Annotated in this window: 47 protein-coding genes (2 of these 47 only partly in view); 34 read left to right on the top strand and 13 right to left on the bottom strand. The window is 65.3% G+C overall.

What is annotated here, in order from left to right; genetic code table 11:
* Positions 1–1,440: the 5' portion of a protein adenylyltransferase SelO gene (locus HHL14_RS10575; RefSeq protein ID WP_169497545.1), read on the bottom strand. It extends 117 nt beyond the left edge of the window; 1,440 of the gene's 1,557 nt are visible here — the first part of the coding sequence; its start codon is at positions 1,438–1,440; its stop codon lies off the left edge, out of view.
* A gap of 287 nt (positions 1,441–1,727) precedes the next feature.
* Between HHL14_RS10575 and HHL14_RS10570 the strand changes: the two genes are divergently transcribed.
* The 3 genes from HHL14_RS10570 (at position 1,728) to HHL14_RS10560 (ending at position 7,037) form a co-directional block, all read left to right on the top strand.
* Complete coding sequence (locus HHL14_RS10570; RefSeq protein WP_169497544.1) at positions 1,728–3,398, top strand: 3-(methylthio)propionyl-CoA ligase; 1,671 nt, start codon at positions 1,728–1,730, stop codon at positions 3,396–3,398.
* Between the two features lie 208 nt (positions 3,399–3,606).
* Positions 3,607–5,691: a 3-hydroxyacyl-CoA dehydrogenase NAD-binding domain-containing protein gene (locus HHL14_RS10565; protein ID WP_169497543.1), complete on the top strand. Its 2,085-nt coding sequence runs from the start codon at positions 3,607–3,609 to the stop codon at positions 5,689–5,691.
* Between the two features lie 167 nt (positions 5,692–5,858).
* Positions 5,859–7,037 carry an acetyl-CoA C-acyltransferase gene (locus tag HHL14_RS10560; RefSeq protein ID WP_169497542.1) on the top strand — a complete coding sequence of 393 codons (1,179 nt, stop codon included), beginning with the start codon at positions 5,859–5,861 and terminating at the stop codon, positions 7,035–7,037.
* Between the two features lie 168 nt (positions 7,038–7,205).
* Here the strand turns inward: HHL14_RS10560 and HHL14_RS10555 are convergent, their stop codons facing one another.
* Both HHL14_RS10555 and HHL14_RS10550 read right to left on the bottom strand, forming a co-directional pair.
* On the bottom strand, positions 7,206–7,715 hold the full coding sequence (locus HHL14_RS10555) for an LEA type 2 family protein (protein WP_169497541.1): 510 nt from the start codon (positions 7,713–7,715) through the stop codon (positions 7,206–7,208).
* An 85-nt stretch (positions 7,716–7,800) separates the two neighbouring features.
* The gene (locus HHL14_RS10550) at positions 7,801–8,181 is read right to left on the bottom strand and encodes a hypothetical protein (protein ID WP_230412983.1); all 381 of its coding nucleotides are present in this window, start codon (positions 8,179–8,181) and stop codon (positions 7,801–7,803) included.
* Positions 8,182–8,359: 178 nt separating this feature from the next.
* Here HHL14_RS10550 and HHL14_RS10545 point away from each other — a divergent pair, with 178 nt between their 5' ends.
* From HHL14_RS10545 to HHL14_RS33130, 6 genes are all read left to right on the top strand, one after another.
* Entirely contained in the window at positions 8,360–9,895 is a 1,536-nt protein-coding gene (locus HHL14_RS10545; RefSeq protein ID WP_169497540.1) for an aminotransferase-like domain-containing protein, read from the top strand.
* Positions 9,896–10,030: 135 nt separating this feature from the next.
* Positions 10,031–10,519 (top strand): PaaI family thioesterase, encoded by a 489-nt coding sequence (locus tag HHL14_RS10540; RefSeq protein WP_169497539.1) that lies wholly within the window; start codon positions 10,031–10,033, stop codon positions 10,517–10,519.
* Between the two features lie 203 nt (positions 10,520–10,722).
* The gene (locus HHL14_RS10535) at positions 10,723–11,721 is read left to right on the top strand and encodes an NADP-dependent oxidoreductase (protein WP_169497538.1); all 999 of its coding nucleotides are present in this window, start codon (positions 10,723–10,725) and stop codon (positions 11,719–11,721) included.
* A gap of 59 nt (positions 11,722–11,780) precedes the next feature.
* Positions 11,781–12,671 carry an SDR family oxidoreductase gene (locus HHL14_RS10530; protein ID WP_169497537.1) on the top strand — a complete coding sequence of 297 codons (891 nt, stop codon included), beginning with the start codon at positions 11,781–11,783 and terminating at the stop codon, positions 12,669–12,671.
* A gap of 384 nt (positions 12,672–13,055) precedes the next feature.
* Positions 13,056–14,015, top strand: a complete 960-nt coding sequence (locus HHL14_RS10525) for an alpha/beta hydrolase (protein ID WP_169497536.1) — start codon at positions 13,056–13,058, stop codon at positions 14,013–14,015.
* 57 nt (positions 14,016–14,072) lie between these two features.
* A complete protein-coding gene (locus HHL14_RS33130) occupies positions 14,073–14,162 on the top strand; it encodes an NRDE family protein (protein ID WP_230412982.1) in 90 nt (29 codons plus the stop codon).
* 74 nt (positions 14,163–14,236) lie between these two features.
* Here HHL14_RS33130 and HHL14_RS10520 read toward each other — a convergent pair whose 3' ends face one another.
* Both HHL14_RS10520 and ygfZ read right to left on the bottom strand, forming a co-directional pair.
* Complete coding sequence (locus tag HHL14_RS10520; protein WP_169497535.1) at positions 14,237–15,109, bottom strand: NRDE family protein; 873 nt, start codon at positions 15,107–15,109, stop codon at positions 14,237–14,239.
* A gap of 240 nt (positions 15,110–15,349) precedes the next feature.
* Positions 15,350–16,414, bottom strand: coding sequence for a CAF17-like 4Fe-4S cluster assembly/insertion protein YgfZ (gene ygfZ / locus HHL14_RS10515; RefSeq protein ID WP_169497534.1), 1,065 nt, complete (start codon positions 16,412–16,414; stop codon positions 15,350–15,352).
* A gap of 77 nt (positions 16,415–16,491) precedes the next feature.
* On the opposite strand from ygfZ, the gene mltG reads away from it, so the two are divergent.
* The 10 genes from mltG to HHL14_RS10465 all read left to right on the top strand — a co-directional run bounded on the left by mltG (position 16,492) and on the right by HHL14_RS10465 (position 26,883).
* On the top strand, positions 16,492–17,502 hold the full coding sequence (gene mltG, locus HHL14_RS10510) for an endolytic transglycosylase MltG (protein WP_169497533.1): 1,011 nt from the start codon (positions 16,492–16,494) through the stop codon (positions 17,500–17,502).
* Positions 17,502–18,125, top strand: a complete 624-nt coding sequence (gene tmk / locus HHL14_RS10505; protein WP_169497618.1) for a dTMP kinase — start codon at positions 17,502–17,504, stop codon at positions 18,123–18,125. The genes mltG and tmk overlap by 1 nt, the downstream gene beginning before the upstream one ends.
* A 95-nt stretch (positions 18,126–18,220) precedes the next feature.
* Positions 18,221–19,264 (top strand): DNA polymerase III subunit delta', encoded by a 1,044-nt coding sequence (locus HHL14_RS10500; RefSeq protein WP_169497532.1) that lies wholly within the window; start codon positions 18,221–18,223, stop codon positions 19,262–19,264.
* A gap of 37 nt (positions 19,265–19,301) precedes the next feature.
* Positions 19,302–19,817 carry a GNAT family N-acetyltransferase gene (locus HHL14_RS10495; protein ID WP_169497531.1) on the top strand — a complete coding sequence of 172 codons (516 nt, stop codon included), beginning with the start codon at positions 19,302–19,304 and terminating at the stop codon, positions 19,815–19,817.
* Positions 19,818–19,935: 118 nt separating this feature from the next.
* On the top strand, positions 19,936–20,727 hold the full coding sequence (locus HHL14_RS10490; RefSeq protein WP_169497530.1) for a TatD family hydrolase: 792 nt from the start codon (positions 19,936–19,938) through the stop codon (positions 20,725–20,727).
* Positions 20,728–20,801: 74 nt separating this feature from the next.
* On the top strand, positions 20,802–21,512 hold the full coding sequence (locus tag HHL14_RS10485; RefSeq protein ID WP_169497529.1) for an ankyrin repeat domain-containing protein: 711 nt from the start codon (positions 20,802–20,804) through the stop codon (positions 21,510–21,512).
* Between the two features lie 272 nt (positions 21,513–21,784).
* A complete protein-coding gene (locus tag HHL14_RS10480) occupies positions 21,785–22,141 on the top strand; it encodes a Rap1a/Tai family immunity protein (RefSeq protein WP_169497528.1) in 357 nt (118 codons plus the stop codon).
* 189 nt (positions 22,142–22,330) lie between these two features.
* Complete coding sequence (locus HHL14_RS10475; protein WP_169497527.1) at positions 22,331–23,554, top strand: mechanosensitive ion channel family protein; 1,224 nt, start codon at positions 22,331–22,333, stop codon at positions 23,552–23,554.
* A gap of 504 nt (positions 23,555–24,058) precedes the next feature.
* The gene (gene otsA, locus HHL14_RS10470; RefSeq protein WP_169497526.1) at positions 24,059–25,471 is read left to right on the top strand and encodes an alpha,alpha-trehalose-phosphate synthase (UDP-forming); all 1,413 of its coding nucleotides are present in this window, start codon (positions 24,059–24,061) and stop codon (positions 25,469–25,471) included.
* Positions 25,472–25,812: 341 nt separating this feature from the next.
* The gene (locus tag HHL14_RS10465; RefSeq protein ID WP_169497525.1) at positions 25,813–26,883 is read left to right on the top strand and encodes a glycosyltransferase family 4 protein; all 1,071 of its coding nucleotides are present in this window, start codon (positions 25,813–25,815) and stop codon (positions 26,881–26,883) included.
* A gap of 349 nt (positions 26,884–27,232) precedes the next feature.
* Here HHL14_RS10465 and HHL14_RS10460 read toward each other — a convergent pair whose 3' ends face one another.
* From HHL14_RS10460 to HHL14_RS10450, 3 genes are all read right to left on the bottom strand, one after another.
* Complete coding sequence (locus HHL14_RS10460) at positions 27,233–27,823, bottom strand: BPSL1445 family SYLF domain-containing lipoprotein (protein ID WP_169497524.1); 591 nt, start codon at positions 27,821–27,823, stop codon at positions 27,233–27,235.
* Between the two features lie 476 nt (positions 27,824–28,299).
* Positions 28,300–28,749, bottom strand: a complete 450-nt coding sequence (locus tag HHL14_RS10455; RefSeq protein ID WP_169497523.1) for a hypothetical protein — start codon at positions 28,747–28,749, stop codon at positions 28,300–28,302.
* A 316-nt stretch (positions 28,750–29,065) separates the two neighbouring features.
* Positions 29,066–29,365 (bottom strand): PsiF family protein, encoded by a 300-nt coding sequence (locus HHL14_RS10450; protein WP_169497522.1) that lies wholly within the window; start codon positions 29,363–29,365, stop codon positions 29,066–29,068.
* A 449-nt stretch (positions 29,366–29,814) separates the two neighbouring features.
* On the opposite strand from HHL14_RS10450, the gene HHL14_RS10445 reads away from it, so the two are divergent.
* Positions 29,815–30,114, top strand: coding sequence for a YciI-like protein (locus HHL14_RS10445; RefSeq protein WP_169497521.1), 300 nt, complete (start codon positions 29,815–29,817; stop codon positions 30,112–30,114).
* Between the two features lie 577 nt (positions 30,115–30,691).
* Positions 30,692–32,017: a transposase gene (locus HHL14_RS10440; RefSeq protein WP_169497520.1), complete on the top strand. Its 1,326-nt coding sequence runs from the start codon at positions 30,692–30,694 to the stop codon at positions 32,015–32,017.
* A gap of 62 nt (positions 32,018–32,079) precedes the next feature.
* Here the strand turns inward: HHL14_RS10440 and HHL14_RS10435 are convergent, their stop codons facing one another.
* A complete protein-coding gene (locus tag HHL14_RS10435) occupies positions 32,080–33,672 on the bottom strand; it encodes a mannose-1-phosphate guanylyltransferase/mannose-6-phosphate isomerase (RefSeq protein ID WP_169497519.1) in 1,593 nt (530 codons plus the stop codon).
* A 333-nt stretch (positions 33,673–34,005) separates the two neighbouring features.
* Positions 34,006–34,362, bottom strand: coding sequence for a hypothetical protein (locus HHL14_RS10430; protein ID WP_169497278.1), 357 nt, complete (start codon positions 34,360–34,362; stop codon positions 34,006–34,008).
* Between HHL14_RS10430 and HHL14_RS10425 the strand changes: the two genes are divergently transcribed.
* The 10 genes from HHL14_RS10425 (at position 34,325) to HHL14_RS10380 (ending at position 47,593) form a co-directional block, all read left to right on the top strand.
* Positions 34,325–35,722: an undecaprenyl-phosphate glucose phosphotransferase gene (locus HHL14_RS10425; RefSeq protein ID WP_169497518.1), complete on the top strand. Its 1,398-nt coding sequence runs from the start codon at positions 34,325–34,327 to the stop codon at positions 35,720–35,722. The two genes, HHL14_RS10430 and HHL14_RS10425, sit on opposite strands and share 38 nt — an antisense overlap.
* Before the next feature lie 131 nt (positions 35,723–35,853).
* Positions 35,854–37,311, top strand: coding sequence for a UDP-glucose dehydrogenase family protein (locus HHL14_RS10420; protein ID WP_169497517.1), 1,458 nt, complete (start codon positions 35,854–35,856; stop codon positions 37,309–37,311).
* Positions 37,312–37,399: 88 nt separating this feature from the next.
* Positions 37,400–37,855, top strand: coding sequence for an arsenate reductase/protein-tyrosine-phosphatase family protein (locus HHL14_RS10415; protein ID WP_169497516.1), 456 nt, complete (start codon positions 37,400–37,402; stop codon positions 37,853–37,855).
* The gene (locus HHL14_RS10410; protein WP_169497515.1) at positions 37,849–39,054 is read left to right on the top strand and encodes a polysaccharide biosynthesis/export family protein; all 1,206 of its coding nucleotides are present in this window, start codon (positions 37,849–37,851) and stop codon (positions 39,052–39,054) included. Before HHL14_RS10415 ends, HHL14_RS10410 begins: the two co-directional genes overlap by 7 nt.
* A 149-nt stretch (positions 39,055–39,203) precedes the next feature.
* The gene (locus HHL14_RS10405; RefSeq protein WP_169497514.1) at positions 39,204–41,402 is read left to right on the top strand and encodes a polysaccharide biosynthesis tyrosine autokinase; all 2,199 of its coding nucleotides are present in this window, start codon (positions 39,204–39,206) and stop codon (positions 41,400–41,402) included.
* A gap of 44 nt (positions 41,403–41,446) precedes the next feature.
* Positions 41,447–42,370 (top strand): glycosyltransferase family 2 protein, encoded by a 924-nt coding sequence (locus HHL14_RS10400; RefSeq protein ID WP_169497617.1) that lies wholly within the window; start codon positions 41,447–41,449, stop codon positions 42,368–42,370.
* Positions 42,371–42,387: 17 nt separating this feature from the next.
* The gene (locus HHL14_RS10395) at positions 42,388–43,605 is read left to right on the top strand and encodes a glycosyltransferase family 4 protein (RefSeq protein WP_169497513.1); all 1,218 of its coding nucleotides are present in this window, start codon (positions 42,388–42,390) and stop codon (positions 43,603–43,605) included.
* 3 nt (positions 43,606–43,608) lie between these two features.
* Positions 43,609–45,114: a glucose-6-phosphate isomerase gene (locus HHL14_RS10390; RefSeq protein ID WP_169497512.1), complete on the top strand. Its 1,506-nt coding sequence runs from the start codon at positions 43,609–43,611 to the stop codon at positions 45,112–45,114.
* Positions 45,111–46,340 carry a glycosyltransferase family 4 protein gene (locus tag HHL14_RS10385; protein ID WP_169497511.1) on the top strand — a complete coding sequence of 410 codons (1,230 nt, stop codon included), beginning with the start codon at positions 45,111–45,113 and terminating at the stop codon, positions 46,338–46,340. The genes HHL14_RS10390 and HHL14_RS10385 overlap by 4 nt, the downstream gene beginning before the upstream one ends.
* Before the next feature lie 86 nt (positions 46,341–46,426).
* Entirely contained in the window at positions 46,427–47,593 is a 1,167-nt protein-coding gene (locus HHL14_RS10380) for a glycosyltransferase family 4 protein (protein ID WP_169497510.1), read from the top strand.
* A 152-nt stretch (positions 47,594–47,745) separates the two neighbouring features.
* Here the strand turns inward: HHL14_RS10380 and gmd are convergent, their stop codons facing one another.
* From gmd to HHL14_RS10365, 3 genes are all read right to left on the bottom strand, one after another.
* Complete coding sequence (gene gmd / locus HHL14_RS10375) at positions 47,746–48,789, bottom strand: GDP-mannose 4,6-dehydratase (protein ID WP_169497509.1); 1,044 nt, start codon at positions 48,787–48,789, stop codon at positions 47,746–47,748.
* A gap of 103 nt (positions 48,790–48,892) precedes the next feature.
* Positions 48,893–49,672, bottom strand: a complete 780-nt coding sequence (locus HHL14_RS10370; RefSeq protein WP_169497508.1) for an SGNH/GDSL hydrolase family protein — start codon at positions 49,670–49,672, stop codon at positions 48,893–48,895.
* Complete coding sequence (locus tag HHL14_RS10365) at positions 49,669–50,817, bottom strand: acyltransferase family protein (protein WP_169497507.1); 1,149 nt, start codon at positions 50,815–50,817, stop codon at positions 49,669–49,671. The genes HHL14_RS10370 and HHL14_RS10365 overlap by 4 nt, the downstream gene beginning before the upstream one ends.
* A gap of 679 nt (positions 50,818–51,496) precedes the next feature.
* Here HHL14_RS10365 and HHL14_RS10360 point away from each other — a divergent pair.
* From HHL14_RS10360 to HHL14_RS10350, 3 genes are all read left to right on the top strand, one after another.
* Positions 51,497–53,707, top strand: a complete 2,211-nt coding sequence (locus tag HHL14_RS10360; protein WP_169497506.1) for an NHL repeat-containing protein — start codon at positions 51,497–51,499, stop codon at positions 53,705–53,707.
* A gap of 73 nt (positions 53,708–53,780) precedes the next feature.
* Entirely contained in the window at positions 53,781–55,247 is a 1,467-nt protein-coding gene (locus HHL14_RS10355; RefSeq protein ID WP_169497505.1) for a flippase, read from the top strand.
* Positions 55,244–57,671: the 5' portion of a glycosyltransferase family 4 protein gene (locus HHL14_RS10350; protein ID WP_169497504.1), read on the top strand. The gene runs 26 nt beyond the window's last position; only the first 2,428 of its 2,454 coding nucleotides appear in the window; it begins with the start codon at positions 55,244–55,246; its stop codon lies beyond the right edge, outside the window. Before HHL14_RS10355 ends, HHL14_RS10350 begins: the two co-directional genes overlap by 4 nt.

Here is a 57,671-nt window from a genome sequence, read left to right as displayed (position 1 = left end):
TTCGGAGAAATCCTTTTCCTTCGCACGCTGGATCGCGGTTTCCGCCAGATGGTTACGAAGCACGAATTTGGGGTTCACGCGGTTCATTGCAATGGCGCGCGTGGCGTCGTCGCGGGTCTCTTCGGACAGGCGTGCGCGGTAGTCGTTCGCCCATGCGTCGAAGGCCGCGCGGTCGAGGAACAGGTCGCGTACCGGCGCGTCGCCGCTCGCATCGTGTTTCGACACGCGCGCGAGATTGCGAAATGTCAGCGTGAAATCGGCGCGGTTCGCGTGCATCGCTTCGAACAGCCGGTTGACCAGCGCGTCGTCGCCGTCGCGCTGCTGTTCGAGGCCGAGCTTGGCGCGCATGCGGTTTTCGAGCGCCGGCGCGAAGCGCGCCTTGAAGCCGGCGAGCACGCGCTGCGCGTCTTCGACCGCCCGCTCGCCGCGCACGCTCTCGTCGTGCTGCTCGCCGAGCAGCGGCAGCAGCCCCTGGGCGAGGCAGAACAGATTCCAGTAGCCGATCTGCGGCTGCATCCGGTACGCATAACGGCCTTGCGTGTCCGAGTGGTTGCAGATGTGGCCGGCGTCGAAGGCATCCATGAAGCCGAACGGACCGTAGTCGATCGTCAGGCCGAGGATCGACATGTTGTCGGTATTCATCACGCCATGACAGAAGCCGACCGCCTGCCACTCGACCATCAGATCGGCGGTGGACTGCACCGCCTCGGCGAGCAGCGCGAGGTACGGATCGTCGGCCTCCTTGCAATGCGGGTAGAAGCGCTCGATCACGTGATCGGCGAGCGCGCGCAACGCGTCGACGCGATCGGCCGCGTAGAAGTGCTCGAAGTGGCCGAAGCGCACGAAGCTCGGCGACACGCGCGTGACCACCGCGGCGGTTTCGATGGTCTCGCGCCGCACCGGTTGGTCGGAGCCGATCACGCATAGCGCGCGCGTGGTCGGAATGCCGAGGTGATGCATCGCCTCCGCGCACAGATACTCGCGAATCGACGAACGCAGCACCGCGCGGCCGTCGCCCATGCGCGAATAGGGCGTGCGGCCCGCGCCCTTCAGTTGCAGTTCGAAGCGCGCGCCGTCGTGTTCGAGCTCGCCGAGGCTAAGCGCGCGACCGTCGCCGAGCTGGCCGGCCCACACGCCGAACTGATGCCCCGAGTACACCGACGCATACGGCAGCGCGTCGGCCGGCCAGTCGCGCGTGGCGTTGCCGCAGAACAGATCGGGAAAGCCTGGTTCGCGCTCGATGCCGGCGGGCAGTCCGAGCCGCGCGGCGGTGTCGGCGGAGAAGCCGACCAGATAGGGGGCGTCGAGCGGCGCGGCGGGCAGGCGGGTGAGGAAGGTGCCGCCGAGCCGCGCGAAGGCGTTGGCCGGGGGCGTGGCGAGCGTGTTGGAAAGATCCGTCAAAGCGGCGGATAGCCCTGCAATGCTTGGGGAAAACGACATGTTGAGCGCCTCTGGATTAACCGATATTGTAAGTCCGCGCCCGCGGCGCTGCTGGTCGGCCGCTTCGTTATTCAGGCCGTCACTCAGGCGATGCGCTTTTCACCGTGTTCTCACGGTGTTCTCACCGTGATGTGCACCACGTGCGTGCGTATCCGTCGATTCGTTTCGACACGCGTTGTCGACCACATCGCCCGCTCGCCAACCCGCCTATCTGTCTATTCGCCGCATAGCCAGTCCAACCCGACCACCTTCCCACTCACACCACCAAGCCGAGGAGACCCCGCTTTATGACGACGCCGCTGCTGGGCCAGATGATGGACGTGCCACTCACCGTGTCATCGCTGCTTGCGCATGCCGCACGGCATTTCGGCGGCACCGAGATCGTATCGCGGCGTATCGAAGGCGATCTGCATCGCTACACGTACCGCGATTGCGAGAAGCGCGCGAAGCAGCTCGCGCAGGCACTCATCGCGCTCGGCGTCGAACCCGGCGAGCGGGTCGGGACGCTCGCATGGAACGGCTACCGGCATCTGGAGGCGTACTACGGCACGACCGGCTTCGGCGCGGTGTGCCACACGATCAACCCGCGGCTCTTTCCCGATCAGATCGCCTACATCATCAATCACGCCGACGACGCGTACGTGTTGTTCGACACCACCTTCGCCGCGCTGGTCGACGTGCTCGCGCCGCAGTGCCCGCGCGTGCGCGGCTGGATCGCGTTATGTGACGAAGCGCACCGGCCGGCGACGCAAACCCCGCTGCTGTGCTACGAAACGCTGATGGACGCGCAGGACGGCCACTATGACTGGCCCACGCTCGACGAGCGTCAGGCGTCCTACCTCTGCTATACGTCCGGCACGACGGGCAATCCGAAGGGCGCGCTGTATTCGCATCGCTCGACGGTGTTGCACGCGTTCGGTGCGTCCTTGCCCGACGCGATGTGCCTGTCCGCGTGCGATTCGGTGCTACCCGTCGTGCCGATGTTCCATGTGAACGCGTGGGGCATTCCGCACGCGGCGCCGCTGACCGGCGCGAAGCTCGTGTTCCCCGGCAAGGACCTCGACGGCAAGTCGCTGTACGAGCTGATGGAAAGCGAGCGCGTCACCTATTCGGCCGGCGTGCCGACCGTCTGGCTCGGCCTGCTCAATTACATGCGCGGGGCCGGCGCGAAGTTTTCGTCGCTGAAGAGCACGGTGATCGGCGGCTCCGCGTGTCCGCCGGCGATGCTGCGCACCTTCGAGGACGAGTACGGCGTACAGGTGATCCACGCATGGGGCATGACGGAGATGTCGCCGCTTGGGACCTTGTCGAAACTGACGTGGGAGCAGAGTCAACGGCCGCTTGCCGAGCAACGCAAGCTGCTCGAAAAGCAGGGCCACACGATCTACGGCGTGGACATGAAGATCGTCGGCGAGGATGGCCGCGAGTTGCCGTGGGACGGCGTCGCGTTCGGCGATCTGCATGTGCGCGGACCGTGGGTGATCGACCGGTATTTCCGCAAGGACGACTCGCCGCTCGCGGACGGCTGGTTCCCGACCGGTGACGTCGCGACGATCGACCCCGACAGCTTCCTGCACATCACCGACCGCTCGAAGGACGTGATCAAGTCGGGCGGCGAATGGATCAGCTCGATCGACGTGGAGAACGTCGCGATCGCGCATCCGGCGGTCGCGGAGGCGGCGTGCATCGCGTGCGCGCATCCGAAGTGGACCGAGCGACCGCTGCTGGTCGTGGTGAAGCGCCCGGGGCAGGAGGTGACGCGTGAGGAGCTGCTGGCGTTCTACGACGGCAAGGTCGCCAAATGGTGGATTCCCGACGACGTCGCGTTCGTCGACGAGTTGCCGCACACCGCGACCGGCAAGCTGCAGAAGCTGAAGCTGCGCGATCTGTTTCGCGACCACGTGCTGCCGTCCGCGCTCGAAGACAGCCGCAACTGTCCGCTGACGCCCAGCGCCTGAAGCAACGCATCGGTATGAGCAGCAACGTGCCGGGCCGCCTAGGGGAAACCCCGCCCGGCAGTAAATTGAACGAGCGTGCTTTTTTGTGTATTCTGCCTGCTGACCCGGAAGCGTCGCCCGAAAAGCCTGACAATGAGCAGGCTCGATGAACCGGACAGGCGGCGCATCACGCGCCGCCTCATTGCATGGATCGCATGGAGGCAGGCAGATGGCAGTGGACTACACAACTCATGACGGCGTGGCCGTCATCACGCTGAACAATCCTCCCGTGAATGGCCTCGGCCTGTCGACGCGGGCAGGAATCGTCGAAGGGCTCGAGCGCGCGCAGAACGATCCGGCCGTGAAGGCCATCGTGCTGACCGGCGCGGGCAAAGCCTTCTCGGGCGGCGCCGACATCACCGAATTCAATACCCCGAAGGCCACCCAGGAGCCGACGCTGCACACGGTCATCAAGGCCGTCGAGGGCAGCACGAAGCCGGTCGTCGCGGCGATTCACAGCGTCGCGATGGGCGGCGGTCTCGAACTCGCGCTCGGCGCGCACTACCGCATCGCCGCGGCCGGCGCGCAGATCGCGCTGCCCGAAGTGAAGCTCGGCATCCTGCCGGGCGCGGGCGGCACGCAGCGTCTGCCGCGTGCGATCGGCCTCGAAGCGGCGCTCAACATGATCGTGTCCGGTGCGCTGGTGCTGTCGGAGAAGCTCGCGGATTCGGGCCTCTTCGACGAAGTCGTGCAGGGCGATCTCGCCGCCGCGGCGCTCGCATTCGCGCGCAAGGTCGGTGCGAAAACCGGCGCGCATCCGAAGGTGCGCGACCGCAAGATCGAGCATCCGAACGCGGCCGGCTTCATCCAGTTCGCGCGCAATACCGTCACGGGCATCGCGAAGAATTTCCCGGCGCCGCACAAGTGCATCGACGCGGTCGAAGCGGGTGTGCAGAACGGTTTCGACAAGGGCCTCGCGTTCGAGCGCGAATGCTTTCTCGCGCTCGTGCAGACGCCGGAGAGCCGCGCGCTGCGTCACGCGTTCTTCGGCGAACGCGCGGCCAGCAAGATCCCCGACGTGCCGTCCGACACCCCGGTGCGCGACATCAACCAGGTGGCCGTGATCGGCGCGGGCACGATGGGCGGCGGCATCGCGATGAACTTCATCAACGCGGGCATTCCGGTCACGCTGCTCGAAATGAAGCAGGACGCGCTCGACCGCGGCCTCGCGACGATCCGCAAGAACTACGAAGCGACCGTCAAGAAGGGCAAGCTGAAGCCCGAAGTGATGGAGCAGCGCCTCGCGCTGCTGAAGCCGACGCTCTCCTACGACGACCTGAAGAGCGCCGACCTGATCGTCGAAGCGGTGTTCGAGGAACTCGGCGTGAAGGAACAGGTGTTCCGCCGTCTCGACGAAGTTGCGAAGTCCGGCGCGATCCTCGCGTCGAACACGTCGACGCTCGACGTCGACAAGATCGCCGCGTTCACGAAGCGTCCGCAGGACGTGGTCGGCATGCACTTCTTCAGCCCGGCCAACGTGATGAAGCTGCTCGAAGTCGTGCGCGGCAAGGAGACCGCGAAAGACGTGCTCGCGACCGTGATGAAGCTCGCGAAGAAGATCAAAAAGACCGCCGTGGTGTCGGGCGTGTGCGACGGCTTTATCGGCAACCGGATGATCGAGCAGTACATCCGTCAGGCGCTCTTCATGCTCGAAGAAGGCGCACTGCCCGCGCAGGTGGATCGCGCGATCGAGAAGTTCGGCTTCGCGATGGGCCCGTTCCGCATGAGCGATCTGGCCGGCAACGACATCGGCTGGGCGATCCGCAAGCGTCGCTACCTCGAACATCCGGACATGCACTACTCGAAGATCGCCGACCGTCTGTGCGAGCTCGGCCGCTTCGGCCAGAAGACCGGCGGCGGCTGGTACGACTACAAGGCGGGCGACCGCACCGCGTATCCGTCGAAGATCGTCGACGACATGATCAGCGAGTTCTCGAAGGAAGCGAACACCGAGCGCCGCAAGATCAGCGACGAGGAAATCGTCGAGCGTCTGGTGTTCGCGCTCGTCAACGAAGGCGCGAAGATTCTCGAGGAAGGCATCGCGTCGAAGGCGTCGGACATCGACATGGTCTATCTGACCGGCTACGGCTTCCCGCTTCATCGCGGCGGCCCGATGCTGTACGCGGACACGGTCGGGCTCTACAACGTCGAGCGCGCGATTCGCCGCTATGCGGCGCGGCCGAACGGCGACGCGTGGAAGCTCGCGCCGAGCATCGCGAAGCTCGCAGGCGAAGGGCGCGGCTTCAACGGCTGAGCGGGCCACGTGGCGCGAGCGGCGCGGGTTCTACGTGCCGCTTGCGCTGAACGACATCGAGCTGTATCGAACCGTATCGAACGACCCAGGCGGCGCGGCTTCGCGCCCGGGCTGCATCGGCAGCCGGCCGGCGCGCCGCCGTCGACATCAGAAAGTAGGAGACTTGCATGACTGACGCCGTAATCGTATCCACCGCCCGCACGGGTCTTGCCAAATCGTGGCGCGGCGGTTTCAACCTGACCCATGGCGCGACGCTGGGCGGCCACGTGACCCAGGCCGCGGTCGAGCGAGCCAAGATCGACCCGGCGCGCGTCGAGGACGTGATCATGGGCTGCGCGAATCCGGAAGGCGCGACGGGCGGCAACATCGCGCGCCAGATCGCGCTGCGCGCGGGCCTGCCGGTCAGCGTGCCGGGCATGACCGTGAATCGCTTCTGTTCGTCGGGCTTGCAGACGATCGCGCTCGCCGCGCAACGGGTAATCGCCGGTGAGGGCGATGTGTTCGTCGCGGGCGGGGTCGAATCGATCTCGTGCGTGCAGAACGAGATGAACCGTCACATGATGGCCGAAGGCTGGCTCAGCCAGCACAAGCCGGAAATCTACTGGTCGATGCTGCAGACGGCCGAGAACGTCGCGAAGCGCTACTCGATCTCGAAGGATCGCCAGGACGAATACGGCGTGCGCTCGCAGCAACGCGCGGCGGCCGCGCTTGAAGCCGGCAGGTTCAAGGACGAGATCGTCCCGCTGACGGTGCTCGCCGGCGTCGCCGACAAGGCGAGCGGGCGTCTCTTCACGAAGGAAGTGACCGTCAGCGGCGACGAAGGCATTCGCGCCGACACGACGCTCGAAGGCGTCGCGAAGATTCGCACCGCGCTGCCGGGTGGCGTGATTACCGCCGGCAACGCGAGCCAGTTCTCGGACGGCGCATCGGCGTGCGTGGTGATGAACGCGACCCAGGCCGAACGCGAAGGGCTGCAGCCGCTCGGCATTTTTCGCGGCTTCGCGGTGGCCGGCTGCGAGCCGGACGAGATGGGCATCGGCCCGGTGTTCGCGGTGCCGAAGCTGCTGAAGAAGGCCGGCCTGAAGGTCGAGGACATCGGCCTGTGGGAGCTGAACGAAGCGTTCGCGGTGCAGGTGCTGTACTGCGCGGACACCCTCGGCATTCCGCACGACCGCCTGAACGTGAACGGCGGCGCGATCGCGGTCGGCCATCCGTATGGCGTGTCGGGCGCGCGACTGGTCGGCCATGCGCTGATCGAAGGCAAGCGGCGCGGCGTGAAGTACGTCGTCGTGACGATGTGCATCGGTGGCGGTCAGGGCGCGGCGGGGCTGTTCGAAGTGGTCTGAACCGTGCGCTGACGTGTGTCGGAAGCGCTGAAGGGGCGGGCGCCGCGAGGGTCGATGCCGAGTCGATGCGATAGGCCTGCGGTGCCTGCCTGTTGTCCGGCTGTTTGGTGCGTGTGATGGGTGTGGCGAGCGTGGTGAGTGTGTGGGGCGAGTCGTCGTGCGATGCGATCACTGCGACGCGGTGCCCAACATCGGCAGGCTCAGCGCGCCCTGATCGGAGAAGCGCGTGGTGCCGGTCAAGCCGCCCGCGAGCTTGCCGTGCAGCGTGTACGGAAACTGCCCGGATTGCGCGGCGCCCGCGAACGCGAGCGCCTGACGAACCGCGGCGAACGCCGGCACCGTGAGCGGCACGCTGACGATGGTTTCGCCGAAGCGTGGCACGGTGCCGCTCTGATCGCTGACGCCGCTCGCGAACGGCTTGCCGTTCAGATCGAGATCGAGCGAGATGCCGTTGAAGCTGACGGCGGTGTCGTTCGGATTCTGCACGCGCAGCTTCAGATTGAAGCGCATTTCGAGCCCCTGGCCTTGCAGCGGTTCGATGCCGGCGACGCTGACGCGCAATGGGTCGCCGCCGAGGAGGCCCGCGCAGGCGCTGAGCGTCAACGTGGCGACGGCGAGGACGAAGAGGCGCAAGCGCGCGGAACGAAAGCTACCAAGCAGTGTGCGCAACAGGGACATGATCGGCACCAGAAAGAAGGAAGCGGGCAGCGAGTAGCTGGTGACGCATTCTAACTGGCGGCGACGCGATGACGGCGAGGGCGTGTCAACTGGCCCGCCTCATCTGTCTGGCGACGAAGTCCCCGAGACGCTGCATGAATCGCTGGACGAACCCGCTGACATGCGCTTGACCGGACAGAGCCGGCGCGAGCTGTATCGCAGCGCTCGCATCGGACGCACGCACCGACACGACACCGTGTTGCCGGACCACAAACTGTTCGCCTTCGCAAACGGTGATCGATGTGACCGGCGCGTCGCCGCCGAGCCAGGCAAGCGCGTGATCGCGAAAGCCGAGCTTCAGTTTGCCTTCGACGGCGACGATGGCGGTCCCGGCACGCAGATCGAGCAGGACGGTCTGATCGCGGGCCACGCGTAACGCGGTGGGACGGGATGGGAACGCGGCCGGGTGCGGGGGCGGGCGGGTCACGATGGTTTCCTTCGAATGGTTTTCCTGCTGTACAGCTTATTGAGTTCGTTCACGTGGAAACAGCGACAGGCATGGACAATCTGAAGCGCTACAGCGACGCGTCCGGGCAGGCTGTATCGGTCCCAATCGCGCCGATGTGTATCTGTTGTCGCGCGCCGGCTATGCGCACCATCGACGCATGGACGAATTGACTTTCGAGCGGCGCGACACGTCCGCCTCCCCCGCGTCGGACAGCCAGCCGTTGTATCGGCAACTGGCCGACCACTATCGGCGCGCGATCGGCAACGGCGTGCTGCGCGCCGGCGACCGCATGCCGTCGATGCGCGCGTTCATGCAGCGCCACGGCGTGAGCCTCGCGACGGCGACCGAGAGCTATCGGGTGCTCGAGCGTGTCGCGTTGATCGAAGCGCGGCCGCGCTCCGGCTATTTCGTGCGGGCACCGCTGGCGGCGCTGCCGGCCGTCGCTGAACCGGATCCGGCGCTGCTGCCGGGCAGCGCGCAATTCGTCGGTATTCACGCGACGATTTCCGCGCTGGTGTCGAAGTTCCAGCGCTATCCGCAGGCGCTCAACCTCGGCGGCACGACCGCGTCGCCCGATCTCTACCCGACCGAAGCCTTGCGACAGGCCACCCTGCGTGCGCTGCGTCGCGAACCGACGCTACTGACCGCGGCGGGGCCCGATTTCGGCGATCCGGCCTTGCGCGCGGTGATCGCGCGGCGCGTGCTCGAAAGCGGCATCGAAATCGGTGCGGACGAGGTGATCATGACGCACGGCGGCATCGAAGCCGTCAATCTTGCGTTGCGCGCCGTGACGCAGCCGGGCGACACCGTCGCGGTCGAATCGCCATGTTTTTTCGGTCTGCTTCAGGTGCTCGAAAGCCTCGGGCTGCGGGCGCTCGAAATTCCGGCGAGTCCGAGCACGGGGCTTGCCATCGATGCGCTGAGCTTCGCGCTGCAACATCATCCCGACATCAAGGCCGTCGTCGTGGTGCCGAATCTGCAGAATCCGCTCGGCAGCGTGATGCCCGATGCGCACAAGGCGAGTCTCGTCGAGCTGTGCACGCGCGCCGGCGTCGCGCTGATCGAGGACGATCCGTATCGGGAGCTCGTCGACGGTGAGCCCGCGCCGAAGTCGCTGAAGGCATGGGATACGAACGGCACCGTGATCCATTGCACCTCGTTCAACAAGACGCTTGCGCCGGGCATGCGGATCGGCTGGATTAACGGCGGACGCTGGCATCCGCGCGTGGGAATGCTGAAGTTCGCCCAGTCGCGCCATAACGAACGACTCGCGCAGGTCGTGCTGGCAGGGTTCCTCGAGACCGGAGCCTATGCGCGGCATTTGCGGCGTCTGCGTGACAGCTTGCGGCTTCAGCGCGAGCGCATGGCCGCGGCGATTACCGTCGCGTTTCCGGAAGGCACGCGCTTTACGTCGCCACGCGGCGGACAGTGCTTCTGGGTCGAGTTGCCAGCTGCGTTGTCGTCGGCAGCCTTGTTCGACGCCGCGTTGGACGACGGCCTTCGTATCATGCCCGGCACTGTGTTTTCGAACACCGGGCGTTTCGATCATTTCATCCGTCTGAGCTGCCCGAGTACGGACCTCGAACTGCTCGACGACGCGGTGCGTCGGTTGGGGAGCCTCGCCAGACGGATGCTGGAGCGCGGCGACGCTCATACCGATGTTCATGCCGATACCCATGCGGCAAAGCGATAGCAGGTATCATTTTTCGCTGTGCACGCGCCGCACGTGCTGCACGCGCGTGCCTGCGTATGCGCGCGCGTCGAGCAGCGACATGCCGCACGACACGGCCTTTGCACACGTTGCCGATCACCCACTCCGACTACCTCAATGACCGACTCACCCTCATCCCCCGAAACGAACCGCGCGCCGCTGCCCGAAAGTCCCTTCGTCGATCGTCTCGGCGCGCAGTTGCTGCGCGTCGCCGATGGCGTCAGCGAAGTCGTGCTGCCGTTGCGGCACGATCACATGAACACGTGGGACGTCGCGCATGGCGGCGTCACGATGACGCTCGCCGACATCGCGCTCGCGATGGCCGCGCGCAGTCTCGCGGGCGACGGCGTCGGTGTCGTCACCGTCGAGATGAAGGTCAACTTCATGCAGCCGGGGCGCGGCGAGTTGCGCGCGACCGGCCGCGTGCTGCATCGCTCGACCACCATGGCCTATTGCGAAGGCGAGATTCGCGACAGCGAAGGCCACTTCGTCGCGAAGGCGCTCGGCACCTTCAAGTACATGCGCCGTCTCGCGGTGGGCCGCGACGTCGCGCAACAGCGCCTGCGCAGCGACCCGAGCGCGAAGCCCGGTCCGAGCGACGGCTGAGCGTGCCGCCGTGGCTGACCGCGTGATTGACCGCGCGTGTTCGACGGCGCGTGTCTGAGCGCGTGTTGTGGGAACGCGCAGGCAATGCCGCACGTATGCGCGTCGGCTTCAGGTATCAGCCTCAGGTATCAGCATCAACTTCAGCATCAGAGCGGGATCACATCCGATCCCGCTCAACCCGGTCACCCCAAGGAGACGACCCGATGGCCCAGATCAATCGCCAGTTGCTGCTGGCTTCGCGCCCCGAAGGCGCGGTCACGCCCGATAACTTCAAGCTCGTCGAAACGCCGCTCGCGCCGCTCGCCGACGGCGAAGTGCGCGTGCGCAACCACTACCTGTCGCTCGATCCGTACATGCGCGGCCGCATGAACGACAGCAAGTCGTACGCGGCGCCGCAGCCGCTGAACGAAGTGATGATCGGCGGCACGGTCGGCGAAGTGGTCGAATCGAAGAATCCGAAGTTCGCGGTCGGCGACAAGGTCGTCGCGATGTTCGGCTGGCAGGAGTACGGCACCTCGAACGGCGCGGGCATGCAGAAGATCGACGACACGCACGTGCCGCTCTCGGCCTATCTGGGCCCGGTCGGCATGCCGGGCGTCACCGCGTGGTACGGGCTGAACCGCATCATCGCGCCGAAGGCCGGCGAGACGGTGGTGGTCAGCGCGGCGAGCGGCGCGGTCGGCAGCGTGGTCGGGCAACTGGCGAAGGCGGCCGGCGCGCGCGCGGTCGGCATTGCCGGCGGCGCGGACAAGTGCCGCTACGTGGTCGAGACGCTCGGCTTCGACGCCTGCGTCGACTACAAGGCCGGCAACCTGTACCAGGACCTGAAGGCGGCGACGCCGGATGGGGTCGACGGCTGCTTCGAGAACGTCGGCGGCGAAGGGCTCGACGTGACGCTCGCGCGCATGAACGCGTTCGGGCGCATCGCGCTGTGCGGCTTTATCGCTGGTTACGACGGTCAGCCGCTGCCGCTGAAAAATCCGTCGATGATGTTGACGCAGCGCCTGCTGGTGCAGGGCTTTATCGTCAGCGAACATATGGAGGTGTGGCCGGAAGCGCTGAAGCAGCTCGGCACGCTGGTCGCGCAGAAAAAGCTGCAGTATCGCGAGACCATCGCGCAAGGGCTCGAAGCGGCGCCCGACGCGTTCATCGGTTTGCTGAAGGGCCGCAATTTCGGCAAGCAGTTGGTCAAGCTGATCTGAGCGCGAACCAGGCATTAACCGAGCATGAACGGCTCGCCGCCACTCAACCGGGACCTCCCATGACATTCGAATTCGCAGGCAAGGTGGCGGTGATCACCGGCGCGGGCAGCGGCTTTGGCCGCGCGTTCGCGCGGAAGGGCGCGGCGCTCGGCATGAAGCTCGTGCTCGCCGACATCGACGCCGACGAGCTCGCGCGCAGCGTCGACGCACTGCGCGCGGGCGGCGCCGAAACGATCGGCGTGCCGACCGACGTCGCGAACGCCGCGCAGGTCGACGCGCTCGCGCAGGCGGCGCTCGACGCGTTCGGCAAGGTGCATCTGCTGTTCAACAACGCGGGCGTAGGCACCGGCGGCTTTCTGTGGGAAAGCTCGGCGAACGACTGGTCGTGGGTGTTCGGCGTCAACGTGATGGGCGTCGCGCACGGCGTGCGCGCGTTCACGCCGATCATGCTCGCGCAGAACGAACCCGCGCATATCGTCAACACGGCATCGGTCGCGGGCTTGTTGTCGCCGCCCGCGATGGGTATCTACAACGCGTCGAAACACGCGGTGGTGTCGCTGACGGAAACGCTTTATCACGATCTGAAGCTTGCGCAGACGGCGACGGCGGAGGAGAGCCGGGTCGGCTGTTCGCTGCTGTGTCCGGCCTTCGTGCCGACCGGTATCGCCGATGCCGAGCGCGCGCGTCCCGACGACCTGCGCAACGCGAGCCGGCCGACGCGCTCGCAGATCGCCGCGGGCAAGCAGTTGCAGCGTGCGGTGCAGTCGGGGCGCCTCACTGCCGACGACGTCGCCGACATCGCGTTCGAAGCGATCGCCGCGCGGCGTTTCTATATCATCACGCATCCGGGCATCATGACGACCGTGAAGCTGCGGCACGAGGACATCGAGCAGTTGCGCGAGCCGTCCGATCCGATGTCGCTGAAGCCGGAGGTGAAGGGCGCGGAATAGTGGTGGTTTAGCAGCGGATTGGAAGCAGGTGAACGGCGGGCCATCGGCCGACGAGCGGTGGGCGCGGCGGCCTGACGCGACAGGCAAAGCGGCCAAATCAGGCACAACGGTTAAATGGCGGGCGAACGCGGCTGTTCGCGCGTGACGCTTGGACTGGCCGTATGTCCGCCGTATGCCGGCCTGCGATTGCGACGACGCGGTCTGTCGCGCGTGCGGGTCTGCCGCCTCCACGTTGCCGCCGCCGTGCCGACCGTCCTGTCCGCTCGCGTTCGCTGCTTGCCGCACTGTCACTGCGTCGGCCGATTCCCGGCTCCCCGTTAATTCCGTTAACCTCGACCCACCGGCGCGCGCCACCGCGCCACACATTCACATCGCCTCAAAACCATGCCGTTGAATCCGAAGATCGAGCAGGTGCTCGACATGATCGCGCGGGCCAAGCGCCCGCAATATCACGAAATGAGCCCGCAAGCGGCGCGCGCGTCGTACGAGAAGAGTGCGCCGATCCTCGAGATCGCGAGCGCGCCGATGTTCTCCGTCGAAGATCTGCGCGTGCCGACCCGCGACGGCGCGACGATCCGCGCGCGCCTCTATTGCCCGGTCGAGCCGAACTGGGCCGAGCCGCTGCCGGCGTTCGTCTACTACCACGGCGGCGGCTTCACGGTCGGCAGCGTCGATACGCACGACGCGCTGTGCCGGATGTTCGCGCGCGACGGCCAGTGCGCGGTGCTGTCGGTCGACTACCGGCTCGCGCCCGAACACAAGTTCCCAACCGCGGTCGACGACGCATTCGACGCGCTCAGCTGGCTGCACGCGCACGCGGCAGAATTCGGCATCGACGGCACCCGTCTCGCGGTCGGCGGCGATAGCGCGGGCGGCACGCTCGCGGCGGTCTGCGCGGTGCTCGCGCGCGACGCCGGCATCGCGCTCGCGCTGCAACTGCTGATCTATCCGGGCACGACCGGCCATCAGCAGACCGACTCGCATTCGCGTCTCGCCGACGGCTTCCTGCTGTCGGGCGACACGATCCAGTGGTTCTTCGAACAGTATCTGCGCGACCGTGGCGATCGCGAAGACTGGCGTTTCGCGCCGCTCGATGGCGCGAACGGTGCGCCGGATTTTCGCGGTGTCGCGCCCGCGTGGATCGCGACCGCCGAATACGATCCGCTCAGCGACGAAGGCGACGCGTACGCGGACAAGCTGCGTGCGCTCGGCAACGCGGTCACGCTCAAGCGCTATGCGGGCATGATCCACGAGTTCTTCAAGATGGGCGGCTTCGTGCCCGAGGTCGCGCACGCGCATGCGGATGCCGCCGCGGCATTGCGCGCGGCGTTCGGGATCGGGTGAGGGCGGTTGTAAAAAGCGGTAGTAGCCGGTGAAGAATGGGCCGGCGACGGCGTCGGCATGAGCGCCTATCCGCCGCTCAGACGACAGATGCGCAAGCTGGCGCCGGGCACGCACGGCATCTCGAACGCGGTGTTCGATACCGCGTGACCGAAGCTGGCACCCCCCAGGCATCGGGCAATGCCCAGATCACCCAGGCACGCCCGGCAACGCTCAGGCAGCGTTCAGGCAACGCTCAGCCGGTCCCGCTCGACATTGAACGCAAAGCTGCGCTCGAAGTCCCCCGGCCGCACCACGCGGTGCGAGCCGTTGTCGTCGCTGCGCTCGGCGATCGCGACGCCGAGCACGTCGCCATGCGCGGCGACACGCAGCGCGGTGGTGCTGCGCGTGCCGTACTCCGGCGATTCGATAAAGGCCGCCGACAGCACCCGCTCGCGTTCGAGCGGAATCCCGGTCGCCGGCAATTCGTCGTCGCGCGCGAGACGCGGATCGCGCATCAGATCGATCAGGCGTTCGAGCGGTGGCATGGGCGCGCGCTCGAGCAGCGCGCCAAGCTCCGCGCGCTTTCTGACCAGCTTCGGCCACGCGGTATCGAGCACCGCGTTCGAGATGCCGTGCGTGCCCGGTGCCAGCAGCGCGGGGCCTCCCGGATTACTGCCTTGAGCGCCGCCGCGGTTGCAGTACCACGCGAGCTCGCGACGGGTCCAGTCGCCGACCAGCAGGTTGAAGCCGTTGTAGATTTCGCCGGTTTGCGCGACCTGCCGCAGATACGCGAGTGGCGTTGCGAGCGGCTGGCCGTCGGCATCGCGTGCGTTGCCGTTCAGCCAGTCGCTGACCAGCGTGCCGCGAGTCGGCGCGTCCGCGCGCATTTCGCTCGGCGCGCGATAGTTGGTCAGCGCGGCGAAGCGGCCATCGCGTGACAATCCGAGCCACGTGCCGCCGCCGACCAGGTCGCGGCCCGCCAGCACGGCCGGCGCATCGTGCCACCAGCCAAGCGGGTCGGCGGTGCGGCGGAAGAATTCGTCGCGATTCGCGGCGAGCGTGAAGAGCGGGCCGTCGACCGCATCGGGTCGCCAGTCGAAAACGATCAGGCACATCGGGGCGCGTCTCCCGGTGAACGTGTGGGCGGCGGCAAAGCAGCCGGCAATCCAGCGAAAAATAGCAGAGTCAGGCGGCTGTCGCTAAATGGTCGGTGAGCGGTCAATAAGCAGCCAATGAACGCTCAATGAGCGGCCGACGAACGACCTAAGCACAACCAACAAGCAGCCCGCCCCGCCAGGCAACAGCCAATAAAAAGCGGCGCCCATTCGCGCCGCCCGATATCTCCCGCCCGTCGGTCAGACTTCAGCCGGCAGTCCGTAGGGCAGCGGCAGGAACCGCAGCGCCGGGCCGTCGGCCGCGCCGACATGCACGCTGCCGGCGTCGAGCGCCGCGAGCTTGATCTCGACCAGCAGATCGACGCCGCCGTGTTGCGCCGCGGCCGCATTGACGATCATCCCGCACGGCTGGCCCGGATCGTCCGAATGGAACAGCTCCGCGCCGGGCCGCACCGTGTCGGTTTCGCCGGCGACGTTGGCAAGCGACGTACGCCGTTTGATCGTGCCGCGATACTGGCTGCGCGCGACCACTTCCTGGCCCGGATAGCACCCCTTGCGGAAATTGACCGCGCCGAGCACGTCGTAGTTGACCATTTGTGGCACAAATTGCTCGACCACCGGCTGCGTGATGCGCGGCTCGCCCGCGCGGATGTCGAGCCAGTCCCACACGGCCGGCGACACGCGCTTGAGCTTGCCGTCGAGCGACGGCAGCAGCGCGTCGACCTGCGCCTTCGGGCCGATCCACAGATAGCGCAAACGCTCCAGCGCATCGGGCACGCGGATCAACGAGCCGGCCGCGCCATCGACCTGTACGTGGACGCCGTCGGGCAGCGCGTCGAACACGCCGGACAGCGCGCCGCGCACGTCGCCCGCGAAGCCGATCACCGCGAGTTCGCCGCTCGTGTCCGCGAGCTTCGCCTTCGCGCGCAGCACGAACATCGACAGACGCTTCTGCACCGCCGCCTGCACGTCCTTCGACACCAGCAGGCGGATCGTGTCGCCGCTGCGCCAGCTCAGGAACGACGCGAGCAGGCGTCCCTTCGCCGAGCAGTAGCCGGCGAGCCGCGCGTGGGCGGCGTCGAGATGCTGGACGTCGTTGGTCAGCTGGCCGTGCAGGAAGCTCGCCGCGTCGTCGCCGGTGACGTCGATCACGCCGAACTGCGAGAGCGGCATGTAGGCGCCGTGTTCGACGACGGCGGCGAATTCGTCGGCCGACGGACGCGGCAGCACCGGCAGCGCGGCGGGCGCAGGGGGGGAAGCGTTGATCGAAGCGTTACCCGAGGCACTAGCGAGTGGTGTGTTCATGGATTCCGGGAACAGTCAATTCTGACTTTGGCTAAGGCAAACAGTTATTATATTCAGTCCAACCCCGTCACGTTTCCATGTCCCTCCTGAAGAAATGCTTCGCCGCCGGCGCAGTCGTCGTTGTGCTGGCCGCGGCGGCTATGGCCGCCGGATATCACTGGGCCACGAGCCCGCTCGAACTGACCCCGGCGCAACTCGACGTCACCGTCAAACCGCACAGCAGCCTGCGCAGCGTCGCGCTGCAGCTCAATCGCGGCGGCGTGCCGGTCGAGCCCGAGCTGTTTATCGCGATGACGCGGCTGCTCGGCCTGCAAAGTGAGCTGAAGTCCGGCAACTACGAGTTCAAGACCGGCATCACACCGTACGACGTGCTGCAGAAGATCGCGCGCGGCGACGTCAACGAGTACGTGGCGACGATTATCGAAGGCTGGACCTTCAAGCGCATGCGCGCCGAGCTCGACGCGAATCCCGCGCTGAAGCACGATTCGGCGGGTCTCAGCGACGCCGATCTGATGACCGCGATCGGCGCGCCGGAGGCGTCGATCGGCAACGGCGAGGGGCTGTTCTTCCCGGATACCTATCTGTTCGACAAGGGCACGAGCGACCTCGACATCTATCGGCGCGCGTACCGGCTGATGCGCGTGCGGCTCGACGAAGCGTGGCTCGCGCGCGCGCCGAACCTGCCGTACAAGACGCCGTACGACGCGCTGACGATGGCCTCGATCATCGAGAAGGAAACCGGCAAGCCGTCCGACCGCACGCTGGTGGCGGCCGTGTTCGCGAACCGTCTGCGCGCGGGCATGCCGCTGCAGACCGACCCCACGGTGATCTACGGGATGGGCGACAGCTATGCCGGTCACATCAGAAAGAAAGACCTGCAGACCGACACTCCCTACAATACCTACACCCGCATGGGCTTGCCGCCCACGCCGATTTCGCTGCCCGGCGTCGCGTCGCTACAGGCGGCGATGAATCCGGCGCCAAGCAGTGCGCTTTACTTCGTGTCGCGCGGCGACGGCAGCAGCATCTTTTCTGACACCCTCGGCGAACACAACAAGGCCGTGGACAAATACATTCGAGGGCAATGATGGCGCGCGGCAAATTCATTACGTTTGAAGGCATCGACGGTGCGGGCAAAACCACCCATCTGGGCTGGTTCCGCGAACGGCTCGAAGCGAAGCTCGCGGCGGCGGGCGGCCGTTCGGTCGTGATGACGCGCGAGCCGGGCGGCACGCCGCTCGGCGAGCAGATCCGCGAGATCGTGCTGCATCAGAAGATGGACCTCGAAACCGAAGCGCTGCTGATGTTCGCGCTGCGCCGTCAGCATCTGGCCGAGGTGATCGAGCCGGCGCTCGCGCGCGGCGACTGGGTGCTGTCGGACCGTTTCACCGACGCGACCTTCGCCTATCAGGGCGGCGGCCGCGGCCTGCCGCGCGACAAGCTGGAGGCGCTCGAGCGTTGGGTGCAGGGCGGTTTCCAGCCGGATCTGACCGTGCTGTTCGACCTGCCGCCCGCGATCGCCAACGAGCGCCGGAGCGCGGCGCGCAATCCGGACCGTTTCGAGAGCGAATCGGCGGCGTTTTTCGAGCGCACGCGCGCCGAATACATGCGCCGCGCGGAAGAGGCGCCTTATCGATTCGCTATCATCGACTCTTCACAGAGCATCGCGCGAATTCAGAAACAACTTGAAGAATTGATTGCAACGCTTTGATTTTAAATCAATATAATCAAAATTCATAAGAGCCTCAAAAGCTCGCACGATATCTCAGATAGTGTATTCAACCCATTGATTGCAAAAGACAAACGATGATTTATCCGTGGCAGGCCGATGATTGGAACCGCCTTCAGCAGCTGCGCGCTCACTGGCCGCACGCTTTGCTGTTGCACGGCCAGGCGGGCATCGGCAAGCTGCGCTTCGCGCAGCATCTCGCGCAGGGTCTGCTGTGCGAGGCGCAGCAAGCCAACGGCGAGCCGTGCGGCACGTGCGTGGCCTGCAACTGGTTTGCGCAGGGCAATCATCCCGATTACCGGATCGTCGTGCCGGAGGCGCTCGCCGCCGAAGCTGGCCCGGTGAATGCCTCGAGCGGCGCCGACGAGAAGGCCGACAAAGCCGATGGCGACGAAGGCAAGAAGACCCGCACGCCCAGCAAGGAAATCAAGATCGAGCAGATCCGCGGTTTGCTCGACTTCGTCGGCGTCGGTTCGCACCGTGGCGGCGCGCGCGTGGTCGTGCTGTATCCGGCCGAGGCGCTTAACGTCGCGGCCGCCAACGCGCTGCTCAAGACGCTCGAGGAACCGCCCGCCGGCGTGGTGTTCCTGATGGTGTCGGCACGTATCGACCGGCTGCTGCCGACCATCATCAGCCGCTGCCGGCAGTGGCCGATGAGCGTGCCCGCGCCGCAGGCGGCCACGCAATGGCTTGCCGCGCAAGGCATCGACGAAGCCCCGGCGCTGCTCGCCGAAGCGGGCGGCGCGCCGCTCGCGGCGCTCGCCCTCGCCAGCGACGAAAACCGCACGCTGCGCGACTGGACCCTGAAGCAGCTCGCGGCCGGCGCCGGCTGCGATGCGTTCGCATGCGGCGAGGCGTTGCAGAAGCTGCCGGTGCCGCTCGTGCTCGGCTGGCTGCAGCGCTGGATGTACGATCTGCTCGCGCAGCATACCGCCGGCGCGCCGCGCTATTTCCCGCAGGCGAGCACGGCCCTCGCGCGCTGCGCGTCGCAGGCCGACGCCAACGCGTTCGCGCGGTTTCTGCGCGTCGTGACGCGGCAACGCGCGGTCGAAAATCACCCGCTGAATGCGCGCCTCGTGTTCGAGGAACTGTTTATCGGCTATCGCGCGCTGTTCGCGTGAGCCTTCATCTGGTCCGTCTCCATTCAAATCAATCACCATGAGCCTTTCCTACCGCGATGCCACGCTCGACGATCTGCCCGCGATCGTCGCCATCTACAATTCGACCATTCCGTCGCGGCAGGTCACCGCCGATCTCGAGCCGGTCAGCGTCGAAAGCCGGCATGCGTGGTTTCACGCGCACGGGCCGCAGAAGCGTCCGCTGTGGGTCGTCGAGGATCCGCGGCAGGCGGGTCGCGTGATCGCGTGGCTGAGCTTTTCGGATTTCTACGGCCGTCCGGCCTATCAGCGCACCGCCGAAGTCAGCATCTATCTCGACGAAAGCGCGCGCGGCCAGGGGCTCGGCAAGCAGTTGCTCGCGGCCTCGCTGGAAGCGGCGCCGGGCCTCGGCATCGATACGGTGCTCGGCTTCGTCTTCGGTCACAATGAAGCCAGCGTGCGGCTGTTCCGCGGCTTCGGCTTCGACACGTGGGGCTCGCTGCCGCGCGTCGCGGTGCTGGATGGCGTCGAGCGCGATCTGGTGATTCTCGGCAAGCGCCTCGCCCACGCGGGCTAAGGCACGCGCCCCCAAGCCGTTCCGGGCGGCCGGCATCGAACCGCCGGGGTTCCAGCCAGGAACCTCTAACCTCGAATCGATTGCCCGGCCGTCAGCTAACTTTCCGCAGGACCTGCTTATGTTTGTCGACTCGCACTGCCATATCAATTTCGAAGGACTCGCGGATCGTCTGCCGCAAGTGCTCGAAAACATGCGCAGCCTTTCGGTCACGCACGCGCTGTGCGTGTCGGTGGATCTCGAAACGCTGCCGTCCGTGCTGGATATCGCCAGCCGTTGCGACAACGTCTACGCGTCGGTCGGCGTGCATCCGGACCACGAGCACATGCGCGAGCCGAGCGTCGCCGAACTGGTCGAGCTGGCCGAACACCCGAAGGTTGTCGCGATCGGCGAGACCGGGCTCGATTACTACCGCCTGGAAGGCCGTTCGATCGCCGACATGGAGTGGCAGCGCGAGCGTTTTCGCACCCACATCCGCGCCGCGCACGCGACCGGCAAACCGCTGATCGTCCACACGCGCGCGGCATCGGAAGATACGCTGCGCATCATGGCCGAGGAGCGCGCGGGCGAGCCGGGCGGGGTGATGCACTGCTTCACCGAGCCGTGGGCGATCGCCGAGCAGGCGCTCGCGCAGAACTTCTACATCTCGCTGTCGGGCATCGTCACGTTCAAGAGCGCGACCGACGTGCAGGATGTCGCGCGCCGCGTGCCGCTCGAGCGTCTGCTGATCGAAACCGACTCGCCGTATCTGGCGCCGGTGCCGTATCGCGGCAAGCCGAATGAACCTGCGTACGTCAGTTATGTCGGACGCTTCATCGCGCAGCAACGCGAGATGCCGGACGAGGCCCTCGCGGCCGCGACCACGCAGAACTTTTTCAGGCTGTTCAAGATTCCCGCGCCGGCTGTCGCCTGAAGGCAGCCTGCGCGAAATCGCCAACTGAAAATCCAGCAACATCAAAGGGATAGGGAAGTTTCCTAAAGTACTATATGAAAAATATTTCGACGTCGTCCGCTGCTTTCCAACAGACTTCCCGCGCGCTCGTACCCGCGCGCCGCTTCGCCTGTGCCGCCGCGCTCGCCTGCGCCGCGCTGGTCGCGGTGCCCGCGCACGCGGCGCCGATCGACTCGCTGATCAAGTCGGTCAAGTTCGACGACGTCGACGGCGTCAACAAGCTGCTCGGCAAGGGCATGGACCCGAACAGCGTCGACAGTCAGGGCATCCCGCTGCTGGTGATCGCCGCGCGCGAGAAGTCGGACAAGGTCACGGCCGCGCTGCTCGCGAATCCGAAGACCGACATCGAAATCCAGGACAAGGCCGGCGAAAACGCGCTGATGATGGCGTCGCTGGCCGGCGACCTGAACATCGTGAATCTGCTGATCGCGAAGGACGCGGAGGTCAACAAGAAGGGCTGGGCGCCGCTGCACTACGCGGCCGCGAACGGCCACGACGACATCGTCAAGGTGCTGCTCGACCACTCGGCCTATGTCGACGCGGGCTCGCCGAACGGCACCACGCCGCTGATGATGGCCGCGCGTGGCGGCCACGTGTCGACCGTCAAGCTGCTGCTCGACAACGGCGCGGACCTCAGCGTGAAGAACCAGATCGGCATGACCGCGCTCGATTTCGCGAAGACCTACAAGGAGCCGGACGTCGTCGAAGGACTCACCGCGCGCATGCAGCAGATGCCGCAGAAGTAACGGGACGACCGACGGGGCGGCAAGCCGGCCGCGCGCAGTCCGCATAAAGCTCGCGTGTGGCTGGCTGCTCGTTCGACGATGCGCGTTTCGCGATGCTCGTTGGGTGACGCCCGTTTGATGACGGATTGGCCCATATTTGTCTGACATCGGCGCCGCCCGGCCTGCTGCCGCCGTGTAAAACAGTGCAGAATGACGACTTTGGCGCGCCGTGCGGCGTGTCATCCGGATGCGGCGAAAAGACCGCGTGATAAACAAACCTGAAAAGGAACACCATGCTGCGGGCTTTGATTTTCGCCGGGGCGCTTGCCTTGCCACTTTCGGCAGCCGCCTTTACGGGGGGCGACCTCAACAAGCTGTGCACCAAGACCGACGTGGCTTCGCGTAGTGCCTGCGCGGCCTATATCGAAGGCGCCGCCGACGGCATTTTCAACACGATCGACGCGATCGGCGGCACCACCGGTCCGCGCGTCGGCCAGTACTTCTGCCTGCCGCCGGATGCGCGCTCCGCGCAGTTGACCGACGCGGTGCGCAAGTACATCGCCGAGAACCCGAACGCCGCGGGTTATAACGCCAGCACGGCGATTTCGCTGGGACTCGGCAAGGCGTTTCCGTGCAGGAGCGGCAGCTGACCCAGGCTGCCGGACGCGCCGGGTGAGCCGCCCGGCGTAACGCCTGAGCGTCCGTGGTGGGCGCCGGGTGTCGAGGGGGCCGTTGCGATGCCCGTGCCATGCCGGTTTGATGCCGGTCGCGGCCCCCGCAGATGTCAGTAGTCCCGCAGGCGTGCCGCCGCTCTTCGAGCCTGGAGGAAGATGCCCGTTATGCCGACTTTCGACGACTTCAGCCAGGTGGCCGCCGCGCCGCTGCACAGCTGGTTTGGCACGCTGATCGTGACCGCGATCATGACGGTCGCGGCAATCGGCGTGCATCGCTTCGGCGCGCGCGTGGTCAAGCGCATCGCCGAGCCTCATGCGCTCGCCAGCGTGGTGCTGCGCTACATCGACAAACCGTCGCTGTTTGCGCTCGTGATCCTCGTGCTCGCGTGGATCTGGTCCGAGGCGCCCGACACCCTCAATCTCATCGAACCGGTCCGCGACGTCACGGGCATCGCGCTGATCGCCGCGCTCACGTGGCTGTCGGTGCGCTCGGCCGCGGCGATCGGCGAGGCGATCATTCGCGCCCATCCGCTCGATACCGCCGATAACCTGCAGGCGCGCCGCATCCATACGCAGGCGCGGGTGCTCGCGCGTTCGGTGATGACCGTGATCGTGATCATCGGCGTGGGCGGCGCGCTGATGACCTTGCCGAACGTCCGCCAGATCGGCGCGAGCCTGCTGGCGTCGGCTGGTGTCGCCGGTCTCATCGCCGGTATCGCCGCGCGGCCGGTGCTCGGCAATCTGATCGCGGGCTTGCAGATCGCGCTGTCGCAGCCGATTCGCCTCGACGACGTCGTCGTGATCCAGAACGAGTGGGGGCGCATCGAGGAAATCACCGGCACCTACGTGTCCGTGCGTCTGTGGGACCAGCGCCGGCTGATCGTGCCGCTGCAATGGTTTATCGAAAATCCGTTCCTGAACTGGACCCGCAGCAGCTCGCAGATCATCGGCACGGTGTTCCTGTTCGTCGATTACCGGATGCCGCTCGCGCCGTTGCGGGAAGAGCTCGCGCGACTCGTCGAAAACGCGCCGGAGTGGGATCGACGCGTGCAGGTATTGCAGGTGGTCGACTGCACCGAGCGCGCGATGCAGTTGCGCGCGCTCGTCAGCGCGCCCGATTCCGGTCTCGCGTGGGACCTGCGTTGCCGCGTGCGCGAAGGGCTGCTCGATTTTATTCAACGACACTATCCGGAATACCTGCCGCGTGCCCGCGCTGAAGTGTCGGCGGAGCTCGAAACGCCCGGCACGGGACCGATCGACTGGTTGCCGCGCAGCATGCAGGCGCCGGCCGGCAGCACCGCCGCGCATACCGAGGCCGACCCGGTCGCGACGCGCATCGGCCGGCCGGGTACGGCTGAGGCCGCGCAGAAGGCGAAGGAGCGGGCTTAGGCGCGTGGCCCGCGCTTTTGGCGGTGGCGGGAGCGTGTGCATGATGGGGTGCATGCCGGGCTATAAACCGGCGACAAGCAGGGCATCCGCGATGACGTAGCACGTGCCGCGTGGTCCAGGCGCGCCGCTTGCTGCGCCGCGTGCGCAATCGCACCCGATCGGGCGATGCATCGCGCCGGCCGGCGCCTTTCGATGACCCAGCCGACGACCCAGCGGGCGCTTCCAGGCGTAAACACCCAACGTGAATCGAAGGCACGAACCGTTGAAGTGATCCACCGAAGCGAACTGCGGAAGCGAACCGTCCATGGTTTGACGCACGCCCGATCGCTCATGAAACTGGCGCGGTATCGGCAGGCGGGATCGTGATTGCGGGGCGGGGCGTTGCAGTGCGTCACGCGGTGTCGAGCGGCACGCAACGTCGTACCGCTCGCGAGCTGCGCGCAACACCCGACGCCCTCGATCCCCACCGCCCACGCGCCGCACGAACTACGGAGGACATCCAACATGGGCCGACTGATCGTCGTGTCGAATCGCGTCGCGACGCCAACGGAGACGAAGGGCTCGGCGGGCGGCCTCGCCGTCGGCGTATTCGGCGCGCTGAAGGACGCGGGCGGCGTCTGGTTCGGCTGGAGCGGCGACGTGGTCAGCGAGACCGTCGCCAACGCGGGACCAGCGCTCGAACAGGACGGCGCGGTGACGTTCGCGACCGTCGGACTGACCCGCAAGGATTACGACCAGTATTACCGCGGTTTCTCGAACGCGACGTTGTGGCCGGTGTTCCACTACCGCAACGATCTCGCCCGCTACGAGCGCGACGAATACGCGGGCTATCGCCGCGTCAACGCGTGGCTCGCGCACAAGCTGATCAAGCTGCTCGAACCCGACGACGTCATATGGATTCACGATTACCACCTGATTCCGTTCGCCGAGGCGCTGCGCAACGAGGGCGTGACGAACCGCATCGGTTTCTTCCTGCACATTCCGTTTCCCGCGCCGCAGATTCTGCTCAACATTCCACCGCACGAAGAACTCGTGAAGTCGCTGTCGTGCTACGACCTGCTCGGTTTCCAGACCGCCACCGACCAGCAGGCATTCCACGACTACGTGACGCGCCACGCGCGCGGCAGTGTGAGCGGCGGCAATAGCGTCGAAGCGTTTGGCCGCAAGCTGCGCACCGGCGTCTACCGGATCGGCGTATTCCCCGACGAAATCGCCGAGCAGGCGAAGCGCTACGAAAGCCGTCAGCACGTGCTCGACCTGAAGCAGAGTCTCGAAGGACGCAAGCTGATCATGAGCGTCGACCGGCTCGACTATTCGAAGGGGCTGGTCGAGCGGTTCCGTTCGTTCGAACTGCTGCTGGAGCGCTCGCCCGAATGGCGCGGCAACGTCACGCTCGTGCAGATCGCGCCGCCGACGCGCTCGGACGTCGCGACGTATCAGAAGATCCGTCAGGACCTCGAATACGAAGCAGGCCGAATCAATGGCCGCTACTCGGGGCTCGACTACACGCCGATCCGCTATCTGAACCAGCAGTACGACCGCTGGAAACTGATGTCGCTGTTTCGCGAATCGCAGATCGGCTTCGTCACGCCGCTGCACGACGGCATGAATCTGGTCGCGAAGGAATATGTCGCCGCGCAGAATCCCGACGATCCCGGCGTGCTGGTGCTGTCGATTTTCGCGGGCGCGGCCGCGGAATTGAGCGGCGCGCTGCTCGTCAATCCACACGACGCGATCGGCATGTGCGAAGCGCTGCAGCGCGCGTTGCAGATGCCGCTCGAGGCGCGCCAGCGGCGTCACGAGATCAATATGACGGCGTTGCGCGAGAACGATCTCGGCGTGTGGCGCGACACTTTCCTGAGCGATTTGCGCAGCATGCCGGTGCGCAAGCCGGGCGAGGGCGGCGGGCATAAGTGATGTGACTGCGGTGAGCGGACTGCGGCGACTGCGCGGCGCAAGCCACGCGGTATGCCGGCGGCGTACGCGGCGAGGGTGCTCGACAAGGAAGGACGTATGCAACGGGCCGGCGCGGAGGCAGGCGTACCAGGGCGACGGATGTAAGCCGCATGTAACAGCGCCGAGTAAATGCAAGTCCTGCGGTTTTTCGCCGGGAGCCAGGGAATAATGCACCGTAGCGACAATGCACGCGACGCTTATGCGCGGCGTGCATTGATCGGATGTAATGGCGCTGTCATACTCGGCGTCGCTGACGGGCACCGCGTGTCGCGCGCAAGCCGTCAGCTCATGGAGACACAACTATGAAGATTGCGCAGATCGCCCCGCTGACCGAATCCGTGCCGCCGCAATTGTATGGCGGCACCGAACGCGTCGTGTCGTACATCACCGAAGCGCTGGTCGAGCAGGGCCACGACGTGACGCTGTTCGCGAGCGGCGACTCCGTCACGAGCGCGAAGCTCGAAGCCGTATGGCCGCGCGCGCTGCGTCTGGACCCCGGCATTCGCGACCGCATCGCGCCACATATGCTGCTGATGGAACTGGTACGCCGTCAGGCCGAAGAGTTCGACGTGCTGCATTTTCACCTCGACTACTACTCGTTCTCGGTGTTCAAGCGCCAGGACACGCCGTTCGTCACGACGATGCACGGCCGTCTCGACCTGCCGGAGCAGCAGCCGGTGTTCGACACGTTCAATACCGCGCCGGTGATCTCGATTTCGAACGCGCAGCGCCATCCATTGCCGCAGGCGCGCTGGTTGACCACCGTCTATCACGGCCTGCCGGAGCAGCTCTATACGCCGCAGCCGGTCGAACAGAAGTACCTCGCGTTTCTCGGCCGGATTTCGCCGGAAAAACGCGTCGATACCGCGATTCGCATCGCCGGACGCTGTGGCATCCCGATCCGTATCGCCGCGAAGGTCGACTCGGCCGACCGCGAATACTTCGAACGCGATATCCGGCCGTTGCTCGATCTGCCGTACGTCGAGTACATCGGCGAGATCGCCGATCATCAGAAGGCCGAATTTTTGTCCGGCGCGCATGCGCTGCTGTTTCCGATCGACTGGCCGGAGCCGTTCGGTCTGGTGATGATCGAGGCGATGGCGTGCGGCACGCCGGTGATCGCGTTCAATCGCGGCTCGGTGCCCGAAGTGCTCGAAGACGGCGTGACGGGTTTTATCGTCGAGGACGAAATCGGCGCGGTGGCGGCGGTGAACCGGCTGCACAAGGTGTCGCGCGCGGGCGTGCGGCGCCGCTTCGAGGAACGCTTCACGTCGCACCGGATGGCGCGGCAGTACGTGGAGGCGTATCAGTCGGTGATTCGAGCGCAGAAGCGGTCGCGTTTCAAGGTAATCGATACGTCGTCGGGTAGCTGAAGCTGGCGATAGTCGATCGGCGGGAAAGAGCGGCGGTGCGCGATGTGCGCGTCGCCGTTTTTTATGTCCGCACGCGTATCGTGACGCGTGGCGCAATCAATAAAAGGCCTCAAATAAAAAAGCCGCGCGGAGGAGCCTATGTAGCCCTTCGCGCGGCCTGGGCCGCAATACGACTCCGCCAACACAAAGTTGGCGCGGGTTGGCGTGAGTCTCGGCCAGCGCCGCTCAGATGAGCGGCCGATGCAAGCGGCCTCGCGACACGTACCGGCACATACGGCCACATACCGGCATACGGCGTCGCGAGATCTGCCACCGCGCCAGGCGCACCGGAATGCGCCCGGCAGCGGGCTTAAATCTTCAGCCGCGAGACCTTCGTGCCTTGCAGCGACACGTCGCCCATCAGGCCGGCGTTGGTCATCACGAACACCTGCACCGGAGCGGTGGCCGTATTCGTGTCGATCGCGCCGTTCGCGCCGACCTTCACGAGCGCGACCGATGCATCGGCGCCAGCGGACCAGCCGTCCGTGTTGCGGAATTTGTCGAGCGAATCCTGCGTCATGAACAGGAAGATGATCGCCTTCGACTGCGCACCGGCCTGCAGGCCGAACGAGCCCGAAATGGTGCTGTAGTAGCCGACCGTCGAGCCGCCTACGCGCAATGCGCCTTCGCCGTACTGACCGCCGACGATGAAGCCTGCCTGCAGCACCGACGGGAATACGAGCACGCCACGCGCCTTCGATACCAGTTCGCGCGAGCCGGGCACGGTCGTAAAGAGTTTCGACAGCGTGCCGTCGACGCTGGCGTCGATCGATTGGCGTTTGGACGCGTTGGTGCTGGGCGTGTCATGACTGTCGGGCCCGGTTGTCGTGCAGCCGGCGAGTGCAAGGCTTCCGAAAGCAAGCGCAGCGGTCGTCTTCAACATGAAGTGTCGTCTTTGCATCGTTTTTCTCCACATGGATCCGAGGCGCAACCGTGGGTGGTTCCGCCTGGTTGCCATTGAGTTATAACACACGCCCGCACAAATGGCGTGTTGCTTGACTGCGCCACAAGCCTTACGGGGCGGGGCTTTGAGGCAAATTGTAAAGATCGGGTAAGTAACTTTGACCGGGCGCAAACGGTGCGTCTTCGTGCGGCGTGCGCGAATCCGAGACCCCTCCCGAACGCGGCGCGCCCCGCTGTGGCGATTTTGGGGACGCTTCAATGTGGGCACGCAACGCGCCCGTTTTTACCGATCATCGGGAAGCCGTCGCGATTTTGAAACAGAAATGAAAGTGTTGTTTCGGCGCAGCGATGAGCGCCTGTCGCCCGTTCAGGCACAGCCCGTTGCGCAAATCGTGGCGAACCGTGTCGTGCCACCCGTGGTGCGTGATGCCTGTCGTTCTCGTGCATGGAATGCGGCGTCATGCGCGACGTCGCTCAGCTATGGTTCACCGGACTCTTGACCGCGGGAGGGCGCCGCAACGCGCGCCGCACCATGCCGATGATCACGCCGATCAGGAACAGAATCGCCGCCGGCACGATCCAGTAACCGACGAACGCGTGCCAGAGATAACCCATCAGCGTCGAGCGCCGCACGTTGTATTCGTTGATCGCGTCCTGCTGACGCGGTCCATTGGCAGCCAGCACGTCGGCCGGGCAGCCGGCAGCTCGGGCTTCGTCGGGCTTGCCGTGGCAGTGCGCGGGCGCGCCGGCGGCGCGTTGTGCGTCGGTGAAATTCCAGCTGGTCAGCGCGCGATCGAGATCGACCGCGTTATAAGACATCTCTTCGCGGATCTCGTTGACCGCGACGATCGCCACGGGCACGGCCCAGAATACGATGACCAGCAGCCACCGCCTTAACCAGCGGTTTTTGTGCTTCGATACCATCCTTGCCTCCGATCGATGCTCAGCAGCACGAACGACAAGATGGCGGCCCGTCTGATCTTGATTCTGTATGTAGGGGGTGGGCCGTCTCCGCAGCCATCATAGAAGAAAACGGCGCGTTCGGGCGGGCGGACTGCGAAGCAGGGCGCGCGATAGCAGCGTGTGCCGTGCTACACGGCGCGATGGTGGCGAGGCAGATGGAATTGAGATGATCGATTACGCATCGATGGAGAGTCGATGCGCCGGCGCCGCGTTCGTGGCGTGGCGCCGGCCGAGGCGGACGATGTCCGCGCCCGCAGGTTGGTGCGTCAGTCCGCGCCTAGTTGGCCGGCGCCGACGACAGACAGGTCTTCATGAACGCCTTGCGGTCGTCGCCTTTCTTACCGGTGGCTTGGGTGTTGCAGGCCTTCATCTTTTCCTGCTGCGTCATCGGCGCGGCGGCAGCAGCCGGCTTTGCGGACAGGCAGGTCTTCATGAACGCCTTGCGGTCGTCGCCTTTCTTGTCGCCGGCCTGCTTGTTGCAGTCGGCCATCTTGCTCTGCTGGCTGTTCTCGGCGAACGCCGGCGCGACGAGTACCGCGCCCAGCACCAGCGCAGCGATAGCGGATTGAATTTTCATGGGACACTCCATCGGTGGTGAAAACGTTTTTGGTCGTTCATGCGCGCGGGCGTCGACGGCATCGTGTGGTCCCCCGGCGCATCCATTATGGCAAATGCCGTCTGCGAGAACGGATGGAAATGCGTTCCGGTTGACAGCGGGCCGCGCTCGTTTTCCCCTACGTGGCAGGCGATACGCGGATGTCACGTTTGAAACAGCTGAATGGGAAATGCCAGGAAATGATGTTATGCAATGCAGATTAATTACCCCAGTCAATTCAAAAAACTGCAATGAATTTGAATTGTCCGATATCTGGATCAATGTGTGAAAAATCCTGAATATCTTTTTCATTGCTGCGAATGCAACTGAATAGAAATTGGCATGAAATTCGGTAGCAGGAACTATAGGAAATATCGACCCGACGCGTTCCGGACGCCGGTCATTTCTTCATCCTTGCGAGGAGCCTTACCATGCATTACCTGTTGATGTACGAGCTGGTACCCGACTATCTGGAGCGCCGTGGCGAGTACCGCGACGCGCATCTGAAGCTCGCGTGGGCCGCCGCCGGGCGCGGCGAGTTGCTGCTCGCCGGCGCGCTGGCCGAGCCCACCGACGGTGCGATGCTGCTCTTTAACGGCACGTCGCCGGCGGTCGCGGAGGCCTTTGCCAAGGCCGATCCGTATGTTCTGTCCGGACTCGTCACGCGTTGGCGGGTGCGTGAATGGACCACCGTGGTCGGCGAACAGGCGTCGAAACCGGTGCGCCTGTAATCGCCAACAACAGGGTTCGCCCCGTTCTATAGTGCTTCGAAATTCGCGCATGCATCGCACGCGCACGCGCGTTTTTCGCGGTGACAAGCTCGCGTCGCCAGGACGCCGCAGCGCACCCGTCTTCAGCATCTCGCTCGATTTACGAACTCCCCGAACGTCCGGAAATGCGGAATGCTTCGACACTCCGCTTTCCAAATTCCATTCGCTTCGATCGTGTCGAATTGTGCTCTGCAATAGACCGATTTGATGCCGCATAAGATGGCACTTCTGTTACCGCAATGCGTGAAGCGACGCAGCGAAAAGGACAAGTTTGTTTCTATCCGTAACACTTGTCTCAACTATATTCATGCACAGGATGGGATGGTATGCTTCGTGCACAAATTCTCCCATGCACGAGTGAGACCGCGTTTTGTGCTTCGCAATAGGGACGAACCGCACCAACTCCGGGCGGTATCACCCATCCAGCCGAACGTACAAAACACATTTTGTGCAACTGGGGCCGCACACGGATCGCGAACGCAGAAATCCGTGGCAGGCCCAACGCCGCGGCCAGGCCAGGCCGCGTGGAGAACACCCAATGTTTTTCGATGAACTGAACAACGACGAATGGGCGCTGCTCGCGCCGCTCGTCTCCGACGAGCCGGCCATCCGTCTGAACCGGCGCGGCCGGCCGCGCGCCGAACCGCGTATCGTCACGAATGCCGTGCTGTGGATTCTGACCACGGGCGAGCCCTGGTCGAAACTGCCGGGCCGTTATCCGTCCGGTCCCACGTGCCGTCGCCGCTTCGAAGAGTGGCAACTGAACGGCACGCTTCTGGAGATGGTCCATCTGCTGTCGCAAAGCGGGCGTACCTTCGCGTACATTCCTCAACCGGCGCCGCCCGTTACGGCCAGGCCCGCGGCTCCGGTTGCGCAAACGCCGAGCCCGCGCGACGACGGTCCGCGGGGCGTGTCGTGGAAGAGTCCCGAGTCGTGGCAGGCGCCGAGCGTGTCGAGCGTGCTGAGCCAGTGGCGCTCGGCCGATCCGATCGCCGATATCACGCGGCAATTGTCCGGTCTCGCCGATGAAGCGACGGCCGGGCAAACGTACGCGGCAATGCCGGTCGAGCCGGCTGTCGAGCGAACAGAAACGGCGGACGTGATCGGCGCAATGGATGCGGTGCTGGCCACGGCCGATACCGCGAAACCCAGGGGAACGTCGGTGGTGGAGGGTGCGGCTTCGACCTCAGCCTCGGCCGCTCTTTCCTCGCACGCCGCGCCGCTGCCGGACGATCGACGCGCATCGCTCTCGATGTCGCTCGCGCTGCGCGGTGCGCAGCTCGCCGATCCGCGCGGCTATCTGATCTATGTGGTGGTCGAGCAGGTGCCCAATGCGATGTATCGTGCATGGGCGGAAATTACGCGGGACGGCCGGCGCGTCGAGCGTTCGGGTCTTGTCGGTCCACGTTTCGCGGTGGCGCAGGACGCGCAGCAGTTCGCGTTCGACTGGGCCCGTCAATGGATCGATCGCGATTGTGCGACCGACGCGGCCGCCGCGGCGCTTGCAGTTCAAGCCGCAGCCCAGGCCGTGACGACGACCGGCGAGGTAGCGGGGGAGTCGGCAGCGTGGCCGGATGCATCGTCAGGTCATATGCCGTCGCCGGTTACCCGTGCGCGTCCCGGCTTGCGTCAAGTGCCGGAGCCGATGCCGACGACCACAACCCCGGCAAATGGCGCGGCTGGTCACGGCCCGCTTCACACGCCGCTGACCGCATTTCGCGGCCCGCTGCGCCGCTATCCGGCCGATCCCGCTGCCGCGGGAAGTGTTGCAAACGGTGCAGGCGCCACGAACACGACTGCCGAGAGCGCCACTACCGAGCGTTTTTCATCGGCATACGCCGAGCTCATCTCGCACGTGGGATAAGTGGGAAGAGCCCGGCCGTCCCCTGCGGCCGCTCGATTGCCGCCGCAGGTTCCCGCCTCGCGTCACTGTCGCCCGTAGGTATCGTCGAAGCGCACGATATCGTCTTCGCTCAGGTACGAACCCGACTGCACCTCGATCATTTCGAGCGGCATCTTGCCCGGATTTTCGAGGCGATGCGTGACGCCGAGCGGAATATAGGCCGACTCGTTTTCGGACACGATAAAGCGCTCTTCGCCGCGCGTGACGAGCGCGGTGCCGCGCACGACGATCCAGTGCTCGGCGCGATGGTGGTGCATCTGTAGCGACAACCTCCCGCCCGGTTTCACGACGATACGCTTGACCTGGAAACGCTCACCGCTGTCGACCGAGTCGTAGTTGCCCCACGGCCGATGCACCTTGCGATGGCTGGCCGCTTCGGCGCCGCCATCCTTGCGAATCCGCGCGACGATCTTCTTGACGTCCTGCACGTGCGACTTGTCGGCGACCAGAATCGCATCCGCGGTTTCGACGACGACCAGATCCTGCGTGCCGACACAGGCAATCAGGCGTCCTTCGGAATGTGCGAAGGTCGTGCTCGCCCCTTCGAACATCACGCGGCCGCGGCTCACGTTCTGATCGGCGTCTTTCTCGGAGATGTCCCAGATCGCGTCCCACGAGCCGACATCGGACCAGCCGGCCTCCAGCGGCACCACGACACCGGTCGCGACACTGTGGTCGTTGCCGAGTTGTTCCATCACCGCGTAGTCGATCGAGTTCGACGGCGACCCGCCGAACGCATCGCGTTGCAGACGCAGGAAGTCGCCGTCTTCGGTGGCGGTGGTGAAGGCGATCGCGCACGCTTCGTAAATCGCTGGCTGGAAATGGTGGATCGCCTTCAGCCACGTCGACGCGCGCATGATGAAAATGCCGCTGTTCCACCAGTATTCGCGCGATTCGACGTAGCGCTGCGCGAGTTCCAGATGCGGCTTCTCGACGAAACGGTCGAGCCGACGCGCAACGATCTCCGCAGATGATTCGTTATCCGTAGTATTGAGCGCGTCAGCATGATCGTGCGCGGCCGAAGCGGACCCGAGCGCCGCGCCGACGCGGATATAGCCGTAGCCGGTTTCGGCACGCGTCGGCACGATGCCCATCGTGACGATATGACCCGCCACCGCATGCTGTACGGCGGCGACGACCGCCGCGTGAAAGCTCGCGTTGTCGCTGACCGCGTGATCGGCGGGCATCACGACCATGATGCCGTCTTCTTCCTGCGCGGCGATCGACAGCGCGGCGGCCGTCAATGCCGGTGCGGTGTCGCGAGCCACGGGTTCGAGAATCAGCCGCGCCCGCTTGCCGCAAATGCGCAACTGCTCGGCGGTCGTGAAGCGCTGCTCTTCGTTGGAGACGACCACCAACTGGCCGGCGAGCGGATAGCCGGCTTCGAGTCCGTCGAGACGACGGGTCGTCGATTGCAGCAGCGTCTCTTCGCCGAGCAGGCCGATCAACTGCTTGGGATGCTGCTCGCGCGACATCGGCCACAGCCGCGTGCCCGAGCCGCCCGCGAGAATCACGGGGTGGACCTTGAGCTTGACGCCGATGGAGGTGGAGGGCCGGGAAGACTGATTGGGGGTAGGCCGGGTGCCGGCAGGCGTGACCGGGGCCGGAGCTGTCATGATGAACTCCTCGAGACTGAATGAGTGCGAAGAGTGTGACACGAACCGACAAATCAATAAAAGCGTGTTAAATACGATTCCGATTAATTGTGCATAAAAATTTTTATCAAAAAATGGAAAAAATGCCCGACCGGTTTAATCAAAAATAAAAATTACCTGAAAAAATTGGCGGTGATTTTTTTACGCTTAATTCTGCGCAAGAATGACGATGCAGCGCGCGGGGCAACCCGGCAGAAGGCCGTGTGGCGGGGATGAAAGGCCCTGCAAATAGGGCTGGAAAGCGCGGCCCGGTTGACGGCTGGGCGCGCTTGTCAATCCTTTATGTGGCAACAATTACCGCATAAAAGTCGGAAAAAATACTGAAATTTTGACCGATACAATTTGAGATATTTTGCGGTCTTGCGGTGGGAATTTTAATGCCGCTTTATTGATGTCTGTACAAGGGTATTCACTCATTTCGATGAAGTTTTCGAGATTCGGCCAATCTGGAGTCTGCGTCGTCGGCCCGTGGTCCGGAATAAAAAGCGGGCGGTCGCGGAAAGAGAAGCGATATTGCCCGGGCGATAACAACGGCAACGCGAGCAGGGCAATGCGAACACGAATTTCAACCAACCGGCGGATGACACTTGACTGACGAACTGAGGGGCCGCGCATGCTGAGCGTTCTATCGAGAATCATCGACATCGCCATGGTCGCGCTCGGCGCTGTGCTGGCGGCGGCCGTGCATAGCGGGAAAGTGGCGTGGCTCGACGATATGCAAAGCGTATCGCTCGCGTTCGGCTGCCTGCTCGTCGTGGTGTTCTTCCCCGCGCTCGGCATCTATCAGTCGTGGCGCGGCAAGCCGCTCTACGACCTGCTGTCGCGCGTCGCGGGCGGCTGGCTGCTGGTCGAAGTGGCCGGCGTGCTGATCAGCTTCAGCGTGCACCGCTCGGACAGCCTGTCGCGACTGTGGCTCGTGTATTGGGCCGTCGCAACGATCGTGCTGCTGGTCGTCACGAAGGCGATCGTCTATTCGATCCTGCGCGGACTGCGCCGCGAAGGCTTCAACCAGCGCGCGGTCGCGATCGTCGGCAGCGCGCCGTATGGGCGCTTCCTGATCGAGCAGATGCGCGGCCGCCCGGAGGCGGGCTTCACGCCGGTCGTCGTGTTCGACGAGAACGGCACGATCAATCACTACGAAGACCCCGATGCGGCCGCCGCGATCGACGGCGTGCCGGTCGAGCGCGACTATCAGCGCCTGATTCAACTCGTGCGTCAGCGCGCGATTCGCGAACTGTGGCTCGCGCTGCCGATCTCGAAGGAAAAGTCGATCCATCGCTTCGTGATGGATCTGCGCAACGACTTCGTGAATATCCGCTTCATTCCGGACGTCGGTAGCCTGACGCTGTTCAATCAGCCGATGGTCGAGTTGCTCGGCGTGCCCGCCATCAACCTCGCTGCGTCGCCGATCACCGATCTGCGCGTGTTGCCCAAGCGCATCTTCGACAGCGTGTTCGCACTCGCCGCATTGACCGCGCTCGCGCCGCTGATGCTCGCGATTGCGGTGCTGGTCAAGCTGAGCTCGCCGGGGCCGGTGTTTTTCCGCCAGAAGCGCAAGGGCATCGATGGTCGCGAGTTCGAGATCTACAAGTTCCGCTCGATGAAGCTGCACAAGGAAGCGGCCGGCAAGATCACTCAGGCGACGCGGCGCGACCCGCGCATCACTGCGGTCGGCGCGTTCCTGCGCCGCACCAGCCTCGATGAGCTGCCGCAGTTCATCAACGTGCTGCGCGGCGAGATGTCGGTGGTGGGTCCCCGTCCGCATGCGCTCGAACACGACGACATCTACAAGGATCTGGTGAAGGGCTACATGCACCGCTACCGGATCAAGCCGGGCATCACCGGCTGGGCGCAGATCAACGGCTATCGCGGCGAAACCGACCGCATCGAAAAGATGATGGGGCGCGTGAAGCTCGATCTGTACTACATGCAGCACTGGACCTTCTGGCTCGACATCAAGATCGTCGTGCTGACGCTGTGGAAGGGCTTCGCGGGCAGCAACGCCTATTGACTCCAGCCTGTCGCGATGCCGGCTCGCGCGACGCCACGCGCGGCAGCATCGATCGACATGGATCGGTATCAAGCGACATCGACCGGCGCCCCGCGCGCTCGTGAATCAACTCCTTTTTCGAGGTGTAATAGATGAACCTGACGATTATCGGTAGCGGCTACGTAGGCCTTGTAACGGGCGCATGTCTGGCCGACATCGGCCACGACGTGTTCTGTCTCGACGTCGATCAGCGCAAGATCGACGTGCTCAACAGCGGCGGCGTGCCGATCCACGAGCCGGGTCTGCAGGAGATCATCGCGCGCAATCGCCGCGCGAAACGGCTGACGTTTTCCACCGACGTCGACGCCGCGGTCGCGCACGGCGACATCCAGTTCATCGCAGTCGGCACGCCGGCCGACGAGGACGGCTCCGCCGATCTGCAATACGTGCTCGCGGCCGCGCGCAACATCGGTCGCCGGATGAACGGCTTCAAGGTGATCGTCGACAAATCGACGGTGCCGGTCGGTACCGCGTCACGTGTGCGCGAAGTGGTCGCCGCTGAGCTGGCCGCGCGCGGCGTCGAACACATGTTCTCGGTCGTCTCTAACCCGGAATTCCTGAAAGAGGGCGCGGCGGTCGAGGATTTCACGCGGCCCGATCGCATCGTGCTCGGCTGCGACGAGGACGTGCCCGGCGAAAAGGCGCGCGAACTGATGAAGCGCCTCTACGCGCCGTTCAACCGTAATCGCGAGCGCACGCTGTACATGGACGTGCGTTCGGCCGAATTCACCAAGTACGCGGCCAACGCGATGCTGGCCACGCGCATCTCCTACATGAACGAACTCGCGAATCTGGCCGATCGCGTCGGTGCCGATATCGAGGCGGTGCGCCGCGGCATCGGCTCCGATCCGCGCATCGGCTACGACTTCCTGTACGCGGGCTGCGGCTATGGCGGCTCGTGCTTCCCGAAGGACGTGCAGGCACTGATCCGCACCGCCGCCGATCACCATGCGAACCTGCGTATTCTCGAAGCAGTGGAAGCGGTCAACGACGTGCAGAAACAGGTCCTCGCGCAAAAGATCGTCGCGCGTCTCGGCGAGGATCTCTCGGACCGCACGTTCGGCGTGTGGGGCCTCGCATTCAAGCCGAACACCGACGACATGCGTGCGGCACCGAGCCGCGAGCTGATCGCCGAGCTGCTGCGCCGCGGCGCACGCGTGAAGGCCTACGACCCGGTCTCGATCAACGAAGCGAAGCGCGTGTTCGCACTCGATCTGCAGGACGTGCCGCAACAGCATGCCCGGCTCGAATTCGTCGGCGACGAGATGGAGGCCGCAGGCGGCGTCGACGCACTGGTGATCCTGACCGAATGGAAGGTCTTCAAGAGTCCTGACTTCGACGCGCTGAAGGGAATGCTGAAGACGCCGCTGATTTTCGACGGCCGCAACCTGTACGAACCGGATGCGCTGCTCGAACTCGGCATCGAGTATCACGCGATCGGCCGGCGCCACGCGCTGCGCAATGCGCCGGCGCGTGTCGGCGCGAACGGTGTGCCGCCGGTGGACCTGCAGACGCTGGCGACCGAGTCCGCCGCGACGCCGGGCCGCTAACCGGCATCGCTGCGCCGACCGCCACGACACCACAACGACGACTACAACAACGATGCAAACCGACCGCCGCGCTTCGAAGGAGCCCGCCATGTTCGACAACGTTCTGATCGTCTGCCACGCCAACGTGTGCCGCTCGCCTGCCGCCGAGATGCTGTTCAAGGCCCGGCAGACGCGCGCGTCGCACCATCGCGCGGCACCGATCGCGTTTCATTCGGCGGGCCTGCGCGCGGTCAACGGTCACGCGATGGACCCGGTGATGCGGCGCCTGCTCGAAGAGCGCGGCGTCACCGCCGGCAGCCATCACGCGCGGCGCCTCGACCGCTCGCTGGTGCGCGCGGCCGATCTGGTGCTGGTGACCGAGCGCGCGCAGGTGAGCGACGTCGAAGCGCTCGATCCGGCCGCGCGCGGCAAGGTCTATCCGCTCGGCAAGTGGGAAGCCGATTCGGACGTCGCCGATCCGCACGGCGGGCCGGAAGACGACTACCGGGAGAGTCTCGTGCTCATCGAACATCTGGTCATGGGATGGCTAAAGAAAATATGCTGAAGAAAACCCTCGCTGCAAACTCATTCACGGGCTTCCGTGTGAAGCTCTCCGCCGCGCTGGTGCTGACGTCCTTTCTGTCGGCCTGCGCGACCGCTCCAGGCAACTACCTCGATACCTCGCGCCTGAAAGACAACGATCCGGCGCCGACCGAAACCTATCCGGTCCATCTGATCACCGCGAATCTTATCGTCACGCAGGCGCAGGACGCCGCCGGCAAGGTCCAGCCGTTGCCACCGGCGACGCTGTCCGACCCGTCGCAGTATGTGTACCGGCTCGCGCCGCAGGACATTCTCGGCATCACCGTGTGGGATCACCCGGAACTGACCACGCCGCAGGGCAGCACGCTGTCCTCCGGCGGCAACACTACGCAGACCGTCGCGGGCGCGCTGCAGCAGCCGTATACGGCCGCGCTGCCGGGCCAGGCCGATCCGTACGGCCAGACCATCGCGCACGACGGCACGATCTTTTTCCCGTTCGTCGGCCGTATTCAGGCCGCCGGCAAGACCACCGGCGAGCTGCGCGAGCAGTTGACGCGCGGTCTGGTGCGCTACATCCGCAATCCGCAGGTCGACGTGCGCGTGCTGTCGTATCGCGGCCAGAAGGTTCAGGTGACCGGCGACGTCAAGCAGCCGGGCCCGCTCGCGGTCAGCGACGTGCCGCTCACGCTGGTCGACGCGCTCACGCGCTCGGGCGGCACGACGGATAGCGCCGACATCCAGCGCGTGCGCCTCACGCGCAACAAGCAGCTGTATGTGCTCGACGCGAACCGCATGCTCGATCGCGGCGACACCTCGCAGGACGTGATGCTGCAAAACGGCGACGTGATCAACGTGCCGGACCGCAGCGACAGCCGCGTGTTCGTGATGGGCGAAGTGAAGACGCCGCTGCAGATGCCGATGATCAAGGGCGAACTGACGATCGCCGATGCGCTCACGCAGGCGGGCGGCATCCTCAATACCGACGCCAATCCGCGTCAGATCTTCGTGATGCGCGGCATGCACGAGCATCCGACCGCGCCCGAGGTATTCCGCCTCGACATGACGCAGCCGGACTCGATCATGCTGTCCTCGCAGTTCCAGTTGCAGCCGATGGACGTCGTGTATATCGGCACCGCGGCATCGACCACCTTCAACCGCGTGCTGCAGCAGGTGTTGCCGAGCGTGCAGACGCTGTTCTACCTGAAGCAGCTGACGCGCTGAAAATTCCGCGCGCCCGCGTTCATGTCGCCGCCATCGCCGCGGCATGAACGCGCAACGAGCGTGCAACGAACGCCGAAGTACCCGCCGACGCGAGAAGCCGAAGCAAACGACACGGGAAGCGAATTGTGAGCAATCAAATCTCTCCACACATGGCTGGTCCGATCAAGACCGAAGAAGAAGACATCGTCCTCGGACAACTGCTGCAGGTGATCCTCGACGACATCTGGTGGCTGCTCGCGATCACCGGGATCATCGTCTCGATGGCGATCGCGTACTGCTACCTCGCGAAGCCGATCTATTCGGCCGACGCGCACGTGCGCGTCGAGCAGTCCGACAACACCTCGCAGGCGCTCACGCAGACACAGACCGGCGCCGCGATCACGAGCGGCTCGACCTCGCTGCCGACCGACGCGGAGATCGAAATCATCAAGAGCCGCGGCGTGGTCGGCCCGGTCGTGCAGCAACTGAAGCTCAATTTCAGCGTCACGCCGAAGACCGTGCCGCTGCTTGGCAGCATCGCCGCGCACCTCGCGACGCCCGGTGAGCCGGCACGCGCGTGGCTCGGACTCACGTCGTACGCGTGGGGCGGTGAAAACGTCGACCTCGATTCGATCGACGTGATCCCCGCGCTCGAAGGCGAGAAGCTCACGCTGCGCGTGCTCGACGAGCAGCATTACGAACTGCTCGCGCCGAACGGCTCGCTGCTGTTGCGCGGCGAAGTCGGTCAGCAGGCACAGGGCGGTGGCGTGACGATGCTGGTCAACGCGCTGGTCGCGCGCCCGGGCCAGGAGTTCGTCGTCGTGCGCGCGAACGATCTCGACGCGATTACCGCGTTCCAGTCGGCGATCTCGGTGCAGGAGCAGGGCAAGCAGACCGGCGTGATCCAGATCTCGCTCGAGGACAAGAACCCCGAACACGCGGCGCTCGTCGCCAACGCGCTCGCGCAGTCGTATCTGCGCCAGCACGTATCGAGCAAGCAGGCCGACGCGAGCAAGATGCTCGACTTCCTGAAGAGTGAAGAGCCGCGTCTGAAGTCCGATCTCGAACGCGCCGAAGCCGCGTTGACCGCGTATCAGCGGCAGTCCGGCTCGATCAACGCGAGCGACGAAGCGAAGGTCTACCTCGAAGGCAGCGTGCAGTACGAGCAGCAGATCGCCGCGCTGCGTCTGCAGATGACGCAGCTCGCCGAGCGTTACGGCGACGATCACCCGACGCTCGTCGCCGCGCGTCAGCAGATGGCCGAGCTGCAGGCGCAACGCACCAAATACGCGGACCGTTTCCGCGATCTGCCCGCCACCGAAGTCAAGGCCGTGCAGTTGCAACGCGACGCGAAGGTCGCTGAAGACATCTACGTGCTGCTGCTGAACCGCGTGCAGGAACTGTCGGTGCAGAAGGCCGGCACGGGCGGCAACGTGCATATCGTCGATGCCGCGCTGCGCCCCGGCGTGCCGGTCAAGCCGAAGAAGATGCTGATTCTGTCGGCGGCGGTGATTCTCGGCCTGATCGCGGGCACCGGTTTCGTGTTCCTGCGCCGCAATCTGTTCAAGGGTATCGACGATCCGGATCACGTCGAGCGCGCGTTCCATCTGCCGGTGTTCGGCATCGTGCCGCAAAGCGCCGAGCAGACCCAGCTCGAACACAGCTTCACGCGCGGCGGCGAGCGGCTGCGCCCGGTGCTCGCGAACGCGCGGCCGAAGGACGTGACGATCGAAAGTCTGCGCAGCCTGCGCACCGCGATGCAGTTCACGCTGATGGATGCGCGCAACCGCATCGTGATGCTGACGGGGCCGATGGCCGGCGTCGGCAAGAGCTTTCTCAGCGTGAACCTCGCGATGCTGCTCGCGCATTCGGGCAAGCGCGTGCTGCTGATCGACGGCGACATGCGGCGCGGCGCGCTCGAACGTTACATCGGCGGAGCGCAGGACAACGGTCTGTCCGAACTGCTGAGCGGCCAGATCTCGCTGGAGGACGCGATTCGTCCGGCGGAGGTCGAGAACCTCAGCTTCATCTCGTGCGGCAGCCGTCCGCCCAATCCGTCCGAACTGCTGATGTCGCCGCGTCTGCCGCAGTACCTCGAAGGGCTCGCGAAGCGCTACGACGTGATTCTGATCGACACCCCGCCGGTGCTCGCGGTGACCGACGCGTCGATCATCGGCGCGTATGCGGGCTCGACGTTCTTCGTGATGCGCTCGGGCATGCACAGCGAGGTCGAGATCGCCGATGCGCTCAAGCGTCTGCGCGCGGCCGGCGTGCACGTGCAGGGCGGCATCTTCAACGGCATGCCGGCGCGCTCGCGGGTCGGCTACGACCGCGGCTACGCGGCGGTGCAGGAATACCTGAGCACCTGATGCGCGCACTTGATTCGAGCATCGCAGAACAGGAGGACATCACGATGAAAGTGACGGTACTGGTTCCGACTTATCGCCGCCCGGCCGATCTCGCGCGCTGCCTCGCGGCGCTCGCGCGGCAGTCGCGCGCGCCCGACGAAGTGGTGGTGGTCGCGCGTGTCGACGACGCCGACACGCAGGCGTGCCTGCGCGATCCGGCCACGCGCGGCGGTTTGCCGCTCGTGATCGCGCCGGTCGACGTGCCCGGCCAGGTGGCGGCGCTGAACCGCGGGCTCGATGCGGCGAGCGGCGACGTCATCGCGATCACCGACGACGACGCCGCGCCGCGCTCCGACTGGGTCGCGCGCATCGCCGCCGCGTTCGAGGCCGACGCGCGGCTCGGCGCGCTCGGCGGGCGCGACTGGGTGCACGAAAAAGGCCGCGTACTCGACGGCGCACGGCCGCTCGTCGGCAAGGTGACCGCGCGCGGCAAGATCATCGGCAATCATCATCTCGGCGTCGGCGCCGCGCGCGAGGTCGACATCCTGAAGGGCGCGAACATGAGCTATCGCGCCGACGCGGTGCGCACGATCCGCTTCGACGCGCGGCTGCGCGGCGCGGGCGCGCAGGTTCACAACGACATGGCGTTCAGCCTCGCGGTGAAAAACGCCGGCTGGAAGCTCGTCTACGACCCGCAGGTCGCGGTCGATCACTTCCCGGCCGAACGTTTCGACGACGACCGCCGCGACGCACAGACCATGACCGCGTTGCGCAACGCCGCGTACAACTTCCACCTGATCCTGCGCGACCAGTTGCCGCCGCTGCGCCGCGAAACCGCGTGGTGGTGGTGGACGCTGGTCGGCACGCGGGTCTATCCGGGGCTTATTCATGCGGCGCTCGCGCTGCTGTCGAAACAGGCGTCGCTGAAGCTGCTGCGCTGGCGTGCGGTGCGCGACGGCGCGCACGAAGCGCGTCGCGCGTTGTCGTGACGAAACGGAGGGACGGCATGCGTACCAGGGTTCACGTTCATCTGTTTTATGGCGCCGATCCGCGCTTCTATCGCCAGGGCGACGGGATCGGCTGTCTGTATGGCTATCACCATGCGGAGTCCGAAGCGTTCGCGCTCAGCTATTCGCAGGATGCGCGCGAAAGCCGGCCGGCGCGGCTCGTGCGCCGCGCGTTGAAGGCGGTGCTCGGCTTCGATTTCATTCACACGTGGCGCAATCGCGCGGAGATGCTGCGCTCGGACGTGATCTGGACGCATACCGAGCAGGAGTGGCTGTCCGCCGCGCTGATGCTGCTGCTGTGCGGCCGCAAGGCCGGTCCCGACGCGTCGCCGCTGCTGCTCGCGCAAAGCGTGTGGCTGCTCGACAAGTGGCCGTCGTACGGGATCTGGCGCAGCTGGCTGTATCGCAAGCTGATGACGCGCGCGGACCGGCTGACCACGCTCGCGAGCGACAACGCCGAACTGTGCCGACGCTATTTCGATCGCGACGCGACGCCGCTGCTGTACGGCCTGAACACGCGCGACTTCCCGGTCGACGCGCCCACGCAATGGACGCCGCACACGCCGCTGCGCATCGCGGCGATCGGCAACGACCGCGACCGCGACTGGGACACGCTGATCAAGGCGTTCGGCCACGATCCGCGCTACACGGTGAAGCTCGCCACGCGGCGACGCATTCCGGCCGAGCTGCGCGCGCCGAACGTCGAGATCGCGCTTTTTTCCGGCATCAAAAAGCAGCATGAGCTGTACGACTGGGCCGACGTGATCGTCGTGCCGTTGCGGCCGAACTCGCACGCGTCGGGCATCACCGTGATGCTCGAAGCGGCGGCGGTCGGCAAGCCGATGATCGCGACCGACGTCGGCGCGTTGCGCGACTATTTCCCCGCCGACGAAGCCGCCTACGTGCCGCCGTTCGATCCGCAGGCGCTGCGCGACGCGGTCGACCGGCTCGCCGCCGCGCCGCACGAAGCGCTGCGCCAGGCGCAGGCGGCCGCGGCCGGTCTGCTCGCGCGCGATCTGACCACGCAGAACTACGCGCGGCAGCACGTGCGGATCACGCGAGAGATGCTGCGCGCGCATGGACGGCAGATGCCGTCTCACGCGGAAAGCCATGCGCGACCGGCTGCGGCTACGGCTGCCGCAGCGGGGTCGTCGGCACGCGCGTCGCAGGCGTCGGGCCAGCCCGTATCGGCGCACGAATCGCGCGGGGGGCGGTAAGCGATGTCGACGATTCCGCGCGCGAGCCCGCTGCCGCCGCAAGGCGAGCCCAACAACACGCCCGAACGTACGCAGACTGCTGGCCGGCTGCTGTCCGGCAGCCCGCAGGAATGGCTGCCGCCGCTGCTGCTGTGGTTGATCACCGCGGTGCTGATCGTCGCGCATCAGGGCACGGTGCTGACGCTCGCGTTTCCGGTGCTGGCGATCCTGACCGGCCTGTGGCTCTACTTCAAGAGCCCGGCGCGCTATATCGGCTTCATGTGGTGGCTGTGGTTCCTGAGCCCGGAGGTGCGGCGTCTCGCGGACTGGTCGAAGGGCGCATTCACGCCGACCAGCCTGATCCAGGTCGCGCCGCTCGCGGTCACGATGATCAGCGGTCTGTCGTTGCTGCGCTATTACCGGCTGCTCGGGCAGCGGCGCGGTCTGCCGGTGCTGCTGATCCTGCTCGGTCTCGTGTACGCGTTCCTGATCGGCGTGATGTCGAGCGGGCCGCTCGCGGCCACCTACGACCTCGCGAACTGGCTCTATCCGATCCTGATCGGCTTTCACATCATGGCGCACACGCGTCAGTATCCGCAGTATCGCGACACGATCGTCAACACCTTCATCTGGGGGATGCTGGTGATGGGCGGCTACGGGCTGATCCAGTTTTTCATCATGCCGCCGTGGGACGCGCTGTGGATGCTCGGCTCGCAGATGAACTCGCAGGGCGACCCCGTACCGATGGGCGTGCGCGTATTCAGCACGATGAATTCGTCGGGCCCGTTCGCGTTCGCGATGATGGGCGCGATGGTGTTCGTGATGGCCGCGCAGCACCGCGTGCGCTGGATCGCCGCCGCGCTCGGCTTCTTCTCGTTCGCGCTGAGCCTCGTGCGCTCGACGTGGGGCGGCTGGGTCATCGCGCTGCTGATTCAACTGGTGAAGTCGAACAACAAGGTGCGCGTTAGGATCGTCGGCAGCGCGGTGCTGCTCGCGGGGCTGTGCGTGCCGCTGCTCGCGGTGGGGCCGGTGGCCGAGCGGATGCAGGCGCGTCTGGAGACGATCGTCAATCTGCACGACGACCAGAGCTACGCGGCGCGCAACGAGTTCTACGCGACCTTCGCGAAGACCGCGTTTACCGACGTCGCCGGCGAGGGCATGGGCGCGACCGGCACCTCGACCAAACTCTCCAACGACGGCGGCCAGCTCGGCCAGTACGGAAATTTCGACAGCGGCGTGATGAACATCCCGTTCGTGCTCGGCTGGCCCGGCACGCTGCTTTACATGTCCGGCATCGTGTGGCTCCTCACGCGCGCGGCGCTCGCGTCGTTCCGGATGCGCGACGACAAGTTCGTGTCCGCGTGCCTGAGCCTGTGCCTCGCGACCTTCGCGATGCTGGTGTTCACGAACTCGCTGGTCGGCACCGGCGGCCTGCTGCTGTTCATGAGCGCTTTTTCGATTCTTTCCGCGGTCCACTACGAAAAAATGAACCGCCGACGCACGCTATTTCTCCACGGAGGCACGGATTGAAAGTTGCCATTGTCACGCACGTAGTGCGCCATAACGACGGCCAGGGGCGCGTCAATCACGAGATCGCACGCGCGGCGCTCGACGAGAACATCGGCGTGACGCTGGTGGCGTCGCATGTCGCGCCCGAGCTGCTCGCGCATCCGAACGTGCGCTGGGCGCCGGTCAAAATCGGCCGCTGGTGGCCGACCAATCTGCTGCGCCAGCAGGTGTTCGCACTCAAGAGCGCGCTGTGGCTGCGCGCGCATCGGCGCGAATACGACGTGCTGCACGTGAACGGCTTCATCACGTGGATGCCCGCCGACGTCAACACCTCGCATTTCGTGCACAGCGGCTGGTTCGCGAGCAAGTACTATCCGTTTGGTCTCACGAAGGGCATCTGGTCCGCGTATCAGTCGGTGTACACGCGCTGCAATGCGTTGCTCGAACGTTGGGCATACCGGCGCTCGAAGGTGATTACCGCGGTATCGCAGAAGGTCGCCGACGAAATCCGCGCGATCGGCCTCACGCCGAACAATCGCGTGGACGTGATCTACAACGGCGTCGACACGCGCGGCTTCGCGGCCGCGAGCGGCGATCGTGCGCGCTTCGGCTTGCCGGCCGATGCGTTCCTGCTGCTGTTCGTCGGCGATCTGCGCACGCCGCGCAAGAATCTCGGCACCGTGCTCGCCGCGTTGAAGCATCTGCCCGAGCACGTGCTGATCGCGGTGGCCGGCTTTATCCCGGGCAGTCCGTATCCGGACGAGGCGAAGGCACTCGGCATCGCGCATCGCGTGCATTTTCTCGGGCTCGTGAAGGAGATGCCGGTGCTGATGCATTCGGTCGACGCCTTCGTGTTTCCTTCGCGCTACGAAGCGATGAGCCTGTCGCTGCTCGAAGCGATGGCGGCGGGGCTGCCGGTCGTGACCGCGCGCACGGCCGGCGGCGCCGAAATCATCACGCCCGAATGCGGCATCGTGCTCGACGATCCGGACGATCCCCAGGCGCTCGCCGCCGCCGTCGCGCGACTCGCGAACGACGACAGCGCGCGCCGCGCGATGGGCGAAGCCGCGAGTCAACTCGCGACCGGCTTCGGCTGGGCGCGGATGGCCGCGCAATACATCGCGCTGTACCGGCAACTGGCCGGTCAGCAGGAGAACCGCCGACGCAGCCAGGCGGAAGCGTCGGTGGTTGCGCAGAACGATGCGCTGACGCTGAACCAGCTCGCCGGACAGAAGAGCGTGGAGTGAGCGCCGCGCGCCTGATCCATGGCCAACTCATTGCTCAACATCGATATCGCAATTCACCGCAGGCAACGCACAGGGAACACACAATCATGACGACTGGCTCAATCAAATCTCTGCAGATCGGGATGCACTGGTTTCCCGAACGCGCGGGCGGTCTCGACCGTATGTATTACTCGCTGGTCGGCGCGCTGCCGGGCGCGGGCGTCGCGGTGCGCGGCGTGGTTGCCGGTTCGCCGAAGGTCGCCGCCGATACCGGTGGCGCGATCAACGGCTTCGGCTCGGCCGCGCAATCGCTGCCGCTGCGGCTGATGGCGGCACGTCGCGCGCTACGGCAGGAACTGCGCACGTCGCGGCCCGATGTAATCTCGTCGCACTTCGCGCTGTACACGTTTCCGGGTCTCGACGTGACGCGCGGCATTCCGCAGGTGTCGCATTTTCAGGGGCCGTGGGCCGACGAGAGTCACGTCGAAGGCGCCGATTCGCTCGGCCAGCGCGCGAAGCGGTATCTGGAGCAATCGGTGTATGCGCGCTCGTCGCGGCTGATCGTGCTGTCCGACGCATTCGGCAAGATCCTCACGTCGCGCTATGGCATCTCGCCGGAGCGCGTGCGGGTGGTGCCGGGCTGCGTCGATGTCGAACAGTTCAATCTGCCGATCACGCAGGCCGAAGCGCGGCTGCGGCTGCAACTGCCACAGGACCGGCCGATCGTGCTCGCGGTACGGCGCCTCGTGCGGCGCATGGGGCTCGAAGACCTGATCGACGCGATCCAGCTCGTGAAGCGCAGCGCGCCCGACGTGCTGTTACTGATCGCCGGCAAGGGGCGGCTCGAAGGCGAATTGCAGGCGCGCATCAGCGAGGCCGGTCTCACACACAACGTGAAGCTGCTCGGCTTCGTGCCCGATCAGCATCTGGCGGCGCTGTATCGCGCGGCCAATATCAGCGTCGTGCCGACAGTCGCGCTCGAAGGCTTCGGGCTGATCACGGTCGAATCGCTCGCGTCGGGCACGCCGGTGCTGGTGACGCCAGTCGGCGGCTTGCCGGAAGCGGTGGCGGGTTTGTCGCCGGATCTGGTGCTGCCGGAAACCGGCGCGCCGGCGATCGCCGCGGGTCTCGCCGGCGCGTTGAACGGCACGCTGAAGCTGCCCGATGCCGACGCATGCCGCCGCTATGCGCGCGAGAATTTCGACAATGCGGTGATCGCGAAACGCGTCGCGGCGGTGTATGCGGAGGCGATTGCGGGCGGGGCCGTGCATTGACGGCGACGGGATTGAGGTGCGCGGTTTGACGTACTAATCAATGCGCCAAAGCACGAGGCCCCGATCATTACGATCGGGGCCTCGTCTTTTGAGCACAGCATCAGCAGCAGCGCGCGGCTTTCGATCCAGCCGCCGCGCCGCTCCACTCCACATCAAAACGTCTCGTGATGCTCGTTACGGCCGATATCGGCCTGCACCATCATCTGGCACAGCTGTTCGAGCGTCGTCTGCGGCTGCCAGCCGAGCGTGTCGCGCGCCTTGTCCGCGCAGCCGATCAGCAGATCCACTTCGGCCGGCCGATAGAACTTCGGATTCACGCGCACCAGCGTCTTGCCGGTCGCGACGTCGATGCCGATCTCGCGTTCGTCCTTGCCCGACCATTCGAGCTGATAGCCGGCCGCCGTGAACGCCATGCGCACGAAGTCGCGAACCGTTTCGGTGCGGCCCGTCGCCAGCACGAAGGTATCCGGCGCATCGGCCTGCAGCATGCGCCACATCCCCTCGACGTATTCGAGCGCAAAGCCCCAGTCGCGCTGCGCGCTCAGGTTGCCGAGTTCGAGCACGTCCTGCTTGCCGAGCCTGATCTTCGCGACCGTGTCGGTGATCTTGCGCGTGACGAACTCGCGGCCACGCAGCGGCGATTCGTGATTGAACAGAATCCCGCTGCTCGCAAACAGGTTGTACGACTCGCGATAGTTGATCGTCGACCAGTGCGCGAACAGCTTCGCGACGCCGTACGGGCTGCGCGGATAGAAGGGCGTGCTCTCGCGTTGCGGCACCGCCTGCACGAGGCCGAACATCTCCGAGGTCGACGCCTGGTAGAAGCGCGTCTTCGGGCTCAGGATGCGCAGTCCTTCGAGCAGATTCAACGCGCCGATGCCGGTCACTTCGGCGGTGGTCACGGGCTGATCGAACGACACGCCGACGAAGCTCTGCGCGGCGAGGTTGTACAGCTCGTCGGCCTGGGTGCTATCGAGCAGGCGCAGCGTCGAGCCGAGATCGGTCAGGTCGTGCTCGACCAGACGCAGATTCGGATGATCGAGCACGCCGAGCTCACGCATGCGCCAGAAATTGACCGAACTCGTGCGCCGGTAGGTGCCGGTCACGTGATAGCCCTTGTCGAGCAGCAGGCGGGTCAGATACGCGCCGTCCTGTCCGGATACGCCGGTGATGATCGCTTTGCGTGGTTGGCTCATAGCTTTAGCTTGCCTTCTGGTTTGTGATTAAAAAGAAGCCTGCGCGCCGGCTCGATGCGCGGCGCCTGATAAAACCCGCGCAAAATGCGCGAAAAAAATCGGTTCAATGCGTGCTGTCGCGATCGAGCAGTCGCCGCACCAGCGGTTCGACGACCCGATAGTCCTGTACCGCCTTCAGCCGGTACAGCGCCGGCTTCGGATGCGCGCCGTCCGACATCAGCGTCTTCCAGTCGGGCAGGCCGCTCACATAGGCGTACTGATCGACGAGCGGCACCTGCTGTTCGGCGGCCACGCGTCGCGTCATCGCGACCATCGTGGCGAGCCGCGCGTTCAGCCGGTTGTCGGGCATCGGGTTCGAGGTCTGCAATACCGGTTGCTTGCCGAGTGCGCGCGCGGTCTGCACGAGCGTTGTTTCGGCCGCGTAGAACTGCTCGGGTGTCTGGTTCTGCATCACTTCATTGATGCCGTAATTGATCAGCACGATCTGCGCCGGCGACGCGGCGAGACGCTCGCGCCACGGCAGCCCTGCGGTAGAGCCGGCGCGGCGGTTGCCGGTGCCGTCGCGCAACTGCGTCGCCATCGTGCCGCCGACGCCGTAGTTCACGACCTGCACGCGGCTGCCGTCATGTGTCTGCAACGCCTCCTGCAGCCCGTTGACGGCGTTTTGCGCTTGCGGGCCGCAATGGCCGTCGCGACAGGTGATGCCAAGCGTGGTCGAGTCGCCGTACGCGTCGATCACCACCTGTGCGGCCGCGGCCGGTTGCGGGGGCGTGTCGCTAGCGGCCGCCCGGCTGATCGGCGCGAGTAGCGTCAGCGCCGATAGCGCACCGAATACGCAGGCACCAAACACGCAGGCGGCGACTCTGCTGCTACCGCGGCTCATGCGCGGCTTTGCGGCGCTGGCCGCGCCACGTTGGCGCCGGTATTGGCCGTCGCCGTTGCAGCGGCCGCATGCGCTTGCGCCTGGACCCGTTGGGCCTGGGTGCTGCGTACATTGCTGCGCGCGTTGCCGCGTGCGCCGAAAATCAGCCGCTTTTCGAAGCCGAACCACGTGATGCTTGCGTAGACCAGCGTGATCGCCAGCGCGATCGCGGCGCTCAGATAGCGGTTCAGATGCAACGGCCACACCACGTACAGCACGCTCAGGTGAATCAGATAGATCGTGTAGCTGATCGTGCCGATATAAACGAGCACAGGATTACACAGCAATCGCTTGACGAGCCCCTTGCTTTGCAGCGCGATCACGACGATCGACGTGCACAGCACCAGCGACACGCTATACAGCCCCGCATTCGACAGCGGCGTATTGGCCGCCCGAAAACGCGGGAAATGCAGATGCAGCCACGCGAGCACCGCGAGCGCGGCGAGCATGCCCAGCACCGCGAGTCCCTTGAACGGTTCGAGCGCGTCGCGATCGCGCCGCACCGCGACCGCCAGCAACGCGCCGGCCGCGAGCAGGTCCATGCGGAACGGCGTCAGGTAGTAGATCGGCCAGAACGAATCGAACCAGGGCGTCGCCACCGCGCGCAGCACCGGCACCAGCACGATCAGCGCCGCCGCGACGTAGCCGAGCAGTCGCTCGGGCACGAGCAGGATCACGAACGGCCAGAAGATATAGAACTGCTCTTCGACCGCGAGCGACCACAGCACGTTGAGGCTGTCGTGGCCGCTCTGGTTCAGCGCGTCGCCGATATTGGTCGCGAAGAACGCATACCAGTACCAGTGCTGCGCCCACGCGAGGCCGAACAGCAGCGACGACACGACCATCAGCAGCAGATACGGCGGCAGGATGCGGCGCGCGCGGCGCGCATAAAAGTACTTGAAATACGATTGCTGACGCGTCTTGCGATCGAGCAGGATGCCGCTGATCAGAAAGCCGCTCAACACGAAAAACAGATCGACGCCCATCCAGAGCGGCGCTTTCAGCGCGTGCTGCGCGAACACCGCGAGCACGGCGATCGCGCGCAGACCGTCGAGCTGCACGATGCGGGAATGGGAGGGCGCGAGGGGCAATGCGCTGGCAGTCATGAACCGTCCATGGTGTGAAGCGGATGGGCCGGGCAAAGCGCTGCGCGATTCGTGGTCGACTGATGACGAACAGGCGCGCGCGCTTCGCGTCGCTACGGAAGTGCAATCGATTCTAAGGAAAAGAAAATCGCGAAAAAACGCGAAGGAATTGAATAAGTGAATCAGATTGAAACAGGGTATTTTTTTGGCCATTCCTGGCGACTTTATATGCTTATCGGAATGACCCGGCGCAATCCGTAATAAATACAGGGTTTGCGTTTCGCATCGGTAAATAATGGTGCTTTCACGCATCCAGATCAGGAATCGGGCATCTTTGCGTTTTTATCGATTTTTCAAAAACTTTCTTTCATTGAAATTAAATGAGCGAATATTTTTGAATTATTTTTGATTTTCACCGGCAGGTTTTTTCCGCGTAACGTAGCCGTGTGGACGGCTGTCCGTATATGGCCACTGATTGTTGGGCCATGAATGGGACTGTGATGCTCCGGCTTGCCGTCGTGGCGGCTGCTGGCGCCGACGCTGACCGCGCCGCGTCCACACGTTCCGACTGTTCTCCCGCAGTGGCTTGCGGCGGCCCGTTTCGCGTCGCCGCGCCACCTCACTGAACGACTGCATTTCTCGACGCGCGGACTCGTTCCGCGCGTCTCGCGTTGATCGATATTCGATTGGAGGATTTGCCTTGCGCCGTTTCACGCTCAGATGGCTTGCCGTGACCGCGTGTGCCGTCGCGGTGGCCGCGCTATCGGCCGCCGTGCCGGTTTATGCAGACACTGCGGCGGAAGCCGCGCTGAACGCGAAAACCTCCTGGCTGGGTAATAGCTTCGGTTTCGGCGATGGCACCTGGACGCAGATCAATATCACGGCAATCGCGGTGAGTCCCGACGGCAAGGTTTATACGAACGCGCCATGGGACGAAAGCGGCGCCGAGGCAAGTGTCTACCAGAACGGAAAGATGCTCGGCTTCGCCGGCGGCACGCATGGCTGGGGCAATGGCGGCGGCAATGCGGTCGCGATCAATCGCAAGTATGCGTTCGTCGCGATCGCGGTCGGCAACGAGAAGGGCCATCTTGTCGAGCCGGGCGTGTGGCCGGAAAAGGGCAAGCAGTGGTTCGGCATCTCGCGTCGCCTGATCGGCGATCCGAAACGCGTCGCGGCATTTCAACCTGCCGCGAAAAGCGCCGACCCGCATGCGCAACTCGCGGCCGGCTTCCTGATGATGAACGAAGTGCCGACCGGCACCGACGCCGAAATCGGCGGCCTCGCCGCGAACGACACGACGCTCTACGCAGCCAATACCGCGCGCAATCGCATCGAGCTGTACGACGCCGAATCGATGCTGCGCAAAGCGACGTGGGATGTCCACGAGCCCGGCCGCCTCGCGCTCGCACCGGACGGCACGCTGTGGGTATTGACCGGCACGCGCAGCGAGCGCGCGCCGACGGTCGAGCACTACACGGCGAGCGGTCAGCGCATCGACGAAAACTTCACGTTGCCGGCCGGCACGGTCGCGGTCGATCTCGCGATCGATGCGCACGGCCGCCTGTTGATCGCCGACAACGGCTCGCGCCAGCAGGTGCTGTTCTTCACGAAGCGCGACGGCCGCTATACGGAGTCGGGCGCGCTCGGCGAACGCGGCGGCATTTTCAGCGGCGTCGCGGGTCGCCCGGGGCCGCAGCGTTTCAACGGCCTCACGGGCGTCGGCGTCGATGCGCGCGGCAACGTCTACGTGTCGACCAACGGTACCGGTCCGCGCTACGCACCGCTCGGTGCGGGCCTCGGCGCGACGCTCGAAAGCTACGCACAGGACGGTACGCGCAACTGGCAGGTGCAGGGGCTGCTGTTCGTCGACGGTGCGTGGATCGATCCGGCGCGGCCCGATAGCGTTTATACCGGCAACAAGCGCTTCGAACTCGATCTGTCGAAGCCAGCCGGGCAGGACTGGAAATACGTAGGGTTCCTGTCGAATCGGTTCAAGTATCCGGACGATCCGGTGTTTCACACCGACCAGTATCCGGGGCTGCCGATCGCGCGCCGTCTCAAGGGGCATACGTTCCTGTATCTGACCGACATGTATGCGGACCATCTGAAGATCTATCGCTTCGACACGCAGCGCGATGGCGAGACCGCGATTCCGTCGGGCTTCATCGCGGGCCGCGAGCGCGCGGTCGCGAAGGTGCCGAACGCACCGCCGGGCGGCGACTGGATCTGGCGCGACACGAACGGCGACGGCCGCTTCGAGAGCGACGAATTCACGCTGAACACAAGCGGCACGAAGCTCGCGGGCGGCTGGGGCTGGTGGGTCGACACCGCCGGCGACATCTGGCGCACGCGCGACACCAAGGGCATCTATCGCTTCCGTTTCGGCGGCCTCGACGCGAAGGGCAACCCGATCTACTCGTATTCGAATCTGACGCAATACCCGGTGCCGCAGCCGTTCACCGAGCTGCATCGTGCGATCTACGACCCGGCGACCGACACGCTGTACGTGAGCGGCTATACCGCCGACATGCCGTTCGATCGCGGCTTCTGGAAAGAAGTGGGGCGCGTGCTGGTGCGCTACGACAAGTGGTCGAGCGGCAAACCGGTACAGCGCTACGCGATCACGTTGCCGTGGCAGACGCAGGGCAAACCCATCGCGACGATCATCGGCCTCACCGTCGAAGGGCAATACGTGTTCGGCGTCGAGCCGGTCGGCGCGGTGCACGTGTGGGACAAGGACAGCGGCAAGGAGCTCGGTGTGATCCGTCCGGGGCCGGAGGTGGGCCGCGCGTCGGGCTGGGTCGATGTGCCCAACGGCATCAGCGCGACGAAACGCGCGGACGGCGAGTACCTCGTGTTCGTCGAGGAAGACGCGCGCGGCAAGGTGCTGATGTACCGCTGGAAGCCGTGATGCCGCATTCACGCACCCATTCACGCACCAAACCACACCGCAAACAACCCAACCGCATAACCCAAGGGATTCGATGGACAAAGGCATTCTCAGGAACGTAGCGATCAACTTTTTCGGGCTCGTGCTGCCGACGTTCGTATCGCTCGTCACCGTGCCGTCGTATATCCGGCTGCTCGGCGTCGAGCGCTATGGCGTGATCAGTCTCGTGTGGACGCTGATCGGCTACTTCGGCATTCTCGATCTCGGCATGAGCATGGCCGCGCAGAACCATATTTCGAAGGCGCGCGCGTCCGGCGACCAGCAGGAAAGCGTGCGCGTGTTCTGGAGCGCGACGTGGCTGAATCTGACGACCGGTGTGATCGGCGGATTGATCATCTACTTCGGCGCGTTTCTGTACACCGCGTATTTCACGAAGGTGTCGCCGGAACTGCAGCACGAGGTCTATATGGCGCTGCCGTGGCTCGCGGTCGCGATTCCGATCGCCAACGTGTCGTGGGTGTTCGCGGGCGCGATCAACGGCGCGGAACGCTTCGGCGTCTACAACACCAACCAGACCATCGGCACGTTCCTGTTCCAGTTGCTGCCGCTCGGCGCGGCGCTGTGGCTCGGCGCGACGCTACAGAACGTGCTGGCGGCCGCGGTGGTCGCGCGCATTCTCGCGGCGGTGCTGCTCGGCCGCTCGGCGCTGAAAGTACTGGAAATACGCAGCATTCTGCCGCCGCAGCTCGGCGTCGCGAAAGGGCTCTTCAACTTCGGCGGCTGGATGCTGGTGGCGAGCGTGACGACGATGGTCGCCGATTCGCTCGACCGCGTGATGCTCGGCTCGCGGCTCGGCGCGCGTTTCGTCACGTACTACACGGTGCCGCAAAACCTCGTCACGCGTCTGAACATCGTGCCGACCGCGCTGGTGCGCACGCTGTTTCCGCGGCTGTCCGCGGTGGGCCGCGCGGATGCCGACACCATCACGCAGCAGTCGCTCGAATTTCTGAACGGTGTGTTCACGCCGGTCGCGCTCGTCGCGATGCTGGTGCTCGCACCGTTCCTGCATCTGTGGGTCGGCAATGAAATCGCCACCGTGGCCGCGCCGGTGGGCCGCATCATGATCGTCGCCGTGTGGCTCGTCGGACAGGCGAACGTCACGCGCATCCTGATCCAGTCGCAGGTCAATCCGGCCACCGCCGCGCGCGTCGGCCTCGTCGAGTTGCCGCTTTTTGCCGGCGGCTTGTGGTTCGGCATCAAGCATTTCGGGCTCACCGGCGCGGCGGTCGCGGTGGCCGCCCGCGCGCTGTTCGATTACGCAGTGCTGCTGCATTTCGCGGCGATCCGCTCGCGCCAGATCGTGCTCGACATGCTGGCCCACCTTGCTTTTCTGCTCGCCAGCCTGTGGCTCGCGAGCTTCCTGCCGAGCCTCGCGCTAGCGATTGCCGCCGGCGTGTTGATGGTCGGCGCGAACGTCGCGTGGTCGATCACGATGACGCCCTCCTTGCGCAATCTTGCGCGTTCACTGCTGTTGCGACTGAATCCGAGGAAAAGCGCATGAATCACGACGTCCTTGAAAAATCCCTGTTGAGGCCGGCGACGCGCAGCGCGCTCGACGAACTCACGCAGGTGCCGGAGCGGCAAGCGAAGCCGCGCCGCACGCCATTGCGTGCGGACAAACGCGTGCGTATCGCGATCGTGCACGACTGGCTCGTCACTTATGCGGGCGCCGAGAAGGTGCTCGAGCAGATCATCGCGTGCTTTCCGGAGGCGGACCTGTTCAGTCTCGTCGACTTTCTCGACGACCGCGACTTCCTGCGCGGCAAGTCGGTGACGACCTCGTTCATCCAGAAGCTGCCGCTCGCGCGCAGCAAGTACCGCTCGTATCTGCCGCTGATGCCGCTCGCGATCGAGCAGCTCGACGTATCCGCGTACGACGTGGTGATTTCGAGCAGCCATGCGGTCGCGAAGGGCATCCTGACCGGCCCCGACCAGGTGCATATCAGCTACGTGCATTCGCCGATCCGCTACGCGTGGGATCTGCAGCACCAGTATCTGCAGCAGTCGAAGCTGACGCACGGGCCGAAGTCCATACTCGCGCGGCTGATTCTGCATTACATCCGCAACTGGGATATCCGTACGTCGAATTCGGTCGACGGCTTCATCTCGAACTCGGCGTTCATTGCACGGCGGATCAAGAAGGTCTATCAGCGCGACGCGCAGGTGATCTTTCCACCGGTCGACGTCGAAGCGTTTTCGTTGTGCACGGAGAAGGAGGATTTCTATCTGACCGCGTCGCGCATGGTGCCGTACAAGAAGATCGATCTGATCGTCGAGGCGTTCACGCAGATGCCGGAGCGCAAGCTCATCGTGATCGGCGACGGGCCCGAGATGGAGAAGATCCGCGCGAAGGCGGGGGCGAACGTCGACATCCTCGGCTATCAGCCGTTCAAGGTGCTGAAGGACCACATGAGCCGCGCGAAGGCGTTCGTGTTCGCGGCGGAAGAGGACTTCGGCATTTCGGTCGTCGAGGCGCAGGCCTGCGGCACGCCGGTGATCGCATACGGCAAGGGCGGGGCGCTCGAAACCGTGCGCGACCTGTCCGAGCCGAAGCCGACCGGGATGTTCTTCGATGAGCAGGATACCGAATCGATCATCGGGGCGGTCAGTCGTTTCGACGACCTTGCGGATCGCTTCGTGCCCGCGAATTGCCGCAGCAATGCCGAGCAGTTCTCGGCCGCGCATTTCCGCGAACGCTTCTTCGAACACGTGCGCGCGGCGGTGCCGGCGCTGCGTGCGGCGACGCTGCCGCCTTACGTCCCGTATGTCACGCACGCGCAGGCTGCCGCCAACGTGCCGCGCACGCTCGCGGTCGATCAGAGCGGCGTGCTCGGCGGCGCCGAATTGTCGCTGCTCGAAATCGTCAAGGCGCTGCGTTCGCGTATCGAGGTCGTGCTGTTCGACGACGGGCCGTTTCGTACCGCGCTCGCGAAGACCGGCGTCGAGGTCAACGTGCTCGACGCGGGCGCGCTGAAAAGCGTCCGCAAGCAGGGCGGTTCGCTGCCGAAGGGGCAGGCGCTGAAGGGGCTGATTTCGCTGGTGCGCGCGACCGCGAAGCGCGCGCGCCACGTCGACGTGATCTATGCGAACACGCAGCGCGCGATGGTGATCGGCGCGCTGGCCGGCAAGCTCGCGCGCCGGCCGGTGGTCTGGCATCTGCGCGACATCGTCAGTCCCGAGCATTTCGGCGGCAAGCAACTGGCGATCATCAAGTGGTGCGCGCGGCTCGGCCTCACGCATGTGATCGCCAATTCGGCCGCGTCCGCGCAGGCCTTCTCGCAGCTCACGCAGTTCGACGGCAAGCGTATCGACGTGGTGTTCAACGGCATTTCGGCGGAACCGTTCGACGCATTGCGTACCGTGCCGCAAGCGACGCTGCGCGAGCGCCTGAAGCTGCCGCACGACGCGTTTCTCGTCGGCTCGTTCAGCCGCCTCGCGCGCTGGAAGGGGCAGCACGTGCTGCTCGAAGCGATGGTGCTCAATCCGCACATGCATGCGGTTCTGGTTGGCGCGGCGCTGTTCGGTGAGGACCAGTACGAAATCGAATTGCGCGCGTTCGTCGCTGCGCACAAGCTCGGCGGGCGTGTGCATTTCCTCGGCTTCCAGCACGATATTCCGGCCTGCATGTGCGCGGTCGACGCGGTCGTGCATACGTCGATCACGCCGGAGCCGTTCGGGCGCGTGATCGTCGAAGGCATGTTGGCGCAACGGCCTGTCGTCGCAGCGCGTGCCGGTGGTGTGCTCGAAATCATCGACGACCACGAGAACGGCGTGCTGTGCGCGCCGGGAGACGCGCACGCGCTCGCCGACACGCTCGCGGAATTGCGCTCGAACGGCGAGTTGCGCGAGAAGCTGGTCAGAAACGGTTACCAGACCGCGCTGAGTCGCTTCGGTACGCGGACCTATGTTGATGGCGTCGCGCGGA

Source organism: Paraburkholderia antibiotica (assembly GCF_012927125.1).
GTDB lineage: Bacteria > Pseudomonadota > Gammaproteobacteria > Burkholderiales > Burkholderiaceae > Paraburkholderia > Paraburkholderia antibiotica.
The sequence above is the reverse complement of the archived record's forward strand: the minus strand, read 5'-3'. Positions and strand labels throughout refer to the sequence as shown.

Bases quoted from the DNA above. Each gene is read 5' to 3' on its own strand.
- HHL14_RS10570 (WP_169497544.1), top strand. From the start codon at position 1,728: ATGACGACGCCGCTGCTGGGCCAGATGATGGACGTGCCACTCACCGTG.
- HHL14_RS10565 (WP_169497543.1), top strand. From the start codon at position 3,607: ATGGCAGTGGACTACACAACTCATGACGGCGTGGCCGTCATCACGCTG.
- HHL14_RS10560 (WP_169497542.1), top strand. From the start codon at position 5,859: ATGACTGACGCCGTAATCGTATCCACCGCCCGCACGGGTCTTGCCAAA.
- HHL14_RS10555 (WP_169497541.1), bottom strand. From the start codon at position 7,715: ATGTCCCTGTTGCGCACACTGCTTGGTAGCTTTCGTTCCGCGCGCTTG.
- HHL14_RS10545 (WP_169497540.1), top strand. From the start codon at position 8,360: ATGGACGAATTGACTTTCGAGCGGCGCGACACGTCCGCCTCCCCCGCG.
- HHL14_RS10540 (WP_169497539.1), top strand. From the start codon at position 10,031: ATGACCGACTCACCCTCATCCCCCGAAACGAACCGCGCGCCGCTGCCC.
- HHL14_RS10535 (WP_169497538.1), top strand. From the start codon at position 10,723: ATGGCCCAGATCAATCGCCAGTTGCTGCTGGCTTCGCGCCCCGAAGGC.
- HHL14_RS10530 (WP_169497537.1), top strand. From the start codon at position 11,781: ATGACATTCGAATTCGCAGGCAAGGTGGCGGTGATCACCGGCGCGGGC.
- HHL14_RS10525 (WP_169497536.1), top strand. From the start codon at position 13,056: ATGCCGTTGAATCCGAAGATCGAGCAGGTGCTCGACATGATCGCGCGG.
- HHL14_RS33130 (WP_230412982.1), top strand. From the start codon at position 14,073: ATGAGCGCCTATCCGCCGCTCAGACGACAGATGCGCAAGCTGGCGCCG.
- HHL14_RS10520 (WP_169497535.1), bottom strand. From the start codon at position 15,109: ATGTGCCTGATCGTTTTCGACTGGCGACCCGATGCGGTCGACGGCCCG.
- ygfZ (WP_169497534.1), bottom strand. From the start codon at position 16,414: ATGAACACACCACTCGCTAGTGCCTCGGGTAACGCTTCGATCAACGCT.
- mltG (WP_169497533.1), top strand. From the start codon at position 16,492: ATGTCCCTCCTGAAGAAATGCTTCGCCGCCGGCGCAGTCGTCGTTGTG.
- tmk (WP_169497618.1), top strand. From the start codon at position 17,502: ATGGCGCGCGGCAAATTCATTACGTTTGAAGGCATCGACGGTGCGGGC.
- HHL14_RS10500 (WP_169497532.1), top strand. From the start codon at position 18,221: ATGATTTATCCGTGGCAGGCCGATGATTGGAACCGCCTTCAGCAGCTG.
- HHL14_RS10495 (WP_169497531.1), top strand. From the start codon at position 19,302: ATGAGCCTTTCCTACCGCGATGCCACGCTCGACGATCTGCCCGCGATC.
- HHL14_RS10490 (WP_169497530.1), top strand. From the start codon at position 19,936: ATGTTTGTCGACTCGCACTGCCATATCAATTTCGAAGGACTCGCGGAT.
- HHL14_RS10485 (WP_169497529.1), top strand. From the start codon at position 20,802: ATGAAAAATATTTCGACGTCGTCCGCTGCTTTCCAACAGACTTCCCGC.
- HHL14_RS10480 (WP_169497528.1), top strand. From the start codon at position 21,785: ATGCTGCGGGCTTTGATTTTCGCCGGGGCGCTTGCCTTGCCACTTTCG.
- HHL14_RS10475 (WP_169497527.1), top strand. From the start codon at position 22,331: ATGCCGACTTTCGACGACTTCAGCCAGGTGGCCGCCGCGCCGCTGCAC.
- otsA (WP_169497526.1), top strand. From the start codon at position 24,059: ATGGGCCGACTGATCGTCGTGTCGAATCGCGTCGCGACGCCAACGGAG.
- HHL14_RS10465 (WP_169497525.1), top strand. From the start codon at position 25,813: ATGAAGATTGCGCAGATCGCCCCGCTGACCGAATCCGTGCCGCCGCAA.
- HHL14_RS10460 (WP_169497524.1), bottom strand. From the start codon at position 27,823: ATGCAAAGACGACACTTCATGTTGAAGACGACCGCTGCGCTTGCTTTC.
- HHL14_RS10455 (WP_169497523.1), bottom strand. From the start codon at position 28,749: ATGGTATCGAAGCACAAAAACCGCTGGTTAAGGCGGTGGCTGCTGGTC.
- HHL14_RS10450 (WP_169497522.1), bottom strand. From the start codon at position 29,365: ATGAAAATTCAATCCGCTATCGCTGCGCTGGTGCTGGGCGCGGTACTC.
- HHL14_RS10445 (WP_169497521.1), top strand. From the start codon at position 29,815: ATGCATTACCTGTTGATGTACGAGCTGGTACCCGACTATCTGGAGCGC.
- HHL14_RS10440 (WP_169497520.1), top strand. From the start codon at position 30,692: ATGTTTTTCGATGAACTGAACAACGACGAATGGGCGCTGCTCGCGCCG.
- HHL14_RS10435 (WP_169497519.1), bottom strand. From the start codon at position 33,672: ATGACAGCTCCGGCCCCGGTCACGCCTGCCGGCACCCGGCCTACCCCC.
- HHL14_RS10425 (WP_169497518.1), top strand. From the start codon at position 34,325: ATGCTGAGCGTTCTATCGAGAATCATCGACATCGCCATGGTCGCGCTC.
- HHL14_RS10430 (WP_169497278.1), bottom strand. From the start codon at position 34,362: ATGGCGATGTCGATGATTCTCGATAGAACGCTCAGCATGCGCGGCCCC.
- HHL14_RS10420 (WP_169497517.1), top strand. From the start codon at position 35,854: ATGAACCTGACGATTATCGGTAGCGGCTACGTAGGCCTTGTAACGGGC.
- HHL14_RS10415 (WP_169497516.1), top strand. From the start codon at position 37,400: ATGTTCGACAACGTTCTGATCGTCTGCCACGCCAACGTGTGCCGCTCG.
- HHL14_RS10410 (WP_169497515.1), top strand. From the start codon at position 37,849: ATGCTGAAGAAAACCCTCGCTGCAAACTCATTCACGGGCTTCCGTGTG.
- HHL14_RS10405 (WP_169497514.1), top strand. From the start codon at position 39,204: ATGGCTGGTCCGATCAAGACCGAAGAAGAAGACATCGTCCTCGGACAA.
- HHL14_RS10400 (WP_169497617.1), top strand. From the start codon at position 41,447: ATGAAAGTGACGGTACTGGTTCCGACTTATCGCCGCCCGGCCGATCTC.
- HHL14_RS10395 (WP_169497513.1), top strand. From the start codon at position 42,388: ATGCGTACCAGGGTTCACGTTCATCTGTTTTATGGCGCCGATCCGCGC.
- HHL14_RS10390 (WP_169497512.1), top strand. From the start codon at position 43,609: ATGTCGACGATTCCGCGCGCGAGCCCGCTGCCGCCGCAAGGCGAGCCC.
- HHL14_RS10380 (WP_169497510.1), top strand. From the start codon at position 46,427: ATGACGACTGGCTCAATCAAATCTCTGCAGATCGGGATGCACTGGTTT.
- gmd (WP_169497509.1), bottom strand. From the start codon at position 48,789: ATGAGCCAACCACGCAAAGCGATCATCACCGGCGTATCCGGACAGGAC.
- HHL14_RS10370 (WP_169497508.1), bottom strand. From the start codon at position 49,672: ATGAGCCGCGGTAGCAGCAGAGTCGCCGCCTGCGTGTTTGGTGCCTGC.
- HHL14_RS10365 (WP_169497507.1), bottom strand. From the start codon at position 50,817: ATGACTGCCAGCGCATTGCCCCTCGCGCCCTCCCATTCCCGCATCGTG.
- HHL14_RS10355 (WP_169497505.1), top strand. From the start codon at position 53,781: ATGGACAAAGGCATTCTCAGGAACGTAGCGATCAACTTTTTCGGGCTC.